The sequence below is a fragment of the Streptomyces antioxidans genome (genome assembly GCF_000968685.2).
GTDB lineage: Bacteria > Actinomycetota > Actinomycetes > Streptomycetales > Streptomycetaceae > Streptomyces > Streptomyces antioxidans.
Map to the genome: position 1 here is coordinate 56,395 of NZ_LAKD02000006.1, position 57,671 is coordinate 114,065.

At 72.6% G+C, this 57,671-nt stretch carries 43 protein-coding genes and 2 pseudogenes (2 of these 45 only partly in view); 25 read left to right on the plus strand and 20 right to left on the minus strand.

All coding sequences use genetic code 11. From position 1 onward, the window contains the following. The 3 genes from VT50_RS05200 to VT50_RS05210 all read left to right on the plus strand — a co-directional run. Positions 1-224 carry the 3' portion of an ABC transporter ATP-binding protein gene (locus tag VT50_RS05200; RefSeq protein WP_046084654.1) on the plus strand. 571 nt of this gene lie to the left of the window's left edge, so the window shows 224 of its 795 coding nt (coding positions 572-795); its start codon lies beyond the left edge, outside the window; the stop codon is at positions 222-224. 90 nt (positions 225-314) lie between these two features. Continuing rightward, positions 315-1,358 carry an ABC transporter substrate-binding protein gene (locus tag VT50_RS05205; protein WP_046084655.1) on the plus strand — a complete coding sequence of 348 codons (1,044 nt, stop codon included), beginning with the start codon at positions 315-317 and terminating at the stop codon, positions 1,356-1,358. Between the two features lie 112 nt (positions 1,359-1,470). After that, entirely contained in the window at positions 1,471-1,935 is a 465-nt protein-coding gene (locus VT50_RS05210; RefSeq protein ID WP_078840571.1) for an ATP-binding protein, read from the plus strand. A gap of 24 nt (positions 1,936-1,959) precedes the next feature. Here the strand turns inward: VT50_RS05210 and VT50_RS05215 are convergent, their stop codons facing one another. After that, positions 1,960-2,751: a TetR/AcrR family transcriptional regulator gene (locus VT50_RS05215; RefSeq protein WP_046084656.1), complete on the minus strand. Its 792-nt coding sequence runs from the start codon at positions 2,749-2,751 to the stop codon at positions 1,960-1,962. A 171-nt stretch (positions 2,752-2,922) separates the two neighbouring features. Here VT50_RS05215 and VT50_RS05220 point away from each other — a divergent pair, with 171 nt between their 5' ends. After that, positions 2,923-4,152 carry a DUF418 domain-containing protein gene (locus VT50_RS05220; protein ID WP_046084657.1) on the plus strand — a complete coding sequence of 410 codons (1,230 nt, stop codon included), beginning with the start codon at positions 2,923-2,925 and terminating at the stop codon, positions 4,150-4,152. Between the two features lie 130 nt (positions 4,153-4,282). On the opposite strand, the gene VT50_RS05225 is transcribed toward VT50_RS05220, so the two are convergent. After that, positions 4,283-4,801, minus strand: a complete 519-nt coding sequence (locus tag VT50_RS05225; RefSeq protein ID WP_046084658.1) for a lytic polysaccharide monooxygenase auxiliary activity family 9 protein — start codon at positions 4,799-4,801, stop codon at positions 4,283-4,285. 433 nt (positions 4,802-5,234) lie between these two features. Then, positions 5,235-7,994 carry an FAD/NAD(P)-binding protein gene (locus VT50_RS05230; RefSeq protein WP_046084659.1) on the minus strand — a complete coding sequence of 920 codons (2,760 nt, stop codon included), beginning with the start codon at positions 7,992-7,994 and terminating at the stop codon, positions 5,235-5,237. Positions 7,995-8,206: 212 nt separating this feature from the next. Between VT50_RS05230 and VT50_RS05235 the strand changes: the two genes are divergently transcribed. Next, on the plus strand, positions 8,207-8,671 hold the full coding sequence (locus VT50_RS05235; RefSeq protein WP_046084660.1) for an RrF2 family transcriptional regulator: 465 nt from the start codon (positions 8,207-8,209) through the stop codon (positions 8,669-8,671). Positions 8,672-8,810: 139 nt separating this feature from the next. Continuing rightward, a complete protein-coding gene (locus VT50_RS05240) occupies positions 8,811-9,467 on the plus strand; it encodes a maleylpyruvate isomerase N-terminal domain-containing protein (protein WP_046084661.1) in 657 nt (218 codons plus the stop codon). Between the two features lie 55 nt (positions 9,468-9,522). Here VT50_RS05240 and VT50_RS05245 read toward each other — a convergent pair whose 3' ends face one another. After that, positions 9,523-12,675 (minus strand): CHAT domain-containing protein, encoded by a 3,153-nt coding sequence (locus tag VT50_RS05245; protein WP_240529044.1) that lies wholly within the window; start codon positions 12,673-12,675, stop codon positions 9,523-9,525. A 52-nt stretch (positions 12,676-12,727) separates the two neighbouring features. Then, positions 12,728-13,168, minus strand: coding sequence for a PPOX class F420-dependent oxidoreductase (locus VT50_RS05250; protein WP_046084662.1), 441 nt, complete (start codon positions 13,166-13,168; stop codon positions 12,728-12,730). 120 nt (positions 13,169-13,288) lie between these two features. Between VT50_RS05250 and VT50_RS05255 the strand changes: the two genes are divergently transcribed. Together VT50_RS05255 and VT50_RS05260 are read left to right on the plus strand one after the other, a co-directional pair. After that, on the plus strand, positions 13,289-14,266 hold the full coding sequence (locus tag VT50_RS05255; protein WP_046084663.1) for an MsnO8 family LLM class oxidoreductase: 978 nt from the start codon (positions 13,289-13,291) through the stop codon (positions 14,264-14,266). 149 nt (positions 14,267-14,415) lie between these two features. Next, positions 14,416-15,939: a sulfatase family protein gene (locus VT50_RS05260; RefSeq protein ID WP_046084664.1), complete on the plus strand. Its 1,524-nt coding sequence runs from the start codon at positions 14,416-14,418 to the stop codon at positions 15,937-15,939. Positions 15,940-15,986: 47 nt separating this feature from the next. Here the strand turns inward: VT50_RS05260 and VT50_RS05265 are convergent, their stop codons facing one another. After that, positions 15,987-17,966: an aconitate hydratase gene (locus tag VT50_RS05265; RefSeq protein ID WP_046084665.1), complete on the minus strand. Its 1,980-nt coding sequence runs from the start codon at positions 17,964-17,966 to the stop codon at positions 15,987-15,989. Positions 17,967-18,395: 429 nt separating this feature from the next. Between VT50_RS05265 and VT50_RS05270 the strand changes: the two genes are divergently transcribed. Then, the gene (locus tag VT50_RS05270) at positions 18,396-19,322 is read left to right on the plus strand and encodes an alpha/beta fold hydrolase (protein WP_046084697.1); all 927 of its coding nucleotides are present in this window, start codon (positions 18,396-18,398) and stop codon (positions 19,320-19,322) included. 51 nt (positions 19,323-19,373) lie between these two features. Here the strand turns inward: VT50_RS05270 and VT50_RS05275 are convergent, their stop codons facing one another. From VT50_RS05275 to VT50_RS05295, 5 genes are all read right to left on the minus strand, one after another. Then, positions 19,374-19,979 carry a response regulator transcription factor gene (locus VT50_RS05275; RefSeq protein WP_046084666.1) on the minus strand — a complete coding sequence of 202 codons (606 nt, stop codon included), beginning with the start codon at positions 19,977-19,979 and terminating at the stop codon, positions 19,374-19,376. Continuing rightward, complete coding sequence (locus VT50_RS05280) at positions 19,976-21,208, minus strand: sensor histidine kinase (protein WP_240529046.1); 1,233 nt, start codon at positions 21,206-21,208, stop codon at positions 19,976-19,978. Before VT50_RS05280 ends, VT50_RS05275 begins: the two co-directional genes overlap by 4 nt. A 34-nt stretch (positions 21,209-21,242) precedes the next feature. Beyond that, positions 21,243-22,058: an ABC transporter permease gene (locus VT50_RS05285; RefSeq protein WP_046084668.1), complete on the minus strand. Its 816-nt coding sequence runs from the start codon at positions 22,056-22,058 to the stop codon at positions 21,243-21,245. Then, a complete protein-coding gene (locus VT50_RS05290) occupies positions 22,055-22,981 on the minus strand; it encodes an ABC transporter ATP-binding protein (protein ID WP_046084698.1) in 927 nt (308 codons plus the stop codon). Before VT50_RS05290 ends, VT50_RS05285 begins: the two co-directional genes overlap by 4 nt. Before the next feature lie 90 nt (positions 22,982-23,071). Continuing rightward, positions 23,072-24,385, minus strand: coding sequence for an aspartate aminotransferase family protein (locus tag VT50_RS05295; protein WP_046084669.1), 1,314 nt, complete (start codon positions 24,383-24,385; stop codon positions 23,072-23,074). Positions 24,386-24,483: 98 nt separating this feature from the next. Here VT50_RS05295 and VT50_RS05300 point away from each other — a divergent pair, with 98 nt between their 5' ends. After that, positions 24,484-25,425, plus strand: coding sequence for a LysR family transcriptional regulator (locus VT50_RS05300; RefSeq protein ID WP_046084670.1), 942 nt, complete (start codon positions 24,484-24,486; stop codon positions 25,423-25,425). 176 nt (positions 25,426-25,601) lie between these two features. Next, positions 25,602-26,333: a dienelactone hydrolase family protein gene (locus VT50_RS05305; RefSeq protein WP_046084671.1), complete on the plus strand. Its 732-nt coding sequence runs from the start codon at positions 25,602-25,604 to the stop codon at positions 26,331-26,333. Positions 26,334-26,404: 71 nt separating this feature from the next. Here the strand turns inward: VT50_RS05305 and VT50_RS05310 are convergent, their stop codons facing one another. Further along, positions 26,405-27,760 (minus strand): glutamine synthetase family protein, encoded by a 1,356-nt coding sequence (locus tag VT50_RS05310; protein WP_046084672.1) that lies wholly within the window; start codon positions 27,758-27,760, stop codon positions 26,405-26,407. 289 nt (positions 27,761-28,049) lie between these two features. Here VT50_RS05310 and VT50_RS05315 point away from each other — a divergent pair, with 289 nt between their 5' ends. The 8 genes and pseudogenes from VT50_RS05315 (at position 28,050) to VT50_RS05350 (ending at position 35,307) form a co-directional block, all read left to right on the plus strand. Next, positions 28,050-28,625: a MarR family winged helix-turn-helix transcriptional regulator gene (locus tag VT50_RS05315; RefSeq protein WP_046084673.1), complete on the plus strand. Its 576-nt coding sequence runs from the start codon at positions 28,050-28,052 to the stop codon at positions 28,623-28,625. Between the two features lie 146 nt (positions 28,626-28,771). Further along, entirely contained in the window at positions 28,772-30,283 is a 1,512-nt protein-coding gene (locus VT50_RS05320; protein ID WP_046084674.1) for an aldehyde dehydrogenase, read from the plus strand. Continuing rightward, positions 30,276-31,205, plus strand: a complete 930-nt coding sequence (locus VT50_RS05325; protein WP_046084675.1) for a DODA-type extradiol aromatic ring-opening family dioxygenase — start codon at positions 30,276-30,278, stop codon at positions 31,203-31,205. The genes VT50_RS05320 and VT50_RS05325 overlap by 8 nt, the downstream gene beginning before the upstream one ends. An 11-nt stretch (positions 31,206-31,216) precedes the next feature. Next, on the plus strand, positions 31,217-32,065 hold the full coding sequence (locus VT50_RS05330) for a fumarylacetoacetate hydrolase family protein (protein WP_046084676.1): 849 nt from the start codon (positions 31,217-31,219) through the stop codon (positions 32,063-32,065). Between the two features lie 50 nt (positions 32,066-32,115). Then, entirely contained in the window at positions 32,116-33,477 is a 1,362-nt protein-coding gene (locus VT50_RS05335; protein ID WP_046084677.1) for a pyridoxal phosphate-dependent decarboxylase family protein, read from the plus strand. A gap of 4 nt (positions 33,478-33,481) precedes the next feature. Continuing rightward, the gene (locus VT50_RS05340) at positions 33,482-34,288 is read left to right on the plus strand and encodes an acetoacetate decarboxylase family protein (protein ID WP_046084699.1); all 807 of its coding nucleotides are present in this window, start codon (positions 33,482-33,484) and stop codon (positions 34,286-34,288) included. A 149-nt stretch (positions 34,289-34,437) separates the two neighbouring features. Further along, positions 34,438-34,642 (plus strand): annotated as a pseudogene (locus tag VT50_RS41270) (haloacid dehalogenase); the annotation flags it as partial. A 437-nt stretch (positions 34,643-35,079) separates the two neighbouring features. Further along, on the plus strand, positions 35,080-35,307 hold the full coding sequence (locus VT50_RS05350; RefSeq protein ID WP_046084679.1) for a hypothetical protein: 228 nt from the start codon (positions 35,080-35,082) through the stop codon (positions 35,305-35,307). 121 nt (positions 35,308-35,428) lie between these two features. On the opposite strand, the gene VT50_RS05355 is transcribed toward VT50_RS05350, so the two are convergent. The 7 genes and pseudogenes from VT50_RS05355 to VT50_RS05385 form a co-directional block, all read right to left on the minus strand. Then, on the minus strand, positions 35,429-37,846 hold the full coding sequence (locus tag VT50_RS05355; RefSeq protein ID WP_046084680.1) for a glycoside hydrolase family 95 protein: 2,418 nt from the start codon (positions 37,844-37,846) through the stop codon (positions 35,429-35,431). Next, positions 37,846-38,589 (minus strand): annotated as a pseudogene (locus VT50_RS05360) (ThuA domain-containing protein); the annotation flags it as partial. The gene VT50_RS05355 and the pseudogene VT50_RS05360, both read right to left, overlap by 1 nt. A gap of 244 nt (positions 38,590-38,833) precedes the next feature. Beyond that, positions 38,834-41,065: an ROK family protein gene (locus VT50_RS40920; RefSeq protein WP_075200268.1), complete on the minus strand. Its 2,232-nt coding sequence runs from the start codon at positions 41,063-41,065 to the stop codon at positions 38,834-38,836. Further along, positions 41,062-44,193 (minus strand): alpha-mannosidase, encoded by a 3,132-nt coding sequence (locus VT50_RS05370; protein ID WP_046084681.1) that lies wholly within the window; start codon positions 44,191-44,193, stop codon positions 41,062-41,064. Before VT50_RS05370 ends, VT50_RS40920 begins: the two co-directional genes overlap by 4 nt. A 324-nt stretch (positions 44,194-44,517) precedes the next feature. Further along, entirely contained in the window at positions 44,518-46,983 is a 2,466-nt protein-coding gene (locus VT50_RS05375) for a PQQ-dependent sugar dehydrogenase (RefSeq protein WP_046084682.1), read from the minus strand. Positions 46,984-48,022: 1,039 nt separating this feature from the next. Then, positions 48,023-49,309 (minus strand): enolase C-terminal domain-like protein, encoded by a 1,287-nt coding sequence (locus VT50_RS05380; protein WP_046088698.1) that lies wholly within the window; start codon positions 49,307-49,309, stop codon positions 48,023-48,025. 146 nt (positions 49,310-49,455) lie between these two features. Next, positions 49,456-50,250, minus strand: a complete 795-nt coding sequence (locus VT50_RS05385; RefSeq protein ID WP_046088699.1) for an IclR family transcriptional regulator — start codon at positions 50,248-50,250, stop codon at positions 49,456-49,458. A 150-nt stretch (positions 50,251-50,400) separates the two neighbouring features. Here VT50_RS05385 and VT50_RS05390 point away from each other — a divergent pair, with 150 nt between their 5' ends. The 5 genes from VT50_RS05390 to VT50_RS05410 are packed head-to-tail and all read left to right on the plus strand — an operon-like array spanning position 50,401 to position 55,682. Beyond that, a complete protein-coding gene (locus tag VT50_RS05390) occupies positions 50,401-51,816 on the plus strand; it encodes an ABC transporter substrate-binding protein (RefSeq protein ID WP_158083185.1) in 1,416 nt (471 codons plus the stop codon). Next, entirely contained in the window at positions 51,813-52,796 is a 984-nt protein-coding gene (locus tag VT50_RS05395; RefSeq protein ID WP_046088701.1) for a carbohydrate ABC transporter permease, read from the plus strand. The genes VT50_RS05390 and VT50_RS05395 overlap by 4 nt, the downstream gene beginning before the upstream one ends. Further along, on the plus strand, positions 52,793-53,668 hold the full coding sequence (locus tag VT50_RS05400; RefSeq protein WP_078840881.1) for a carbohydrate ABC transporter permease: 876 nt from the start codon (positions 52,793-52,795) through the stop codon (positions 53,666-53,668). Before VT50_RS05395 ends, VT50_RS05400 begins: the two co-directional genes overlap by 4 nt. Further along, the gene (locus VT50_RS05405) at positions 53,665-54,531 is read left to right on the plus strand and encodes an NAD-dependent epimerase/dehydratase family protein (RefSeq protein ID WP_046088702.1); all 867 of its coding nucleotides are present in this window, start codon (positions 53,665-53,667) and stop codon (positions 54,529-54,531) included. Before VT50_RS05400 ends, VT50_RS05405 begins: the two co-directional genes overlap by 4 nt. A 41-nt stretch (positions 54,532-54,572) precedes the next feature. After that, on the plus strand, positions 54,573-55,682 hold the full coding sequence (locus VT50_RS05410) for a glycoside hydrolase family 99 protein (protein ID WP_046088703.1): 1,110 nt from the start codon (positions 54,573-54,575) through the stop codon (positions 55,680-55,682). Positions 55,683-55,729: 47 nt separating this feature from the next. On the opposite strand, the gene VT50_RS05415 is transcribed toward VT50_RS05410, so the two are convergent. Next, on the minus strand, positions 55,730-56,974 hold the full coding sequence (locus tag VT50_RS05415; protein WP_046088704.1) for a glycoside hydrolase family 99 protein: 1,245 nt from the start codon (positions 56,972-56,974) through the stop codon (positions 55,730-55,732). Positions 56,975-57,236: 262 nt separating this feature from the next. On the opposite strand from VT50_RS05415, the gene VT50_RS05420 reads away from it, so the two are divergent. Then, positions 57,237-57,671: the 5' portion of a putative RNA methyltransferase gene (locus VT50_RS05420; protein ID WP_046088705.1), read on the plus strand. It continues 417 nt past the right edge of the window; the window shows 435 of its 852 coding nt (coding positions 1-435); the start codon lies at positions 57,237-57,239; its stop codon lies off the right edge, out of view.

The window sequence follows — 57,671 nt, forward strand, 5'->3', positions numbered from 1 at the left end:
GGCGCGGCTGTGCGGTGCTGCTGGTCACTCATGACGTGGAGGAGGCGCTGCTGCTCGCCGACCGCGTCCTGGTGATGGACGGGGGCGTGATCGCGCACCAGGTCCGGGTGGACCGGGACCGGCCACGCGATATCGCCGATCCGCTCCTCGCCGAGCTGCGCACCGAGCTCCTGGACCGGCTGGGTGTGCGGGCGCCGGAACCGGCCGTCCACAAGGTCGCCTGAAGGCCGCCTGCCCGCTCCCCCTCCCCTGTCCCTCCCCGTACCGCTCGTACTCCCCGTACTTCCCGCACCTCCCGAACGGACCCTGCTGACATGCGACGGCGTATCGTCCCCGCCCTGTCCCTCCCCCTCGCCCTGCTGCTGTCCGCCTGCGTCAGCTCGCACACGCAGAACGGCTCCGGCTCCTCCGGCAACACCGACGGCAAGGGCGATGTGACCCTCGACGTCGGTGACCAGAAGGGCAATGACGAGGCGGTGCTGCGCGCCGCCGGGCAGCTCAAGAACCTCCCCTACAAGATCAAGTGGTCGACGTTCACCTCCGGCCCGCCGATCCTGGAGGCCGTGAGCGCCAAGGCCGTGGACATCGGTGGCGTCGGCAACACCCCGCCGGTCTTCGCCGCGGCCGCCAAGTCCCACATCAAGGTCGTGGCGGCCAAGCACGGCACGGCCGACGGCGAGGCGATCGTGGTCAAGAAGGGCTCGCCGCTGAAGAAGACCGCCGATCTCAAGGGCGAGTCGGTGGCGGTGGCGCAGGGCAGCTCGGCGCACTACCAACTGGTCGCCTCGCTCGCCAAGGCCGGGCTCTCGATCAAGGACGTCAAGGTCACCTTCCTCCAGCCCGCCGACGCACTGGCCGCCTTCTCCCGGGGCAAGGTGGCCGCCTGGGCGGTCTGGGACCCGTACACCTCCCAGGCGCTGCGCCAGTCGGACGCACGGGTCCTCACCACCGGCCAGGGGGTGGTCAACGGCCTCAACTTCCAGGTGGCCAACCCCTCCTCCCTCGGGGACAAGAAGAAGGTCAAGGTCATCAAGGACTATCTCGGGCGGCTGCGCAAGGCCCAGGACTGGGTCTACGAGCACCCCGAGGAGTGGGCCAAGGTGTGGGGCAAGGAGACCGGGCTGCCGTACCAGGTGGCGCTGGACTCGGTGAAGCGGACCAACGGAACCCGGGTGCACGTCGCCGTCGACAAGGCCGCCGTCGCCTCGGAGCAGGAGATCGCGGACACCTTCGCGAAGCTGAAGCTCACCCCGCGCCGCTTCCCGTTCGCCGACTATGTCGACACCCGTTTCAACGGCGACCTGCCGCCCTCCACCACCGCACCGCGCACCTACGGAAAGGGATCCCAGGGATCCTGAGGACGGGATCCCAGGGATCCTGAAAACGCCCCTTTTCGGGAGCGCCGCATCGGGTAAGCGCGTGGAAACCGTCAGCCGCGCGATACGTAACCGATGAAACGAGGTGAGCGTCATGCACACCGCCACGGCCCAGCGGACGGCGGCCTCGCCGTCCGCGGTGCGGGAGACCCTGGAATGCCGCCCCGAAGCTGCCGCGCGCGCACGACATCTCACCAGCACCTTTCTGGAAGCCTTGCGTCCGGCGCCCGATCAGGGCGCCGCCGACGCGGTGATGCTGGTCGTCTCGGAACTGGTCACCAATGCCGTACGGCACTCGGGCGGCCGGTTCTGCTCGCTGCGCATGTCGGCCGACTCCGAGGCCATCACCGTCGCTGTCGGCGACGCCAGCCGGGTACCGCCGAACCGGCGCACTCCGGATATCCGCGGCGAGGGCGGCGGGTTCGGCTGGCCGATGATCAGCGGCATGGCCACGGCCACGACCGTCACCGAGGAGCCGTGGGGCAAGACGGTGAGCGCGGTCATCGCCCGAAGAGGACGGGTGCCCGCGCGTACCACCGACGCCCCGGCACCGCGTTGACCCTCCCCTCGCCCCCGCGGGACGTCATGGCCCGCTAGCCGTCCCCGCCCGCGCGCGGTCGACGGCCACGGCGATCCCGTCGAGGACGCGTTCGAGGCCGAAGACGAAGTCGTGGTCGGTCGCCGGATCGTCGTACGCCCCCTCGGGCGCCGCCTCGAAGAGGCCCGAGGAGAACAACAGCGCCACCTGTGGAAAGCGGTCCGGGGTGACGAGCCGCGCCAGGGTCCTGCCGTAGGCCCGCTCGGTCTCCTCCTGGCTCAGCCCGGTTTCGCTCCTGCCCTGCGCGTGCTCCTGGGACAGCAGGGAGACATGACGGACATAGCCGCTGAGCAGGGTCAGACTGCCGACCTTCGCGGCCCAGTCCAGCTCCGTGCCGCTCAGCGCGCTCAGCCCCGCTTCCATCCAGGCGATCTCATGCGGCCCCATCGGCGGCCCCGTGACGGGGAGGCGGGGGAGCCAGGGGCGGTCGTGGTGGACCAGCCGCTGGGCGACGGTCCACTGCCGTAGCCCCTCGCGCCAGCGGTCCGGCACGGTCTCGACCCCGGGCGGCGCGCCGAGCGCCAGGTCCCGCATGAGGACGAGGAGCTCGTCCTTGGATCCCACGTGGCGGTAGAGGGACATCGGGGAGACGCCCAGCTCCTTCGCGATCTTCGGCAGCGTCGCGCCCGCCAGCCCGTCGCGGTCCGCCAGCTCCACCCCCGTACGCACCACGCGCTCGGTGTCGAGCGCGGCGGGCCGGCCGAGGCCCGAGGCCGGGACCGGGAGCCTCCACAGGCGGGCCAGCTCGGCGGGCGCCTCCTCCTGCTCGGCCGACATGGCGCTCCTCCTTCTCGTACCTCGGTTGCTCACCGGCTACATCATGGCCTACGGCTACTTAGTATCTGCCATATAGATTATGTCTTATACTAAGCCGGGTGCCGAGGGCCCACCCATGCGCCCCTCGCTCGCTGGGCCGCTGGGCCCTCACGCCAGAACGGAGAGATCCAGGTGACAGCCATCACGCAGTCCCATGCCCCGGGCCCCGCCCGGGGTCCCGTCCGCCGGACCGAACGGGCCCTGGCCCCCGATCTGGCGCGGGGCACCATGCTGCTGCTCATCGCGCTCGCGAACGCCGCGGTGTACACCTTCGGCAACCAGCCGGGCGCCGAGGCGTCGCCACACGGCTGGGAACGCCCGTTCAACCTCGCCATGTTCGTCTTCGTCCACGCCCGCGCCTATCCGATGTTCGCCGTGATGTTCGGCTACGGGCTGGTGCAGCTCACCCGCAGACAGGACGCGGAGGACTCCGGGCCCGGCGCCGCCCGCTCGGTGCTGCTGAAGCGCAACGCATGGCTCGTCGCCTTCGGCCTCGTCCATGCCGCACTGCTCAACTTCGGTGATTTCCTCGGGGCTTACGGCATCGTCGGCATCGCCTTCACCCTGCTGCTCCTGCGCCGCGGCGAACGCGTGCAGCGCGTCGTGCTGTGGCTGTGGGGCGGCACGGTGGCGTACACCGCCGTCCTCGCGGCCGTGGCCGGGTACCGCGCCACCCACGGCGGCACGGGATCCGCCGCCGTGCCGACGGACGGGGTCGATTCACTCACGGCCCCCGACTACGCCACGTCCGTGGCCGACCGGCTCGGCGAGTGGCCGCTCCACACGCTGACCGTGCTGGGGTTCTTCATAATCGTCTGGCTGGGCGCGTGGGCCGCCCGGCGCGGCATCCTGGAGGACCCGGCCCGCCACCGGCGGCTGCTGGTCCGCACCGCCGTGGCCGCCCTCGGTATCGCCTTCGCGGGCGGGGTGCCGATCGGCCTGGTCAGTGGCGGATTCATCCATGTCGACGGGGCCACCGCGGATGCGTTCCTGAGCCTGTACGAGGTGAGCGGCCAGTTCGGTGGGCCGGGGTATGTGGCGCTCTTCGGGCTCCTCGCGTTGCGCCTGTCGAAGTCCCGCTCCGCTTCGGGGCGGAAGCTTCCGGTGGCCGTGGAGGCGCTGACGGCCCTGGGCCAGCGGTCGCTGAGCGGCTATCTGCTCCAGTCCCTGGCTTGGGTGCTGCTGCTCTCCCCGTTCGCCCTCGCACTCGGAGAGCGGACCGGCAGCCCGACGCTCGCCGCGTGTCTGAGCGCCGTCCTGGTCTGGCTCGCCACGGTGGCCGGGTCCCATCTCCTGCAGCGCCGTTCGCTTCCGGGGCCCGCGGAGAAGCTGCTGCGCAGGTTGACGTACGGGCCCCGATAGGCGGGCGCCGGGCGCGGCCGTCGCGGGGACACGGGGACACGGGGACGCCGAAGGCCGGTCGCCTCAGAGGCGACCGGCCTTCGGTGTTCAACCGCCGGTGTTCACATCGCGTGCGGTCGGCTGCTCGCGGTCAGCCGCCGATGTTCACATCGATGCAGGCGTAGAAGGCGTTGGAGGTGTCCGCGATGTTCCAGACCGCCAGAACCTTCTGCTTGCCCTTGAGACCGCCGAAGTCCACCTGATGGGTGACGGTCTCGCCCGGCTGCGCCCCGCCGTCGTCGATCTCCGCGACCTTCTGGCCGCCGACGAAGTACTGCCAGGTGTTGGTCGCGTGACGCGCGGTCAGCTTCCAGGTGAAGCTGGCCTTGGACGGGATGGGGGTGACCGCCCAGCCCTTGCTGTCGTCATCCAGCTCGGCGAACCTCGAGTTGCCCGCGCTGCAGCTCGTCAGCCCCTTGGGACCTTCGACGCTCTGCGGCTCGTACTTGATGTCACCGCAGGGCACGGTCCCAGCCGCACACTGGGCCTGGCGGCTCGGCGGGGTGGAGATATAGCCATGCGCGCTGGCCTCGCTCGCGGGGAGGCTCAGAGCGATCAGGGGGGCTATCCCCGCGCCGACGACAACCGCCAACTTTCTCTTCATGTTCATGCCAACTCCTTCACGGCGAGACCCCACGCCAGACGGGAAGTCCTTGCCGAAGGTGGGGATGTGGGGGGATGTGGGGGGTGGCTGCACGGAACGTCTCATGGGCCGCAAGGGGCGGCCGTGAATCAGCACCGCACTAGGTCTAGACCATACCGCCTGTCCGTTCACGGTCAAGACATCAGACGGAAGTGGTCTGGTCCACTGTCATCTCCACGCGCGTCAGTGTCCCGGGCAGGGGGTCCGGGTCGCGGCTTTCCCCTCCCCGCCCCCTCCCGATACCAGGGGCTCCGCCCCTGGCCCCCGGGGGGGGCGGGGCAGAGCCCAACCACGGAGCGGAGTCCGCCGCGCGGCGAGAGCCCAACGCCCGGCGGGGGCCCGTCACTTGGTGGAGGCGTGCATCGGGGGCGGGACAGGCCGCCGCGGGTCCGCCGTGGGGTTAGGCCGAGAGGGCCGTCAGCCGTCGGCGGTCGTGGGGAGAGGAACGGCGGTCCAGCCGCTCCGCCAGGCGATTCCGGGCCGCCTCGCTGCGGCCCGCGGACACGAGCGCGTACAGTAGGGCCTCCTCGACTATCTCGCGCTGCGCGGCGCTGCCGCCCACGCCGGGGAGTCGCGGCAGCAGGCGCTCCAATCCGCGTGCCGCGTCCTTCCAGCGCTCCTCCAGGATGTCCTCGAACGCCGCGCACAGCGGGGCGATAACACGTCGCTGCACCTCATCGGCGCGCCGGGCGTGGGCCCCCAGTCTCCGCAGCCCCGGCAGGTCGTCCGCGGCGGTGAGGGCGATGGCGGAGTGCAGGGCGACGAACGCGGTGGCCGGACGCTCCAGGACATCCGCGGGCGCCGTGTCCAGGACGTCGCCGATCGGGAGCGGGCCCCGCCACGCGCCCGCCAGCCGGGCGCGCCACAGCAGGGAGCCGGAGTCGACCAGGGCGCGGACCCCGTACACCTTCCCCGGCGACAGCTGCTCCGCCCACCGGCGGCGCACCGCCGCCGTGTCCTCGAGGGCGAGTTCGTGCAGGGCTGCGTGCCAGGAGAAGTGGGCGCGGTGTGTTCCGCCCCGGCCCTGGTGGGCCAGCCATCGTTCCAGTCGGTCGCGGCCCGCCCGGTGGTCGCCGGACTCGTAGTGCACATGGGCGAGGGCGTGCATGGCGTGACCGGAGGCGGGTTCGGCGGCCAGGGCCCGTTCGGCCAGGGCCCCGGCCTCGTCGTAACGCCCCTGCTCCTGGCGCATGAAGGCGAGCAGGGACGTGTGGAACCAGCCCTCCCCGTGTGCCGGGGCGGTGTGCTCGACCACGCGGAGCGCGGTGGTGCCGTCGAGGTCGCGCAGACCGGAGAAGGCGATGGTGGGCACGGCGGCGGCGAGCGCCAGCGCGTCCCCCGGGTACTCCTCCAGATGGCGCAGGAGGGCGGTGTCGCCGTCCGCGGGCGGGTGCAGGACGCGGCGGGAGACGACGTCCACGAAGGAGCGTTCGTGGACGTCGGCGCGCTCGCGCACCGCGCGCCGGGCGTCGGCCAGGGCGCGGGGGACATCCACATCGGCCCCGCACTCATGGCCGATGAGCGCGAGCGTGGCGTGGCCGAGGGCGAATCCGGGGTCGAGCGCCACCGAGCGGCGGAGCGCCTGGGCGGCCCCGGTCCTGACCTTCAGCAGCCGGTCCACGCCGAGGCGGTAGGCGGTGGCGGCGGCCGCGTGGGTGCTGAGGGGGAGGCCGGAGGTGTCCACGGGCCGACGTGTCCGGCGCCGGGCGGGGCCGCCGGTGGCGGGGAGCGCGGGGGCCGTCCACGGGTCCAGGACGGCCTCGGCGATGGTGGCGGCCTGTACCCGGATCTCCGGGATGGCCGTGGTCTCCCACAACTCGCCACGGCGGGGCGCGCCCAGGGTCCACAGGGGGCGGGCGGTGGTGGCGTCCGCGCCGCGCAGCCGTCCGTGGTCGGTGGCGACCCCCATGCCGAGCGGGCCGGGCATCGCGGCGCCCCGGTCGAGCAGGCTACGCCACAGCGGGTCGGCCGTGCCGGAGAGCCGCGATCCCGGCCCCGTACAGTCCACGACCCAGCCCACGGGCAGTGTGCGGGGGCCGTCGGCGGTGGTGAGGGTGACCGTCAGGGAGCCGTCGGGCCGGGCCGAGGCGGCGGCGAGCCGCCCCTGGTGCGTCCGCATCCGCCTGGTGCGGCGCATCCGCCCGACCGCCTCCGCGGTGGCCGGGGACATGCGGTGGCGGTGGGTGTTCCACAACGAGCCGTCCCGCTCCACGAACTCGGCCCGTTCCGCGGTGGACATCGATGCCCAGATCCCGGCCGTGACCGGGCGCAGTCCGTCCACCGCGGGCCGCCAGTCGCCGTGGGTGCGCATCACCCGGCCGATGTGCCGACGCACCGCGGCCCGCAGCGCGGCCAGGGAGAGCCCGTGCAGTGGGGTCTCACACATGGCGGCGGGCAGCGGGTCCACCGCATGCGCCTGCGGCAGCCTTCCGCCACGGGACACACCGTGCACCGTGCGGCCGGGGCGGTCGAGGGTCATGGCGATGTCCACCGAGGTCAGCCCGGTGCCGACGAGGAGCACATCCTCCTTGCGCCCGTCCTGGAGGGCGGCGTCCAGGGCGCCCGGTGCCCAAGGGTCGGCGATGAAGCGGTCGTTGCCGCGCAGGTCCTCCGGGGCCCAGTCGGCGGTGGCGCGGGACGGCCCGGTGGCCAGCACCACGCGGTGCGCCTCGACGGTACGGCCGTCGGCGAGCTCCAGCCGGGCGCGGGGGTCCCCGCCGGGAAGGGTGGTCCAGTGGCAGCCGGTGGCCCGGGTGCGCAGTCGGCGGACGGCGACCACGCCCTGGGCGGCCATGATGGCCCGGCCGAGGGTGTCGGCGAGATAGGCGCCGTAGCGGTACCGCTCCGCGAAGTCGCCACTGCGCACACCCGGTTCGCCGTGGTGGCACAGCCACCGCACGAAGTGTCCGGGATCGTCGGGGTAGCAGCTCATCTTGCCCGCCGCCACATTGAGGCGGTGGCGCGGGTCGGAGGTGGAGTAGGCGATGCCGCGACCGGCCTCCGGGGCGGGGTCGATCAGCAGGAGTTCGAACGGAACACGGCGGCGCGCCGCCGTCTCGCAGAGCTGGATCGCCACCAGCGCGCCGGAGGCACCCGCCCCCACCACGGCGACGGTCCTCGTACCCGGCCCTGATGTGCTGCACGGCTCTGGCGACGCCATGTGATACCTCCTGCTTCCCCGGAACCGGCGGCGGAGCAGACCGATGCCCGCTCACGCAACCGGTACCGTAGCCATCTAAGTACACCAATTCAATGAACTTGATGAACTCATGGCCGAACAACGGCCCACCCTTGGCGCCACCAGGCGGGATGCCCGAGCCGAGGGCCCGGGGCCCGGCTCCCTGACAAGGACCCGCGTGATAACTTGCCCTGGTGCGGATCACAGCCAAGTCGGACTATGCCGTCCGGGCCATGGCCGAACTGGCGGCCGCGGAGGGCTCACCCCTGACCGCCGAGCAGGTGGCGACCCGGCAGGACATTCCCCTGCGTTTCCTCTTCGGCATCCTGCGCGAGCTGCGCCTGGCCCATCTGGTACGCAGTGTGCGGGGCCCGGAAGGCGGATATCTGCTGGCGCGTCCGGCGAAGGAGATCGCCCTCGCCGATGTGATCCGTGCCATCGACGGTCCGCTGGCCAACGTGCGGGACGTGGGCCTCAGCGGTCTGGAGTACCCGGGAGCCGCGGCGGTGCTGCCCGATGTCTGGCGCGCGGTGCGGGCGAGTCTGCGGCAGGTGCTGGAGAAGACCACCTTCGCGGATCTGGCCGCAGGGAAACTGCCCCCGCTGGTCCAGGAGCGAGCGCGGGAATACCTCGACGACGTCCGCCACTACGACATGTGAGGGCCGCGGCCGTTGGCGTCGATACCGCGCCAATCCCCCACTGGCGGGCCGAGTTGGGCGGTCGCGGACCCGGATCGAGCGTTCGCGTACGGGCAGGAAATCGGTCGCCGGACGGGCCGAGCGCTGCTAACTTGCGGTTGTGGATCTCTTCTCACACTCGTGGACGGCGCTGCGCACGGCGGTCGCCGACCTCCCGGACGAGGACTTCGCACGGCCCTCCGGCTGTGCCGGATGGCTGGTACGGGACCTGGTGTGCCACCTGGTCATCGACGCTCAGGACGTCCTGATCACCCTGGCCACCCCCACCGACGCGGAACCGACGCGCGACGCGGTGACCTACTGGGAAGTGGCCGACACGCCGCCGACCGGCGACGACCCGCTCGACGCGCTGACCGTCCGGCTGGCCGCCGCGTACGAGGACCCGTGGCTGCTGAAGTTCCACCTGGACGACGTGGGCTCGGCCGCCGGGCGCGCGGCCGGGCTCGCCAGTCCGGGCCTGCGGGTCAGCACCCGCGATGTGGTGCTCACCGCGGATGACTACCTCTCCGCGTACGTCATGGAGTGGACCCTGCACCACCTCGATCTGATCGCCCACCTCCCGGGCGTGGCGGGGCCTCCCGCCGAGAGCCTTGCCGGGGCGCGCGAGACGCTGGAGCGGATCGCCGGGGCGCCGTTCCCCGTGTCGTGGTCCGACAAGGATGCGCTGCTGGTCGGCACCGGGCGACGGGCCCCGACCGCCGAGGAGCGGGCCGACCTGGGCGACCTGGCCGCGAAGCTGCCGCTCGTCCTCGGCTAGCCCTCCCTCATCCTCGGATAGCCCTTGCTGGAGGGAGCGGGGCGCGGGGCCGGGGTCAGTGTGTGCCCCGGGCGGCCGGGTTGCCCTGGTGGGTGAAGGCGGCCCAGAAGTGGACGCGGTCGAGATCGGTGCGAGTGGCCTCGCCACGGAGTTCGCCGCGGAGGGTGGGCGGGGGCTCGCGGTGCGGGTCCAGCATCCAGAGCTGGGCGGCGCGCAGGGCGTCCACCGGGGCGTGGCCGTGGGTGGCGACGAAGTCGTGGAAGACGGCCATCATCAGGGCCGTCGGGGCGTCGTTCACGGCCCAGCGCGAGCCGATGACATCGGCCGCGCCACGGGCGACCAGGGCGGTGGACAGGGTCAGGGCCTCGTCGTGGTCGCGGGTGCTCAGATCCGTCTCGCAGGCGCTGAGCACCACCAACGGGCCCGCCCCGCCCGGCTGTTCGGTGGCGGCGCCGTCCAGGATGCGGGCCACGGTCAGGCGTCCCGCGTCCTCGGGTCCGGTGGGCGGGGCGGCGAGCCAGAGTGCCGAGCGGGTGGGGTCAGGACCGGCCAGGGCGTGGCAGCAGATGTGCAGAACGGCCACCGGTGAGCCGCCGCCGGGCAGGGCGGCGAGGACGTCCTCGGGTGTCCCCGGCGCGTCGCTGACATCGGCCGTGGGGAACTCGCCGTAGCGCAGGCCGTCCGGGTAGCAGGCCGTGTGCAGCGCCTCCGCCTCGATCTCGGCCCATACGAGGCTGAGTTCGGGGTCGGCCACCAGGATCTGCCCGGCGGTGGTCGGCAGCCGGTCCCGGGGCGCGGCCCGCAGGAACTCGGCGCCGGAGGGGGCGTAGCTGAGCACCGCCTCCTCGCAGGCGTACCGGTGCCCGCGTCCATCGGTCCCGTACGGGGTGCGGGCCGCGTGCCAGGCGACCGCGCCGAGTGGCCCGCACGGCACCAGCACGATCCTGGGCGGCCGGTGGAGCGGGCCCACGGCAGCCAGGACGGGACCCATCGCGGCGGGCCAGGCCCAGTCGCACAGCTCGCGCAACGCCGCCTCCCAGCGCCCGTCCCACTCGGTCTGACGGCCCGGGTCGGCCGTGGCGTCCGCGGCTGCCCCGGTACGCCGGGCGGTGACGTCGAGGTAGCGCTCAAGTGGCGGGCTGCCGGGGGTCAGCAGCGGCAGCTTCAGTACGGCGGGCCCCGCGCTGCCGGTGCCGGTGCCGGTGCCGGGGCGGACGATCAGGGCGAAGCCGGGCATGCCGGGGTGCTGCCCGGGGACGAGATAGACGAGCGCGTCGGCGCCGGAGGCGGTGAGACCGGCCCTCAGCGCCGACAGGTCGGGCGGGCCGAGCAGCCGCCAGGCGTCCTCGCCGCTGGCCGCGCCCAGCGCCTCGAGTGCCCTGCGCCGCAGGGTGCCCGGGACCTGCTGCCCGGTGGCCTGGATCCGCTGCTCGGTGGACGGTGCCCGCTGCCCCGTGGCCCGGTCCGGCGGCGCGGCCGTGGCGTCGGGCCGGGGCACATCCGCGGCGACCTCGGCGCGCCACTGCCGGGCCAGGTCCGGGTGTCCCCGTGCCTCGAGGAGTTCGGGAATGCCACGGGACGCGGCGGCGGCCCGCAGCACCAGGGCCCGGCCCAGTTCCAGCGCGTTCACCGCATCGGCCGGGCGGTCGCACACGGTGGTCCAGTAGGCCAGCCACAGGGCCTGTGCCGACCCGAAGCGGGCCACCGACAGGCCGTGTTCGGAGCCGAGCTGGAGCAGGACGTCGGCGGACACCCTGACCAGCGCCTCGCCCCGGGCGGCCAGGGCGGCCTCGCGGTCCGCGGCGGCGCGCGGACCGCCGCGGTCACGGCGCAGCCAGTGGGCCTCGGACAGCTGGGTGAGGGCGTCGGCGGTGTGCGGCGGGCCATGGCCCCCGACGATCAGCTCACGGACCAGGCACAGCTCGGTGATGCACCGATCGAGCAGATCCGGGTCATCGAGGTGGCGGGCCGCGTGCAGCAGGGCCCGGCCGAGCTGGTACCGCAGCTGGAGTTCCTGGCGGGGGGAGGGCTGCGGTCCCTCAACGATCCGGTGGACCTCCGCGACGGCCTCGTCGGCGGCGTCCCGGCCGGGTTCGATCATGATCAGCTGGATCAGCGCGGAGGCGCGCACGGCCGGGAAGTACGGCGCGAGCATGGGGGCGAGCCCCCGCGGGTCGGTCTCCGCCACCTCCCGCAGATACCGGGCCGCGGCGCGGAATCCGGCCGGATCCTGGGTACGGGCGGCCTGCTCCTGATGGACCTCGGCCAGGACACCGGCGAGGGCGAAGCGGTTCTCCTGGTCGGGCGGCAGGGCCGCGTACAGCCCGGTCAACTCCTCGACCAGGCGCGGCAGCACGGTGGGGTCCCCGCCGCGGCGGACCAGGGCCAGCTCGTGCTGGGCGGCGAACACCACCGAGGTCAGCGTGTTCAGGGACGGCGGTGAGCCCTCGTCCTCGTATACCGCGCGCAACTCCCTGCCCAGGGTCAGCGCGGCGTCGGCGGCCCGGAGGCTGCCCCCGAGCATCGCCACCTCATGGAGCCGCCCGGCCATGCCGGCGGCCAGGGAACGGCGGGCGGCCACGGTCCTCTCGCCGTCCCCCGACAGCGAGTCGGTGATCTCACGGAGCCGGGCGGCGCTGGTCTCCAGGTGTCCGAGATCGCCGGTCTGGGACACCCGTACGGCATCGACGAGAGTGGCCAGCCGCTTCTCCAGACCGACATACCCCGGGCGGCTGGGACGGTCGTCGGGGTCCGGCCCCGGCTCCGCCATGGCCTCGTCCAGCTCGTCGAAGTCCATCGTGCCGGGCACCAGGAGGTTGGCCCACACCAGCAGGGCGGCGTGCAGCCTGGCGATGCGGGCCCGTTCTGGCGCGCGCGCCGACAGCTCCCGCAGGGCCCGCCGGGCGATGTCCGCGCCGCGGTGGACGTCCCGGGCCAGCGCCCGGGGGTCGCCGCCGCCCGACCCGAGCCGGGTCAGCAGTGTGCGCAGCGGGGCGAGGCCCGGCCGGTCCAGGCCCAGGGCCGCCACTTCCGCGGCGGCCTCCTCGGGGGAGTTCGTGGGGTGGTCCACGGCCCGGTACAGCCACACCACGAGCCCCGTGAACCGCGGAATGTCGTCCGTGGCCCAGCACAGCACGCCCCGGACGGCGTCGGCCAGCGGGTCGCCGACACCCTCATCGCCATGGCCATGGCGTCGTTCCTCGTCCACCCCGTGCTCCTCCCCCGTGCCGGATCCCGTCCCCCGTTTGGGTACGGCGTTCTCACGCGTCCGGCAGCACCCCCGGCCGGAACTTCTCCACCCCGACCACGCGGTGGACATGGTGCGGCTCGATGTAGACCGCCACCCGCACCTCACCGGGGGCCAGCCAGGGGAACGTCTCGGTGCCCAGGTACTTCCGCGCGAGACGGTCCATCACCCGTACGGCCGGAGCGCCCTCGACGAAGCGGACGGCGCTGCCCCGGATCTCCACCCGGTGATACGGGTCCTCGGTGTCCATGCAGCACAGCGACACGCGGGGATCGCGGCGCAGGTTCTCCTCCTTGACCCGGCCCGACGAGGTGTTGATCACCACCAGGCCGTCCTCCAGGTCGGCCCACATCGGCGTCAACTGCGGCGAACCGTCCGGGTTCACCGTGGCCACCTGCCAGAACCGGGGTTCCCGAAGCCAAGTGCGGGTGATGTCGTCCAGCGTGGCGGTCATGCGGTCTCGCTCCTCCTTGGTGGGCCAAACCGTCAACGCATACCCTGACCACCGGGGTTCCGAACGCCCGGGACCGGGGAACCGCTGCCGCGCACCACCGGCACTCCGTATGCTCAGAGCATGATCGATGTGCCGCTCTCCGCGCTGGAAGTCGCCATGGTCCAAGCTGGTACGCGAGCCGTGGACACGCTGCGTGACACCACCGCCTTCGCCCAGCGTCTCGACGCCCTCGGCTACCGCCGACTCTGGTACGCAGAGCACCACCACTCCCCCGCCATCGGGGCGTTCCCACCCGTGGTGCTGACCGCCCACGCGGCCGCGTCGACCTCGGCCATCCGGCTGGGCTCCGGCGGCGTACTCGCCCCCAACCACGCCCCCATCATGCTGGCGGAGCAGTTCGGCACGCTCGCCGCGCTGCACCCCGACCGGATCGACCTGGGCATCGGCCGCGGTCCCGGCACCTTCGACGAGGCCACGGCCCGGGCGCTGCGGCGTGGCGCCGGTCCGACGACGGACGAGGAGTACGGGGGCGATGTGGCGGCGACGCTGCGGTTCCTGGTCGAGGAGGTCGCGCTCGGCACGCTCCCGGAGCCGTGGCTGCTTGCCTCCAGCGACGCCGGTGCGGCGCTCGCCGCGCGGCTCGGCCTGCCGCTGGCCTTCGCCCATCACATCCGCCCCGACAACACCCTCGCCGCGCTCGACCACTACCGTGCGCGCTTCTCCCCCTCCCCGTGGTGCGCGAGCCCCCGTGTGCTGGTGTGCGTGGAGACCGTGTGCGCCGAGTCCGAGGAGGAGGCCGGGTGGCTGGCGGGCCCGATGAACGTGGTCAAGGCCGGGCTCCTCAAGGGGCACAGTGAGGTCGCGTTCCCCTCGCCCGAGGAGGCGTCGGCGCATCCGTTCACCGAGGAGGAGCGGGCGGGGGTGGCGGCGTTCGGGGCGCACCAGGCGTACGGCACGCCGGAGACCGTGCTGCGGCGGCTGGCGGAGGTGGCGAAGACGACCGGCGCGGAGGAGCTGATGCTGGTCACACCGGTCTACGCGCTGGCCGCGCGGCTGCGCAGTTACGAACTCGTCAAACGGCACGCCGCCACGCCGTAGGCGACGACGCGACGGCGCCGATCGGACAGGCGCACGGCGGGCGCCCCGGGCCGCTCATGGCCCGGGCGCCGGTGTCTCACAAGAATCACACAAAGCGGCCTCCTACGGTTCCCGGCGACGAAGACGCACAACTCGTAGGAGGTTGCGCCATGTTCGGCAGTCGCCGTCGCCGTCCACGTGTCCTCGCCGCCCTGTGTGCGGCCCTGGCCATCGCGATGCTGGCCTCGTGCAACAGAACGGTGAACACGGCCGATGGTGCCACCTCTGACACCGGCGCCCCGCCTTCCGCCGCGAAGCCCAACATCGTGTACGTCCTCACCGACGACCTGGCGTGGAACCTCGTGAAGTACATGCCGCACGTACAGCAACTGCGGAAGAAGGGGACGACGTTCACCGACTTCTTCGCCACCGACTCGCTGTGCTGCCCGTCGCGTTCTTCCCTCCTCACCGGGCAGTACCCGCACAACACCGGGGTCTTCACCAACAACGGCGATGACGGCGGCTACGGCGCCTTCATGAAGAACCACAACGAGGAGAAGACCTTCGGGCCCGCGCTGCAGCGCGCCGGCTACCGCACCGGGTTCATGGGCAAGTACATCAACGGATACCAGCCGGGCGACAAGCACGGCACCGACAAGCCCTATGTGCCCTCCGGCTGGGACGAGTGGGACGTCGCCGGGGACGGCTACAAGGAGTACGACTACGAGCTGAACGAGAACGGCAAGGTCGTGCCCTATGGAGACGCCCCCAAGGACTATCTGACGGACGTCCTGTCGGAGAAGGCCACCTCGTTCATCGGCTCCTCGGCGGCTGCGAAGAAGCCGTTCCTGCTGGAGGTGGCCACGTTCGCGCCGCACGGCCCCTCCACACCCGCGCCGCGCGACGAGGACACCTTCCCCGGGCTCGAGGCTCCGCAGACCGATGCCTATGACAAGGCGACCCGCGACGCGCCGAAGTGGCACAACATCCTGACGCCGCTGAAGCCGAAGGAGGAGAAGCAGATCGACCGGAAGTTCGCCAAGCGGGTGCGCTCGGTCCAGGCGGTCGACGACATGATCGGTCGGCTGGGGAAGACCCTCGAGGACAAGGGCCTGGCGGACGACACCTATGTCGTGTTCGGCTCGGACAACGGCTTCCACATGGGAGAACACCGGCTCCGTCCCGGGAAGCAGACCGCCTACGACACCGACGTCAATGTGCCGCTGGTGGTCGCGGGACCCGATGTCCCGGCCGGTGAGGAGGTGTCCCAGCTCGCCGAGAACGTCGATATGAACCCGACCTTCCTGGACCTGGCGGGCGTGGATCCGCCGTCGACCGTGGACGGGCGCAGCCTCAGCGATCTGATGCACGGCCGGACGGAGAAGGAGTGGCGCGATGCCGTCCTGGTCGAACACCATCACGCGGGTTCCACGAAGGACGATCCCGACGCGGCGCCCGAGATCACCGGCAACCCGCCGACCTACGCCGCGATGCGCACCGATGACTCCCTCTACGTCGAATTCGCCGATGGGCAGCGGGAGTTCTACGCGCTGGACTCCGACCCCGAGCAGCTGACCAACCGGGCGGCGTCCCTCTCGGCCGGGCAGCGGGCCGCCCTGCACCGCACCCTCACCGCGCTCCAGCGGTGCAAGGGCGCGGAGAGCTGCCAGGACGCGTCCCGGACCGACGGCTAGCGGCGCCCGTACGCCTCAGGCGCCCGTACATCAGGCCCCCGTACGCCTCAGTGTGCGAGAGCTGGGATGACACCGCCCGCGAGCACCGCTGCCCGCTGTCGTGGCGAGAGGCGGTGGCGGACGGTGTACTCCTCGTCCCGGGTCGTGTTGTGGACGCGGAGCCTCGGTTCGCCGTCCGGGGCCAGGGCCCCGCGCAGACCGGAAAGACGCAGCCGGTCGTCGCGGCCGATGCGGTCGTAGTCCGCGGGGTCCTCGAACTCCAGCGGCAGCACACCGAAGTTGACCAGGTTCTGCCAGTGGATGCGGGCGTAGGACGTGGCGATGACGGCTCGCAGGCCGAGGTAGCGCGGGGCGATGGCGGCGTGTTCGCGGGACGAGCCCTGTCCGTAGTTCGCACCGGCCACGATGAGGTGCCCGGTGTCCTCCCGGACCGCCTCGGCGCGCCGCGGGTAGTCGGGGTCCAGCCGGGTGAGGGTGAATTCCGCCAGCTTGGGGATGTTGGAGCGGTAGGGCAGGGCGTTCGCCCCGGCCGGGGAGATCTCGTCGGTCGAGACATCGTCGCCGGCCTTGAGGAGCACCGGGCCGTGAATGCTGTCCGGCAGCGGATCCAGCTCCGGCAGCGCGGAGATATTGGGGCCGCGCACCAGCTGGACGCGTGCGGCCTCGCCTGGTGGCAGCGGTGGTTCCAGCATGGCGTCGTTGTGCGACGGCGGGTCCGGGGCGTCCGGTGCGGGAGGGGCCGCCACCGAGGTGCGCGCGGCCCAGTCGCGCGGATCGGCGATGGCACCGGTCAGCGCGGAGGCCGTGGCGGTCTCCGGTGAGCACAGCCACACCGCGTCGTCCACGGTGCCGGAGCGGCCGGGGAAGTTGCGCGGGAAGGTGCGCAGCGAATTGCTCCCCGGGGCCGGGGCCTGCCCCATGCCGATGCAGCCCAGACAGCCCGACTGGTGGATGCGGGCACCGGCGGCGATCAGGTCGAACGTGGCGCCGCGGCGCGTCAGGTCCTGGAGGATCTCGCGGGACGTCGGGTTGATGTCGAAGCTCACCCCGGCCGGGACCTGGCGCCCGGCCACCATGGCGGCCGGAACGGCGAAGTCGCGGAACCCGGGGTTGGCGGAGGAGCCGATGACGGCCTGGGTGATGGGCTCCCCGGCGGCCTCCCTGACCGGTACGACGTTTCCCGGCGAGGTGGGCCGTGCGATCAGCGGCTCCAGTGAGGACAGGTCGATCTCCTCGTCGAGGTCGTAGGACGCGTCCTCCACCGCGGTGATCTCCACGAAGTCGGCGCCGCGCCCCACCCCGTCGAGGAAGCCGCGCACCGCCCCGTCCGAGGGGAACACGGTGGTGGTGGCGCCCAGTTCCGCCCCCATGTTCGCGATGACGTGGCGGTCCATCGCGGTGAGGGAGGCCAGACCGGGGCCGTGGTACTCCAGGACGCGCTGGACTCCTCCCTGCACCCCGTGGCGGCGCAGCAGCTCCAGGATCACGTCCTTGGCACTGACCCACGGAGGGAGCTCCCCGGTGAGCCGGATGCCCCAGACCTTCGGCATGGTGAGGTGGAGCGGCCGTCCGGCCATGGCGAGCGCCACTTCCAGGCCGCCGGTGCCGATCGCCAGCATGCCCAGGGAACCGGCCGCACAGGTGTGGGAGTCCGAACCGGCCAGGGTTTTTCCCGGGGCGCCGAAGTGGTGCATATGGGTCGGGTGGGAGACGCCGTTGCCGGGCTTGGAGAACCACAGGCCGAAGCGTCGGGCGGCCGAGCGCAGGAAGAGATGGTCCTCGGCATTGCGCTCATCGGCCTGGAGGATGTTGTGGTCGACGTACTGAACGCTGGCCTCGGTACGGACCCGGTCCAGGGCCAGCGCCTCCAGCTCCTGCATCACCAGCGTGCCGGTGGCATCCTGCGTCAGCGTCTGGTCCACCCGCAGCGCGATCTCCTCCCCCGGCTCCGTCCGGCCGGACAGCAGGTGGTCGTCGATGAGCCGCTGGGTCACGGTGCCGTGCGCACGGGCACGGGGCAGATCCATGAGCCACCGCCTTCCGGGCGGAGCGTCCGGGCCCTCCGGGCGCCCCGCGTCGGGTACCCGGTCCGCGCCGTGTCATCTTCCTTCCCGTTCCTTCCTTCCCGTTCCTTCCTGCCGATTGCCGGAGATCGGCAGGGGTGGAACCGGACGTCGGCCCCTCCCGAGGGGCGCGGGGTCAGCCGACCGGATCAGCCGTCTCACCCGGTCGGACACCGCCGTGCGGCCCCGTCACTCGGGTCCGGCGAACGTTGAGGAGCCACAGCCCGCACATGAATACCTGCGGCGAATACCTGCGGCGAAGACCTCCAGGGAAGTGAGGACACCATGGCGGCGTCTCCGGCTCTCGGCTCCGGACGCGAACGGGTCCGGGCACGTGGACGGGTCCGGGCACGTGGACGGGTCCGGGCACGCGCCGCGGCGGCCGGATGCGCCCTGGCGGTGTGCGCGGCCACGGCGGCCCCTGCCGCGGCGGCGGACGACGCGCCCCGCCGCAAGCCCACCGTGGTCCTGATCCACGGCGCGTTCGCGGACGGCTCCAGCTGGAACGGTGTCATCGCACGGCTGGAGCGCCGCGGGTATCCCGTCATCGCCCCCGCCAACCCGCTGCGCGGCCTCGCCACCGACTCCGCCTACATCGCCTCCGTCCTGGACAGCGTCAAGGGCCCGATCGTGCTGGTGGGCCACTCCTACGGCGGCGCGGTCATCAGCACGGCCGCGGCGGGGAACTCCCGGGTGAAGTCGCTGGTGTACGTGTCCGCCCTGATGCCCGACAAGGGGGAGAGCGGTCAGTCGCTCGCCGCCCGGTACCCCAGCGAGCTCGCCACCGCCACCAGGGCGGTCCGCTACCGGGCCGGGGGCGGTGTGCGGGGCACGGACCTGTACCTCAAGCGGGACAAGCTGCACCGGGTCTTCGCCGCCGATCTGTCGGCCGGTACGGCGAGGCTGCTGGCGGCGACCCAACGGCCCGCCAGCACCGCCGCGTTCTCGGAGAAGGCGAAGGTGGCGGCGTGGCGGAAGATTCCGTCCTGGTTCCTCGTCGCCCGGCAGGACAAGACCATCAACCCCCGGCAGGAGCGCTTCGAGGCCAAGCGCGCCCATTCGCACACCGTCGAGATCGACTCCTCCCATGTGGCCATGATCGCCCACCCCCAGGCGGTCACCGACCTCATCGTCAAGGCCGCCACCGCGACCGGTTCGGCCCGGCCCTCCCCCGCGGCCAACCCCTCCGACTCCCGCGCCCGGCCGGAGTCCCGGCCCGCCGACACGGCCACCGCATGGGTGACCGCGGGCGCCGCGGCGCTGCTCCTCAGCGGTGGCGCCCTCCTCGTCGGCCGCCGCCGGGGCCGACGGCCGCGCTGACCGACCGCCGATGGCCATCCGGCGAGAGGACGCGAACCTGGGACGCGCCCCCTACAGCCACCCGCGCTCGCGGGCGATCCGCGCCGCCACGTGGCGGTTCTCCGCGCCGAGTTTGGCCGCGGCGGCGGACAGGTAGTTGCGCACCGTCCCGGGCGACAGCGCGGCGCGCGACGCGATCTCCGCCACCGGTGCCCCGTCCTCGGCCAGCGACAGCATTTCCGCCTCGCGGGAAGTGAGCGGCGACTCACCCGCGGCGATCGCGTCCGCCGCCAGTTCGTGGTCCACGTAGCGGCCGTCCCTGTGCACCGTGCGGATGATCTCGGCCAGTCGGCGCGCGGACACCGTCTTGGGCACGAAGCCCCGCACACCCGCGGCCAGCGCCTGTTTCAGCGCCCCGGCCGCGGCGTGGCTGGTGACGATCATCGAGGTGCACTCCGGCACCTCGTCGCGCAGCCGCGCCGCCACCGTCACCCCGTCGTATCCGGGCATCCTCAGGTCCAGGACGGCCACGTCGGGGCGGTGTGCGCGGGCCATCGCCAGCGCCTCGTCGCCCGTTCCGGCCTCCGCCACCACGGTGATGTCGTCCTCCAACGCGAGGAGGGAGGCGAGCGCGCCCCGGATGAGGTGTTCGTCGTCCGCCAGCAGAACCCTGATCATTCGGCCGCCTCCCAGGGGATCCTCGCGGTCAGTCGGAAGGTCCCGTCCGGGCGCCGTTCGGTCGACAGCGTGCCGTCCACCTCGGCCAGCCGCTCGCGCAGCCCCGGCAGACCGCTGCCGGTGCCCGGCCGGGGGTCCGGGTCCACCCCGTCGTTCTCCATCAGCAGGGCCACCGAGCCGGTGGCCACCGCGCGCACCGACACCTCGCAGCGGGACGCGCCCTGTGCGTGGCGGAGCACGTTCGTCGTGCCCTCACGGACCACCCAGCCGAGCGCCGCCTGTGTCTGTGCGGGCAGCCGCGCCGCCGGGCCGTTCTCTATCCGGCAGTCGATCCCGGCCGCCTCGAGCACGGACCGGGCCCCGGCCAGCTCGGCGTGGAGGTCGGCGGTGCGATAGCCGCGCACCACCGCGCGGATCTCCCGCTGTGACTCCTGCGCGATCCGCTGCACCTCCTCCATCTGGGCCACCGCCTCCTCCCGGCCCCGCCGCGCCAGCTGCACCGCGAGCTCGCTCTTCAGCGCCACCACCGCGAGGTTGCGGCCCAGCACATCGTGCAGATCGCGGCCGAAGCGCAGCCGCTCCTCCGCCACGGCCAGCCGGGCCTGTGTGGCCCGCGCCCTGGCCAGCTCCTCGATCAGCCGTACGCTCCACCCGGAGATCCGCATCGCCGTCGCCATGAAGGGAACCATGAGCAGGCCGGCGCCGATCACGAGGACCAGCCGCTGGCCCGACAGCCCGCTCGCCACCGCCGCGCCGATCGCCGCCACCGGCACCGCCGCGACCAGCGCCACCCCGGGGCGGCGCGGCAGCGCCAGCATCGGCGGACCGGCGTAGTACATCAGCAGCCAGACCAGATATGACACCAGGTTCCCCTGCTGGATGCGTCCGGTGGCCAGCAGTACGCAGCCCAGGGTGGCCATGGCCACGGTGAGGGCGACATACAGCGCGACCAGCGGGACCGGGCGCGGCCGCGCGCCGAGGTAGTAGAGCAGGGCGGCGCGGGAGAGCAGCCCCTGGACGGTGACGTGGGCCGCGCCCAGCGCCGCCACCAGCGCCAGCCCGAGCGGACCGGCCTCCGCCGTCGCGATCCAGAACACCCAGAGCACCGCCTCGGTGGCCGCGAGGAAGACGACGGCGGCGAGGCTGTAGCGGCGGTAGCGCTCGGGGCCGTCCGGGCCCCCGAGCCGCTCCACCCAGTCCTCCACGCTCATGGTCGCCGTCCCGCTCATGCTCCTCGTCCCATCGCCTCGGGCTCCGCCGTCCTCAGCCCCGCGGTCCCCAGCGGAACCACCGGCGCACACCGAACACTGCCAGGCCCGTCCAGGCCAGCGCGAGGAGCGCCGCCCGGAGCTGGTCCATACCGTCAAGGCCGCCGGTCCAGCCGCCCCTGAGCAGGTCCATCACCGGCGAGAACGGCAGCCAGGCGGCGATGTCGGCCATCGTGTCCGGCATCACCTCACGCGGCGCGTAGACCCCGGAGCCGCCCATGGTCAGCAGCAGGAAGGGCAGGAACGTCAGCTGTGCGCTCTCCGCGGTCCGGGTGAACGCCGCCGTGAGCGCCCCCGCCGCCACCAGCATCGCCACGCCGACGAGCAGGCCGAAGACCGCCAGGTGCGGGGCGGCCGGGGCGTCCGCGTCCAGGAACACGGTCATCCCGATCGCCAGCAGCACGGATTGCACGGTAGCCAGCAGGAACGCCGGGAGGGCGTTGCCGACCAGGATCTCCCAGTCGCGCAGCTCGCCGGTGCGCAGCCGCTTCAGCACGAGGGATTCGCGGCGCAGGACGTACACACCGACCAGGTTCGTATAGACCGAGAAGAACAGTGCCAGCGCCAGCGCGGCGGGCAGCATGACGGTGGCCATCGACAGACCGGTGCCGCCCAGGTCCATCTCCTTGACCACACCGCGCATCGCGAAGGCCATGGCGCTCGGCAGGACCACCGCGGTGACCAGGGACGCCTTGCTGCGCATCAGCAGCGTCAGCTCGGCGCGGCCGAGGGCGGTCAGGCGGTCCCTGGCGGTGACCCGGGTGGGGGTGGCCGCGGGGGTCCGTACCGTACGGGTCGCTGACGTGGTCATCGTGCCGCCTCGCTCTCCAGGCCCTTCGCGATCTCCATGAACGCCTCCTCCAGCGTCGCCGACCGGGCGTCGAACCCGTGCAGCGCCACGTCCTTGTCCCGGGCCCACAGCAGCAGCTCCGTGGCCGTGCGCTGGAGGTCGGCGGTCTCCAGCCGGACCGTACGCCCGGCGCTCTCCTGCCTGGTCACCCCCAGCGGTGCCAGCGGTGGCAGATCGCCGGGGAAGTAGTCCGGGGGCAGCTCGAACGCCATCCGCGAGGGCCGCTCGGCCACCACGTCGGCGACCCGCCCCGAGGTGGCGATCCGTCCGGCGTGCATGATCGCCAGCCGGTCGGCCAGCTGCTCCGCCTCCTCCAGGTAGTGGGTGGTGAGCAGCACGGTGGTGCCCTGGTCCTTGAGCCGCTGGATCAGCTCCCAGGTCTCGTGGCGGGACTGTGCGTCCAGGCCGGTCGTCGGCTCGTCGAGGAACAGCACCTCGGGCCGCCCCAGCAGGGCCAGGGCGAGATCGAGGCGGCGGCGCTCGCCGCCGGAGAGCTGCTTGACCCGCACCGCCCGCCGCTGGGTGAGCCGGGTCAGCTCCAGGGCCTCGGCCACCGGCCGGGACCCGCTGGTGCACCCGGCCCACATGCGGGCGGTCTCGGCGACCGTGAGCTCGGTGGGGAAGCCGCCCTCCTGGAGCATCACCCCGATACGGGGGCGTACGGCGGCGCGGTCGCGGTACGGGTCGCCGCCCAGCACCCTGACCGTCCCGGAGGTGGGCGTGGCCTGCCCCTCCAGGACCTCGAGGGTGGAGGTCTTCCCGGCCCCGTTGGTCCCCAGGAGTGCGAAGAGCTCACCACGGGCGACCGTGAGGTCGATGCCGCGCACGGCCTCGAAGCCCTTGTAGTGCCGCCGCAAGTCGGCGGCTTCGATAACGGTGTCCATGGCGTCCAGGTTTCCGGCGCGGCGGGGCCGGGAGGAGTGCGGTGTGTCATGAGTCCGCATGACGGATGTCATGCGGACTCATGACATCCGTCAGAGGCCGCGGACGGCGTCGGTGAGCGCCTGGTCGAGGATGGCGGCGCCGCGGGCGATCTCGTCGTCGCTCGCGGTCAGCGGGGGCGCGATACGGAAGGTGCCGCCCATGCCCGGCAACTGGACGATGTTCATGTGCAGCCCGAGCTCGAAGCAGCGCCGGGTGACGGCCGCGCCGAGCCGGTCGGCGCCACCGGCGCCCAGCACCTCGTCACCGACGAGCTCCATGCCCAGCAGCAGCCCGCGGCCGCGGACGTCCCCGATGACCTCGTGGCGGGTGGCGAGCTCGGCGAGCTGACCGCGCAGCGCCGTACCGAGTTCGCGCGCCCGCTTGTCGAGGTGGTCGCGGGCCAGCACGTCCAGGACGGTGTTGCCGACGGCGGCCGGCAGCGGGTCGCTGACATGGGTGGTGAAGAACAGGAACCCCCGGTCGTACGCCCGCTGCTCGATCTCCGGGCTGGTCAGCACGGCGGCCAGCGGCAGCCCCGCGCCGAGCGTCTTGGACAGCGTGAGGATGTCCGGGACCACGCCCTCGTGCTCGAAGGCGTACCAGTCGCCGGTGCGGCACAGCCCGGTCTGCGCCTCGTCGAGGATCAGCAGCATGTCCCGCTCCCGGCACTTCTGGGCCAGCGCGGCGAGATAACCCGGCGGGAGTTCGATGACGCCGCCGGAGCTGAGGACCGGCTCGACCAGGCAGGCGGCGAGGCTGCCGACGGACTGGGCGTCGATGAGGTCGAAGCCCAGGTCGAGCTGGCGGCGCCAGTCGAGCACGCCCTCGGCGTCCACGATGTCGGGGTGGAAGCGGTCCGGGACCGGCAGTGCGAAGTTGCCCGGCGCGGCGGGTCCGTAGCCCTTGCGCCCGGCGCTGTAGGTGGCGTTCGCTGCGGCCTGGGTCATGCCGTGCCAGGACCGGGCGAACGAGACGATCTCATGGCGGCCGGTGACGAGCTTCGCCATCCGCACCGCAGCCTCGTTCGCCTCCGCCCCGGTGGTCAGGAGCAGCGCCTTCTCGAGGGGGTCGGGCAGGGATTCGGCGAGCCGCCGGGTCAGGTCGATGACCGGGCGGCTGAGCATGCCGCTGTGCAGATGGTCGAGGTGGGCGACCTGCTCGCGCACGGTGGCGACGATCTCCGGATGGGAGTGGCCGAGGATCGCACTCATCTGGCCGGAGGTGAAGTCGAGCAGTTCGCGGCCGCCCTCGGTGAACACCGAGGTGCCCGCGGCACGGGCGATGACCTCGGGGGTGAACGCGGCTCGGCCGGAATAGCGGATGAGGTGGCGCTCCACGGCGCCACCGGCTGTCTCGGGATCCATACGGACGACGGTAGGGATGCGTCGCTGCGTGTGTCCATCGCACGGATCTGACCGTTCTGTTCGGTAGAACCGCACAGCGGAACCGTAGAATCGGGGCCATGCTCAACTCGGGCCGGCTGCGGCTGCTCAGCCTGCTGGAAACCCTGGGCACCGTGCGCGCGGTGGCCGAGACGCTGCACCTGAGCGCGTCGACGGTGTCCCAGCAGCTGGCGGTCCTGGAGACGGAGACCCGCTGCCGGCTGATCGAGCGCACCGGGCGGAGGGTGCGGCTGACCCCGGCCGGACTGCTGCTGGCCCGCCGGGGCCGGGAGATCCTGGACCAGATGGCGGAGGCGGAGGCCGAGCTGCACGCCCTGAACGACGAGCCCATCGGTACCGTACGGCTCGGGGCGTTCCAGAGCGCGATCTACACCTTCGCGGTTCCGGCGGCGGCCCGCCTGGCCACCACCCATCCGCGACTGCACCTCGAGCTGATCGAGCTGGAGCCGCACGAGGGCGGCCCGGCCCTCCGCTCGGGCGAGGCGGACGTCATCGTCACCACCACCGACTACGTCGGCCTCTCCTGGGGCGCGGACCTCGAGATCATCCCGCTGGGGACCGACCCGATCGTGCTGGTGCTGCCGCGCGACCACCCGCTCACCAGCCGTACGACGGTGAACCTCGCGGCGTGCGCGGAGGAGACCTGGGCGTGTGACCGGCCGCGGTCGTACATGGCGGAGCTGACCGTGCGGCTGTGCCGGGAGTCGGGGTTCGAACCCCGGGTGGCCTGCCGGTTCAGCAACTATCTGATGCTGCTGCGGCATGTTGAGTCGGGCCGGTCGATCACCCTGCTGCCCGCCCTCGCCATCACCCCGGAGCACGCCGTCGCCACCCGCGAGCTCAGCACACCGGTGCACCGCAACATCACCATCGCGGTGCGGCGCGGCACGACGCAGCGCGCGGCGGTGAACGCGGTCGTGGCGGCCCTGCGCGACCACCCCGAGATCCCGGCCCTGTCCGCCCCGAACCAGCGGAGCCAGCACCCCGCCCGGGACCGTTGACCACGGTCCCGAGTAGGGCCCGGGGGACAACTCGGCTTCGTGGTACGTTCGGTGCCGCCGTGCGCTGCCGCGAACCGAGGAGGTGAGACCGATCAACACTGTGACCGGTCGGGCCTCCTTCTCCCGCATGGCCTAGGGAGTGCCCGCGGAAGGCATCCCGAAAGGCTTGCGACGCAATGCGCTTCACCTCTGAAACGTCAACCGACGGTGTCCGCGAACAGCTCTTCACCCTCGGTGAGATTCCCGGTGTGCTCTGGACGCCGGAGGGCGCCACCGGCGCCCGTCCCCTGATCGTGCTGGGACACGGCGGCGGTCAGCACAAGAAGGCCCCGGACATCCTGGCCCGTGCCCACCGCTCCGTGACCGAGTGCGGTTTCGCGGCGGTGGCGGTCGATGTGCCCGGACACGGCGACCGGCCACCGCACGAGGAGTACAACCGGATCGCCACCGAGAACCAGGCTCGTGTGGCGGCCGGGGCGGAACTGGCGCCGCTCATCGCCGGGTTCCAGGCGCTCGTGGCCCGCCAGACCGTTCCGGAATGGCGGGCGGTCCTGGACGCGGTGCGGCAGCTCGCGCACGTCGGCGCCGGTCCGGTGGGCTACTGGGGGATCTCGCTGGGCTGTGGGCTCGGCGTTCCGTTCGTCGCCGCAGAACCCCGGGTCCGCGCCGCGGTGCTGGGTCTGGGCGGGGCCCTCGCCGCCGCCGAGGCCGCCGCGCGGATCACCGTCCCGGTGGAGTTCCTGGTGCAGTGGGACGATGAGCGGGTGCCGCGTGAGCAGGGCCTGGCGCTGTTCGACGCCTTGGCCTCGGCCGAGAAGACACTGCACGCCAATCCCGGAGCACACGGGGAGCTCCCGGCCTTCGAGCTGGAGGGCGCGCTGAGGTTCTTCGCCCGCCACCTCGCCTGAGACCTCCGGCGCTTCGCCTGAGACCTCCGGCACCTCGTCTGAGACCACCGGCACCTCGGGGAGGACCGGCCTCAGATAAGCCGGGCGTACTCGCGGAACTCCCAGTCGGTGACGTACCGCTGGAACCTGGCCAGTTCGTCCCGCTTGAAGGTGAGGAAGGCGTCGACGAAGGGCTTGCCGAGCGCGTCGATGAGCTGGTCGTCGCCTTCCAGGGCGCCGAGGGCGCGGCCGAGGTCGGTCGGCAGCGGGGTGGCGGCGCCCCTGTCATGGCCTTCGCCGGTCATCGGCGGCGGGGGCTCCTCGGCGGCGGCGATGCCCAGCTGGACCGCGGCGAGCAGACCGGCGATGGCGAGATAGGGGTTGGCGGTGGCGTCGCCGAGCCGCACCTCCAGGCGGGCGGCGGCGCCGCGCTCGGGCGGGACGCGCACCAGCGCGTTGCGGTTGTCCAGGCCCCAGTTGACCAGCCAGGGGGCCGTGGTGTCCGGGCCGAAGCGCTTGTACGAGTTGACGGTGGGGTTGAGCAGCGCGGAGAGCGCCGGGGCGTGGGCGAGCACTCCCGCCAGGGCGTGGCGCGCCGGGGCGGACAGCCCGTAGGGCTCCCGGGGCGCGTCGAAGACGTTACGGCCGTCCGCGTCCACGAGGGACAGGTGGACGTGGAAGCCCGAGCCGCCCCCGTCGTTGAGGGGCTTGGCCATGAACGTGGCCAACCTGCCCTCCGCACGGGCGAGTTCCCTGACCGCGGCCTTGAAGCGAAAGGCCCGGTCCGCGGCGTCCAGCGCCTCGGAGTGGCTGAGGTTGAGCTCGAACTGGCCGCTGTCGTACTCCCGGTTGCCGCCGCTGACGTCGAGCCCGAGCGCGTGCAACGCCCGGAGGGTGCGCAGAAGGTGCCGGTCCGGGTCGCCCGTGCGGCCGGTCGTGTAGACGTGGCCGGGGGCGGGGGCGTAGCGCCGCCAGCCGACGGGTGCGTCCGGGTCCGGGTCGAGCAGGACGTATTCCAGCTCCGGGCCCACGACCGCGGTCAGGTCCTCGTCCAGCAGCCGGCCGATGACCTGGCGCAGCAGGTCCCGTGGCGATTCGGGCACGGGCAGCCCGGTGGCCGGGTCCCTGACGTCGCCGATGCACCAGGCCACGCCCGGCTCCCACGGCAGGGCGGCGAGCGTGGTCAGATCGGGGCGGACGAGGACGTCCGGCATACCGGCTTCGAGTCCGCCGGGGATGTACGAGTGATCGCCCAGCGCCGCGGTGTGGTACACGGCCCGGCTGAAGGCGAGCCCGTGGCCGACCGCGTGGGGCAGCTGGCGCAGCAGGATGTCCCGGCCGCGGTCGGCGCCCATCAGGTCGGGATAGGTGACCCGTACGACGTCGATGCCCTCGGCCGCGAGCGCCTCGGCCCTGAGGTGGACCCGGTCGGCTGGCTCGGCGCTCAATGGTCGCTCCCTGGAAGCGGGCCGGACGGTGTGCTCCGCTCCGACCCCGTGCCCTGTCGCGGCACCCCGCCGGGGTGTCGGATTATTTGATGCCAAATGAGAGGGCCACAGGATATGAGTCGTCCGAGCCGTTCACAAGGCTTGTCCGCGGCGATGCGGCCCCGGCCACGGCCGCCGCCCCGACCCGGGCGCGGCCATCGCCCGGCACCCCCGGCGCTCGGGGCTACATTTGAGCGCGAACGAATCACCCCCGGCGGCCCAGGCCGCCCGAAGCCGAGGAGGAGCCACCGTGCCCGGGCGCCGCCGATCCATCGCCGAGACCGAACAGGCCGTCCAGGAACGGCTCGGCGGCTTCGAGTTGCAGCGGGAACAGATGGCCGCCGTCGCCAATATCCACCGCGCCGCCGCGGCCGTCCGCCAGCACCTGGAGAACTCCGCGCTGCGCCCGCACGATCTGACCTGGACCGGCTTCGTGGTGCTGTGGGTGCTGTGGATCTGGGGCGAGGCCGAGACCTGGTCGGTCGCGGAAGAGGCGGGCATCTCCAAGGGGACGCTGACCGGGATCGCGCGCACCCTCGAGGCGCGCCAGCTGGTGGCCCGCGCGCCCCACCCGGAGGACGGGCGGCGCGTACTGCTCTCGCTCACCCCCGAGGGCGAAGAGCTGATGGAGCGCCTCTTCCCCGCGTTCAACGCCGAAGAGGCGTTCGTCGCCACACCGCTGAGCGCCGAGGAGTGCCTACGGCTGGCCAACGGGCTCCGCGCCATCGTGGCGCAGCTGGAGGAGCACGGCGAGGAACGCCGACGGCAGCTGCTCGACGGAACGGACCTCGCCCCGCGGCGTTCCGGCCGCCGCTCCCGCCGGTGACCCCCGCCCCGGACACTTCCCCACAACACCCCCAGGCCACCTCCCCGGAGCACCCCGGGACCCAGCCGCCGAGGCGACCTTGACCCAGTCCCGTGGCACCCTTAGCTTGTTTGGGGTCAAACGAAGAGGCGGAGGAGACCCGGAACATGCCCCAACGGCCGGACACAGCTGTGAGCGAGGCGCGGATCGCCGGTGTCACCGTCGACACCCGGCACTGGATCGGCGGCCGGCGCGTGGCGTCCGCCGACACCTTCCCCGACCTCTCGCCGATCGACGGCGGCACCCTCGCCCGGATCGCCCGCGGCGGCCCCGATGAGGCCGGGGCCGCCGTGGCCGCCGCCAAGGCCGCCTTCCCCGGCTGGGCCGCCACTCCCCCGGCCGAGCGCGCCCGCGTCCTCCACGCCATCGCCGACGGCGTCGAGGAGCGCCTTGAGGAGCTGGCGATCGTGGAGACCACCGACAACGGCGCGCTGCTGCGCTCGCACCGCCGGGGTGTCATACCGCGCGCCGCCCGCAACTTCCGCTTCTTCGCGGACTGGCTGCTGTCCCTGGGCCACGAGGACTTCACGACCCACACAGACGGCCACACCAACCCCGGCCACACCAATCACATCAGCTGGGACCCGGCCGGACCCTGTGTGCTGATCACGCCGTGGAACGCGCCGCTGATGCTCGCCACCTGGAAGGTCGCCCCGGCCCTGGCCGCCGGGAACTCGGTGGTGCTCAAGCCCGCGGAGTGGTCCCCGCTGACCGCCTCGCTGCTCGCGGACATCGCCGCCGGGGCGGGGCTGCCGCCGGGTGTCCTCAATGTGGTCCAGGGCCACGGCTCCGAGATCGGCGACGGTCTCACCTCCCACCCGGACGTCCGTCGGATCAGTTTCACCGGCTCGGTGCCGACCGCCCGGCGCATCGCCGCCTCCGCCGCGCGGAACCTGACCCCGCTGAGCCTCGAACTCGGCGGCAAATCCCCGCTGTTGGTCTTCGCGGACGCGGATCTGGAGCTGGCCGCCGAGCTGGCCGTGGAGCAGTTCGACAACGCCGGGCAGGTGTGTCTGGCCGCCACCCGCCTCCTCGTCGAGGAGTCCGTCGCGGAGGAGTTCACCGACCGCTTCGTCGGGAAGGCCGCCCGGCTGACGCAGGGCGATCCGCGCGAGGAGGCCACCGACATCGGGCCCACCATCCACCCCCGCCAGATCGAGCGGGTGGACGGTTTCGTACGGCGGGCGATCGCGGCCGGTGCCCGCGTGGTACTCGGCGGCGGCTCCCACACCCGGCGCGGCGGTCTGTACTACCGGCCCACCCTCCTCACCGATGTCGCCCGGGACTCGGAGATCGTGCAGGAGGAGGTCTTCGGCCCGGTGCTGACCCTGCAGACCTTCGCGGACGAGGCGGAGGCGGTCCACCTCGCCAACGACACCCGCTACGGGCTGGCCGCCACCGTGGCCACCGGCGACCACCGGCGCGCCGAACGCGTCACCGCCCGGCTGGTGGCGGGCACGGTCTGGGTCAACTGCTTCTTCGTACGGGATCTGCGGGCGCCGTTCGGCGGCTCCCGGCTCTCCGGGGTCGGCCGCGAGGGCGGCACCTGGAGCTTTGACTTCTACTGCGATCTGAAGAACCGCGTGACCGCCGGAGAGGGATTCAGCGACCATGGGTGAGATCGTCGGGGCGGGTCTGCTCGCCCATGTGCCCACCATCGTGCTCCCCGCAGAGACCCGGCGCGAGCTCAACGAGGGCAAGGAGATCACCCTGGTCACCGGCCTCCGGCAGCTCCGCGACGACGTCTTCGGGCGCGATGGCTACGACACCGTCGTCATCCTGGACTCCCACTGGGCCACCACCGTCGAGTTCGTGGTCACGGCCCACGCGCGGCGCGCGGGGCTGTTCACCTCCGACGAGCTGCCGCGGGGCATGTGCCGGATGCCGTACGACTTCCCCGGCGACCCCGAACTCGCCCGTGCCGTCGCCCGGTTCGCCGAGCCACACGGCACCTTCGTCACCCCGATCGACGACCCCTTCCTGCCGATCCACTACGCCACCGTCAACCTCTGGAAATTCCTGGGCGAGGGGCTGCCGGACAAGCGGTGGATGACGATCGGGGTCTGCCAGACCGGCGACATGGAGGACCACTTCCGGCTGGGCCGTGCGCTCGCCGACGGCATCGCCGCGACGCCCGGCCGCCGTGTGCTCCTGGTCGCCTCAGGCGCCCTCTCGCACACCTTCTGGCCGCTGCGCGAGATCCGGGACCACGAGGCCAGCGACCCGCGCCATGTCTTCACCCCGCAGGCGAGGGCGGCCGACGAGGAGCGCGTCCGCTGGCTCAAGGAGGGCCGCCACGACAAGGTCATCGACACCATGGACGCGTTCTGGCAGCACCAGCCCGAGGCGAGGTTCTTCCACTATCTGATGATGGCCGGTGCCCTCGGCGAGCGGGCGTGCGTGGCCCCGGCCCGCCAGTACGGCGCGTACGAGAACGCCATCGGCACCGGCCAGGCCCACCTCTGGTTCGACCGCCCGGCCGACGGCTGGACCGGCGCCGGCCCGGCCACGCCCACCACCACCCCGACCAGCCCCGTCTGAGGAGAGCCGACATGCCCGAGTACCGCCGCATCCTCCTCGACGGCGCCGTGGTGGAGACCGTCCGCGAGGGGGACGAACTCCTCGCCGGCGACGGCCGCCGCGTCCCGGTCCGCCAGGCACACCACCTGCCTCCCGCGGTCCCCTCCAAGGTGATCGCCGTCCACCTCAACCACCGCAGCCGGGTCGCCGAGTTCCAGGCCCGGCTCCCCGCCGCCCCCACCTACTTCCACAAGCCCACCTCGGCCCTCAACTCCCACCGGGGCGCCGTCGTCCGCCCCGAGGGCTGCAAGTGGCTCAACTACGAGGGCGAGGTGGCCATCGTCATCGGGAGGACGGCGCGGAACATCGCACCCCACCGGGCGGCGGACCACATCGCCGGTTACACGGTCGCCAACGACTACGGGCTGCATGACTTCCGGGACACCGACGCCGGTTCGATGCTCCGCGTGAAGGGGTCCGACACCCTGTGCCCGCTGGGGCCGGGGCTGGTCACCGACTGGGACTTCCACGGCAAATACCTGCGCACCTATGTCAACGGCCGCCTGGTGCAGGACGGGTCCACCGACGAGATGGCGTGGGACATGCACTATCTCGTCGCCGACATCGCCCGCACCATCACCCTCCACCCCGGTGATGTGCTGCTCTCCGGGACCCCCGCCAACTCCCGCCCCGTACAGCCCGGCGATGTCGTGGAGGTGGAGGTGGAGGGCCTGGGGCGGCTCACCAATCACATCGTCACCGGACCGGCCCCGGTCCGCGGCGACGTCGGAGCGCAGCCCACCGAGTCGGAGGAAGTCCTGTCCACCGCCCTCGGCGGGGACTGGGAGTTCCGCGGCATCCGGCCGCCGAAGCGGCCCTGACCACACCGGCGACGCCGAACCGAAGCCCGTCCGACCAAGGAGTGGACCACATGGATCTCAATGCCTGGCTCGCCACGGCCGTGGCGTCCAACGCCGACTGGGCGAAGGGCTTCGGCCCCTACCGGCCCCATCCTGCGCTGGCGGTCGACGACACCCGGTTCGCCACCGCGTTCGAGGCCTTCACCGAGCGGCTGAAGGACAACTACCCCTTCTTCCACCCCCGTTACGCGGGCCAGATGCTCAAGCCACCACATCCGGCGGCGGTCGTGGGCTACCTCACGGCGATGCTGGTCAACCCCAACAACCACGCTCTGGACGGTGGTCCCGCCACCGCCGAGATGGAGCGGGAGGCCGTCCAGCAGCTCGCCACGATGTTCGGCTACGACACCCACCTCGGCCATCTGACCACCAGCGGCACCATCGCCAACCTCGAGGCGCTCTTCGTGGCGCGCGAACTGCACCCCGGCCAGGGCGTCGCCTACAGCACCGAGGCCCACTACACCCACGGCCGGATGTGCGGTGTCCTGGGGGTGGAGGGCCATCCGGTCCCGGTGGACGACCTCGGCCGGATCGATCTCGACGCGCTGGAGCGGGTCCTGCGGACCGGCCGCGTCGGCACCGTCGTGCTCACCGCGGGCACCACCGGGCTCGGCGCCGTCGAGCCGGTCCACGAGGCGCTGGCGCTGCGCGAGCGCTACGGCGTCCGCGTCCACGTGGACGCCGCCTACGGCGGCTTCTTCACCCTGCTGGCCGGGGCGCCGGGCCCGGAGGGGCTGCCCGAGGAGCCGTGGCGGGCCATCGCCGAGGCGGATTCCATCGTCGTGGACCCGCACAAGCACGGCCTCCAGCCGTACGGCTGCGGCGCCGTGCTGTTCCGCGATCCCTCGGTGGGCCGGTTCTATCTGCATGACTCGCCGTACACCTACTTCACCTCCGGGGAGCTGCACCTCGGCGAGATCAGCCTGGAGTGTTCCCGCGCGGGCGCGGCGGCCGCCGCCCTGTGGCTCACGTTCCAGCTGATACCGCCCACCCGGGAGGGGCTGGGGCAGTCGCTCGCCGCGGGCCGGCGGGCGGCGCTGCGCTGGGCCGAACTGATCGAGGGCTCCGCCCGGCTGGAGCTGTACCAGGCCCCGGAGCTGGACATCGTCAGCTACTTCCCGGTGACCGAGGCCGCCACGCTGTCGCAGATCGACGCGGCAAGCAATCGCGTCCTCCAAGAGGGGATGGCGGACGGCGACCCCGTCTTCGTGAGCACGCTCCGGGTCGGCGCCGATCGTCTGACGGCCCTCCATCCGAAGCTCGTCCGGGACGCCGACGGGGCCCGCGTCCTGCGGAGCGTGCTGATGAAGCCGGAGTCCGAGGACTATGTCGACCAGCTCCATGAGCGGCTGGAACGGCTCGCGGGTGCGTGACGGCATGACCGGCCTGCGAGGTTACTTCCCGCCCAGGACCGCCACCGGCGCCGCGTCCCTCATCCCCTCCCCGCCGTGGCACTACTCCGGCGATCTGCTCACCGTCGAGTACCGCACCGACCCCGCACGGGTGCGGGAACTCCTGCCGGAGCCGCTGGAACCGGCCGCGGAGGATCCGGGGGCGGTCGCGCTGATCTGGGCCGACTGGCAGTCCTGCGCGGCCGGTGGCCGGGAGCTGCTGGATCCGGTGCTCTCCCAGTACAAGGAGGCCTTCGCGGTCGTCCGCTGCGCCTACCGGGGCCGGACGTACTCCCGCTGTGTCTACATCTGGGTCGACAAGGACTTCGCGATCGCCCGCGGCCTCCAGCAGGGCTATCCGAAGAAGTTCGGCTCCATCCACCAGACCCGCCCCCACCCGTACGGGCCCGCCCCGCGCATCGGGCCGGGGGCCCGGTTCGGCGCGACCCTCGCCGCCGCCGACCGGCGCCTCGCCCAGGCCGTGGTGACCCTGCGCGAACCCTCCGGGACCGGAGGCTTCGTCAACGGCCACCCGATGGCCCACCACCGTCGGCTGCCGTCGATCGAGAACGGCAAGGGCCCCGCCCTCGACGAGCTGATCGAGTCCGGCGCCGCCTCCTTCGAGGGCGGTCAGCCGTGGGTGGGCGACGCCGAGCTCGAGCTGTTCGACGCGCCCACCGAGGAGCTGGCCCGGCTGGAGGTCCGCGAGCCGATCGCCGCGTACTACCGCCAGGTCGGCGTGGTCTGGGACGGCGGCAGGCTGCTGGAGTCCGGCACCTCGGGGGGACAGTAGCCGCACCCGGATGTCCGTCACCCGTGGGGGAACCGCCCGGGCCCGCGCCCCCGTCTGCGACGATCTCCGCGTGGACTACCCGAACGACCAGGCCCCCGGCGCCCCCGTCCGCTCCGGTATTCCGGAGCACGGCCGGGTGCCCAACCGACATGACCACCACGACCGACACGACCGGCGCCAACGGCGCCTCCGGCGGCAACGGCGCCATCCGCCTGGTGGCCCTCGACATGGCCGGTACCACCGTCGCCGACGGCGGCCTGGTCGAGCGCGCCTTCGACGCCGCCGCCGGTGAGCTGGGCGTCGAGCCCGGCAACCCCCGACCACGCCGAGAAGCTGGCCCATGTGCGCACCACGGGCCGGGGCGGGTCTGGTCGCCGGGGCGCGCACCGGGGCCCACGGTGACGAGGCGTTCCGCGCGGCCGGGGCCACCCACGTACTGGACTCGGCGGCCGGCCTTCCCGCACTGCTGCGGGGTCGGGCTGATGGGCATCCGCTTCGACACGGTCACCGTGGCCTGCGACGGTGACCGCTCGCCATCCGCCCGGACGTGCTCCTCCCCGATGAGTCGCTGTCCGCGCTCGACGACCAGCTGCGCTCCGGGACCTGTACGTCACCCATGACGTCGGGCTCCCATTCAGCGTGACCATGCCCCGGCCGACTCGCCCCGGTGCGGGGTCTCCGCGTAGCGGACAGTCTTCCCCGGATGTGAAGTCGCTCCTGGTGACTGGGCGGTGACCAGGTGGTGACTGGGTAACGGCTGGGGCCAGGCCCGCCGACTGCTGGACGAGGCCGTGGGGCTGTCCGACGCCGCCCAGGACCAGCCTCCCGGCACCGCGTACCGGCTCACCCCCAACTTGCAGCGGCTGAACTTAGGCCTGGCACACCTGGGCCTGAAGGAGTTCGACCTGGCAGCCGACCACATCACCGCCGGACTCAAGGGCCTCCCCGCCGACCAGCAAGGGGCGGAGTGGACGAAGGAGCATCGGGGCGCGCTGGCCCAGGCGGAGGCCAACCGCTAGCGCACAAAGGGCTCACTTCGCGGAGGAACCAGGGGCCGGTCGTCCTACATCGACGCCTGGAAGTCCGCGACGGACAGCCGAGTCCGTGGTCAGGCGGGGGCGGACCGGCTGCGGTCCGTGGTCAGGCGGGGCGGACCAGATACGTGGCGCCCGCGTTCGCGGTGAAGGCCGTGACCCCCGGCTCCGGGCGGGTCGTGGGTACGGCCGCGCCCCCGGAGGTCACCCGTACGTCCGTCGCCGTGCGCAGCCGCGTCGGGCCTCCCGCCCCGGCGCTCAGCCCGGCCTCGCCCAGCGCCCCGCCCCGCCAGCTGATGTCCACCTCGAAACCGCCCCGCGCCAGCAGGCCCCGCACGCTGCCGTCCGGCAGGTTCGGGGGGAGGGCGGGCAGCAGGTGGAGCTCGTCGTGCTGGCTCTGCAGCAGCCATTCGGTCACTCCGGCGCAGGCGCCGAAGTTGCCGTCGATCTGGAACGGCGGGTGCAGATCGAAGAGGTTGGGGGCGGTGCGCTCGGGGGTGAGCAGATCGGTGAGCAGCTGGTAGGAGCGGTCCCCCTCCTGGAGCCGCGCCCAGAAGTTGATCTTCCAGGCGAGCGACCAGCCGGTCCCCGCGTCACCGCGCTGTACGAGGGTGGTGCGCGCCGCGGCGAACAGGTCCGGGGTCTGTGTCCGGCCGATCTGGTTGCTGGGATGCAGCCCGTACAGATGGGAGACATGCCGGTGCTGTTGCTCGGGGGCGTCCGCGTCCCAGTCCTGCTGCCACTCCTGGAGCTGGCCCCGCGCACCGACCTTCATGGGGGCGAGCCGTCCGCGCGCGGCGAGCGCCTGGTCCCGGAAGGCGGCGTCGGTGCCGAGGACGTCGGCGGCCGAGGCCACCGCGCCGAACAGGTCGCGCAGCAGCTGCATGTCCATCGTGGGCCCGGCGCACAGCGAGCCACCGTCCCCGCCGTGGTGGGCGTTCTCCGGGGAGATGGACGGGCAGGTGACCAGTGCGCCCGTGGCCGGGTCGGTCACCAGCGCGTCGAGGAAGAACTGGGCGGCGCCCTTGAGCACGGGGTAGCGCGCCCGCAGTTTCGCGGTGTCGCGGGTGTACCGGTAGTGCTCCCAGATGGCCATGGCCAGCCAGGCGCCGCCCATCGGCCACATCCCCCAGAAGGCGCCGTCCACGGGCGCGGTGCCGCGCCAGGCGTCGGTGTTGTGGTGGGTGACCCAGCCGTTCGCGCCGTACTGGGTGCGCGCCGTCGACTGCCCGGCCACGGCCAGCTCGTCGAGCAGGGCGAAGACCGGCTCCCAGCACTCCAGGAGGTTGGCGGGGGCGGCCGGCCAGTAGTTCATCTCGGTATTGATGTTGATGGTGTACTTCGATCCCCAGGGCGGGCCCGTCAGGTCGTTCCAGATGCCCTGCAGATTGGCGGGCTGGGTGCCGGGGCGGGACGCGGCGATGAGCAGATAGCGGCCGTACTGGAAGTGCAGCTCGATCAGTTGCGGATCGCCGCCGGAGGCGAAGCGGGCGACGCGCTCATCGGTGGGCAGGGCCGCCGCGTCGCTGGTGCCCACGTCCAGCGCGGTACGGCGGAACAGCGCGCGGTGGTCCTCGACATGGCGATCGCGCAGCTGTCCGTACGGGCGGTTCGCCGCCGGGTTGAGGTCCCCCGCCGCCTGGCCCGCCGCGTCGCCACGGGCGTTCTCCCAGTTCACATAGGTGGTGCCGATGGCCACCAGGACGGTGGCGGCGTTGGCTCCGCGGACGGTGACGGTCCCGCCCGCGCTGGTGGTGGCGCCGCCGTCGGCGAGCACCCGCACCAGCGCGCGGAACCCCACCGCGCCGTCCACCCCGCCGGTGGCGTCCCCGGTCCCGTCGAGTGCCGCGGTGAGCGGATCGGGCGAGGACAGCGAGGTGTGCAGCGGGCTGTCGAAGGTGGCGGCGAAGGACAGGGCGCCCGGCTTGGAGGCGGACAGCCGGACGGCGATCACGCGGTCGGGGGCGCTGGCGAACGCCTCGCGGGTGTAGGTCACACCGTCGCGGGTGTACGTGGTGGTGGCGATCGCCGAGTCCAGGTCCAGCTCCCGCCGGTAGCCGGACACCGTGCCGCCGGTCGGCAGCGTCAGGAGCAGGTTGCCGACGGTCTGGTACTGGGCCTGGCCACCGGGCACACCCAGGAAGTCGGAGTTGATCAGCGTCTCGGCCTCGGGCCACTTGCCGTCGAAGACGAGCTGCCGGATCCGGGGCAGGGCCGCGAGCCCCTTGTGGTTGTCGTATTCGTGTGGCCCGCCCGCCCAGAGGGTGTCCGCGTTGAGCTGCAGCCGCTCGGTCTCGGTCCCCCCGAACACCATCGCGCCGAGCCGCCCGTTGCCCAGGGGCAGGGCGCTCAGCCAGTCGGCGGCTGGCGCGCGGTACCACAGCGCCAGCGGCCGGTCCGCCGCCCGGTGGCCGCCGTGGTGCGCGGCGTGGGCGGACCCGGCGGACAGGCCGGTGGCCGCGAGGCCCGTGGTGGTCGTGGCGGCGAGGGCCACGAACGCTCGGCGCGGGACGTCAGGGGTCACTTGGCCCCGCCCGTGGCGTAGGTGATGCCGCCGAGGAGGTGCTGGCGGAAGGCGGGCTCGGCGTAGGACTCCTTGGTGTGGCCGAGTCCGGTGTAGAAGGCCCGGCCGCCCTTGTACTGCTGGTACCAGCTGATGGGGTGGTCGCCGTTCATGGTGCCGCCGCTGTACGAGGACTCGTCCAGCGCGGCGAGCACGTGCACCGTGGCCGTACCGCGCGGATTGGTGCGGTAGTTGTACCACTCGTCGGTGCGCACCCAGGTGTCGCCGAGGTGGGCCGTCGCCGGGTGGGCGTGGTCCTCGACCTTCACGGTGGCCTGCTGGATCGCCGGGTGGGACTGGAACCACGCACCGCACAGACCGCCGTAGAACGGCCAGTCGTACTCGGTGTCGGCGGCGGCGTGCACGCCCGCGTAGCCGCCACCCGCCGCGATATAACCCTCGAAGGCGGTCTGCTGCCCCGGGTCGAGGACGTCGCCGGTCGTGGACAGGAAGGCCACGGCGGCGTAGCGGGCGAGGTTGCCGGGGGTGAAGGCGGTGGCGTCCTCGGTGGCGTCGACGGCGAACCCGGCCTGGGCGCCCAGTTCCCGGATGGCGGCGATGCCGTCGGGGATGGAGTCGTGGCGGAAGCCCGCCGTCTTGGAGAACACCAGCACCCGGCCCGCCCTCGGCCGCCTGCGGACGGGCGCGGCCCACGCGGGTGCGTTCGCCGCGGTGATCAGGACGGCGCCGGCCGCGGCCTTCATCACGGCGCGGCGCCCGGTGGGGGTGGGGACGGGCAGGTCGGGACGTTTCCTGTGCACGGGGAACCTCCGGGGAGAAGTGTGATTCTCAAAGGGGGTTGGGCACAGCGCGCGCCGTCGCGCCTGGGGCGCCGTACGGACACCGGCTCCGAGGGGATGGACCGCGTCCGTTGAGCGTAAGGGGACCGTACCGAGTCGGCCCCACTTTGCAAAGCCCGTTGACAAAATCCTGTGCCCGGTCATCCGTTCACCGCCCGGTGGGCGCGGGACGGCCCGCGAGCCGCGGGGTGAACGTGGCGTGGAAGATGGTCGACGCGGCGCCGACGGCGGCGGCCTCACGGCTGAGCACGGACCGCTCGACATCGACGCGGCGCAGTCGTCTGGCGGTCGGGAAGTCATTGACGATGCGGGAGATCTCATCCGTGTAGAGGTCGGCGACGCCGTCGGTGAAGAACGGCCCGCCGAGCACGATCAGATCGATGTCCAGCAGGTCCACCAGGGACAGCGCTCCCCTGCCGATGGCCCCGGCCACATGGCGCACGGCCTTCTCGGCCACCGGGTCACCGGCCCCGGCCGCCGCGCTCACCACCCGGTGGGCCTCGCGCGGATCGTGTGCGGCGCGCGGGCCGAGGGCCATGCCGAGCCGGGTGGCCGTACCGGGGATGGACACCGGCGGATTGCACTCCGGCAGGATCTCCGGTCTGCCGTCCGCGTCCACCCGCTCCAGGGCGACGGCGCACAGCTGGCCGAACTCCCCCGCGTTGGCGCTGACTCCACGGTGGATGTCGCCGTTGAGGAACAGCCCGGCGCCCACCCCGGTGCCCAGGTACAGATACACGAAGTCGCGGGCGCGCCGGTTGCGCCCGATCCACCGCTCTCCCACGGCCGCGGCCGACGAGTCCTTCTCCATGACGATGGGGCAGCGGAAGCGGTCCTTGAGCATGTACAGCAGCGGCACATCACGCCACACCGACAGCAGCGGCGGATCGAGGACGGTGCCGGAGGCCACGTCCACCGGGCCGGGGGTGGCCACGCCGATGCCGAGGAACCCTCCGGGCCGCACGGCCCCGCCCGCGGCGTCCAGCACCCCGCGGCCCAACCGGGCGACGTGGTCCACGAGTTGATCCGGGCTCGCGGTCTGCCGGACGGGTTCGGTACGGCTGCGCACGATGGCGCCGTCGAGGTCCACCACGACCGCCGTCAGCACCTCGGGGTCCACATGGATGCCCAGCGCGTGCCCGGCGTCGCCGCGCAGCCGCACCGGGGTGCGCGGCTTGCCGGAGGTGGCCTGCCGCCGGTCGTCCTCCACCAGGATGCCGCGGCGCAGCAGCGAGCGGCAGATCCGGGAAACCGACTGCTGGGTGAGGCCGGTGCGGTGGGAGATCTCACCGCGGGTGATGGTCCCGGCCAGCCGTACCGCCTCGATGACCACGCACTCGTTGAAGGAGCCGAGGTCGATCTGGTTGGCGCCGCCCCAGGTCTCCCGGCGCTGGTCGTCACCGGCCCGGGGGCCACCGGCGAAGTGGGTGGCGATGGGCTCCCGGAGCCAGCGCACGGGTGGCCGCTCGCGGTCGGCGCCTGGCCGGGTCGCGTACGCCCTGAGGGCGGCGGCCAGATCGAGGTAGACGCGGTGGGAGGACTCCGGGTGGCGGGTGCAGTCCAGGCCGACCATGGCGCGCAGGAAGGTGCGCCAGGTGGTGCGCGCCGGAAGGGCGTGGTGCACCACTCCGGGGTGCCGCTCGGGTGGCGGCCCGCACGTGCCGGTGTCCCACAGGGTGATGGCGTGCAGGGAGGCGCCCGGGTGGCGGCGCCGGGCCTCGCCCAGGTATCCGGCCAGCCGGTCCCGGCCGCGCGGGGACCCCGGCGCCGGGGCTGGCGGGACCTTCAGCGCGGCCTCGACCGCCGCGTCCACCGCGGCGATGACATCGGCGCCGGACGGGCCGCCGCGGCGCCGCTCGTGGGCGGCCGGGCGGGTGCCCACCAGCAGCAGCGCCCGGTGGGTGTCCAGGTACAGGCCGAGCACCCACACCTCGGCCTCCGGGAGCGGGGGGCGGGTGGGCACCACGGGCACGGTGGCGTTGCCGGGCGTCACCCGCCAGCGCTGGCGGATCGCGGCCACCGCCGCGTGGCTGTAGCCGAGTTCGCGGGCGACCGCGCGGGAGGCGCCGCCACCGTCGGGCGCCAGTACCGTACGGGTGATGACCTCGGCCTCGTCGATGATGGCGGGCCGCCCGGGGCGGGGGCGCTCCCGCAGGCCCGCCATGCCGGAGGTGTCGAAGCGCTGCCGCCAGTGGCCCACGGTCTGCCGGGAGACCTCGAGCCGCCGGGCGATCTCGGCGTTGCGCAGCCCCTGGGCGGCGAGGAGGACGACGGCGGCGCGGACGGCGCGCGGCCCGCCCTCCGCCACCCAGCGCTTCAGCAGCCCGCGGTCCTCCTCGGGCAGGCCCGTGGCCTCCGCCTCCTGGTAGGGCGGGTTCACGACGCCCCGCGCGCCAGCCGGAGGGTCAGGATCTGGAACGGGCGCAGCTCGAGGTCCACCACGCCCGCGCGGTGCGCCAGTTCGCCGGTGGGGTCCTCCAGGAGGTCGGTCACCTGGACCCGCTCGACCGGGAACCCGGCGGCGAGGGTGGTCCGGGTGCGGCCCCCTCGCGACTCGTAGAGCCGGACCACGACATCGCCGGAGCGGTCGTCGGCGAGCTTGACCGCCTCCACCACGACGCCCGGATCGCCCACCGCGACCAGCGGCGGTCCGGCCAGCCGGGGGGCGGCCGGGCGGAGCGGGAGGCTGAAGGCGTAGCCCCCGGCCACCGCGTCGCCGATGTCCGCGCCGGGGCACAGCGCGTAGCGGAAGCGGTGGCGGCCCCGGTCGGCGTGGGGGTCGGGGCTGTGGGGTCCGCGCAGCAGGGTGAGCCGGACGGTGGTGGTGGTTCCGCCGTCCTCGCGGGTGCGGCGGCCGGCGTCGTATCCGTAGCTGGAGTCGGTGAGCAGGGCCGCGCCCCAGCCGTGTTCACCGACGTGGATCCAGCGGTGCGCCCACGCCTCGAAGCGGGCGGCGTCCCAGCTGGTGTTCTCGTGGGTGGGCCGCTCGACATGGCCGAACTGGATCTCGGCCGCGGTGCGTTCGGCGTGGACGTCCAGGGGCCAGACGGCCTTGAGTACGGTGTCCTCCTCCCGCCAGTCGATGTCCGTGTCCACCTCCAGGATCCGGCCGCCCGCGGCCAGGGCGAGGTGCTGCGTGACCACGGACCGGCCGGTGGTGCGCTCCACGCGGACCCGCGCCAGCAGCGGGCCCTCGTCGTCGAGGTGGACGGCGGTGGCGGTGTCCAGATCGCGGTGGACGTCGCGGTACTGGGCGTCCAGGTTCCAGGCGCTCCAGCGCACCGGATCGTCGGGGTGCAGCCGCAGCAGGTTCCCTGCGGCACCGGGCGCGATGGCCTCCCGGCGGGAGGCGTGGTCGTACGCGGAGCGGACCAGCCCCTCGGCGTCGATACGGACCGTCAGCGCGCCGTTGTCCAGCACGTATCCACCACCGTCCGCGGGCCGGGCGGTGACCCGTGGCGCATCGTCGGTGCCGGTGCCGGTGCCGGGAACATCGGCGCCGAGGACGGCGGCGCCGAGCGCCGGGGCCTGGGCGAGCACCGCGTACCGGCCGTCGGACAGCTTCTGCACCCGGCCGCCGGTGGTGGGCGGGGTGTCGAGGAGTACCACCTCGCGCCGCGCGTGCGGGGCGGCGTTGAGGACGGCGAGGGGTCCCGCGGGGTCCGGGGGCCCGGCGGCGCGGGCCACGATCCGCTCCAGGCCTCGGTGGACGGCGCGGTAGGTCTGCTCGGCCTGCTGGTGGACCCAGGAGATGGAGGTGCCGGGGAGGATGTCGTGGAACTGGTGCAGCAGTACCTGCTTCCACAGCCCGTCAAGCGCCTCGTACGGATACGGCTCGCCGGTGCGGACGGCGGCGGTCGCCGCCCACAGCTCGGCCTCGCGCAACAGCGCCTCGCTGCGCCGGTTGCCGCGCTTGGTGCGGGCCTGGCTGGTGTAGGTGCCGCGATGGGTCTCCAGATACAGCTCACCGCGCCACACCGGCGGGTCGGGGTACTCCTCGCGGGCCTCGCGGAAGAACTCCGACGGGTTCTGGACCCTGACCCGCGGGGAGCCCTCCAGGTCGGCCAGGCGCCTGGCCTTCTCCAGCATCTCGCGGGTGGGCCCGCCCCCGCCGTCGCCGAAGCCGAACGGGGCCAGGGAGCGGGTGCCCGCGCCCTTGTCGGCGTATTCGGCCACGGCGTGGGCCAGTTCGGCGCCGGACAGGGTGGCGTTGTAGGTGTCCACGGGCGGGAAGTGGGTGAAGATCCGCGTGCCGTCGATCCCCTCCCACCAGAAGGTGTGGTGGGGCAGCCTGTTGGTCTCGTTCCACGACAGCTTCTGGGTGAGGAACCAGCGGGCCCCCGCGAGCGCGGCCAGCTGCGGATACGCGGCCGTGTAGCCGAAGGAGTCCGGCAGCCAGACCCCGTCGGTCTCCACGCCGAGCTCCTGGGAGAAGAAGCGGCGGCCGTGGACCAGCTGGCGGGCCAGGGCCTCACCGCCGGGCAGATTGCCGTCCGCCTCGACCCACATGCCGCCCACCGGCGCCCAATTGCCCTCGGCCACAGCCTTCTTGATCCGCTCGAAGACATACGGCTGGTGGTCGCGCATCCAGGCGTAACTCTGTGCGGAGGAGCAGGCGAAGACCAGCTCGGGGTACTCCTCGGCCAGCGCGGCCACGCTGGAGAAGGTCCGGGCGCACTTGCGCACGGTCTCGCGCAGCGGCCACAGCCACGCGGAGTCGATATGGGCGTGGCCCACGGCGGCGATGGTGTGCGCGGAGTCATGGGCGCGCCGGTCGAGGACCGGGCGCAGGATCTCGCGGGCCGCCGCGGCGCCCGCGGCGACACGGCGCGGGGGCACGCTGTCCACGGCCCGCTGGAGGGCGCGCAGGATCTCGTGGCGGCGCGGCAGCCCGAGGGGCAGTTCGCGCATCAGCTCGTCCAGCACCTCCATGTCGTGCAGGAGCTGCCAGACGTCCTCCTCGCGCACCACGAGGTCGGCGCGGCGCAGCCGGTACAGCTCCTCCTCGCCCGCGGTGAGCCGGTGGCCGTAGTGGGTGCCGGTGCCCGCGCTGCCGACGATGGGTGGATTGGCGGCGGCCTCGACCAGCAGGGACACCCGCTCGCCACCGGTGGCGCGGGTGGTCAGCGGCACCGAGCGGTGGTGGGGGTGCAGGCCCTCCAGCGGGGTGCCGTCCGCGGTGTGGACCAGGCCCTCGGCCTGGCCGCCGGGGCCACGGGAGAGGTCGAAGCCGAGGTCGAACAGGGCCTCCACGCGGCGGCCCGCCCAGCGCTCGGGGACCGTCGCGGTGGTACGGAACCAGGTGGTCGACCACGGGCCGCCCCAGCTGTCACCGGTGACGAACGGCCGGTACTCGGCGCGCAGCGCGTCGGCCACCGGCACCGGCTCCCCCGGGAGGTGCCAGGCGGCGACCTCCAGCGGGACGCGATCGCCGTACAGCGCCGGGCGCAGGCGCTCGGCGATGAATTTCGCGATGCGCTCTTCCACGGCGCGGCGGTCGTCGTGCATGGTCGGCCGTTCCTCCTGACTGCCTCAGGGAAAGTGCGCGTGACGTTTATGTAAAACCATGCGTGTTATCACGTCAACGCTTCTGCTCAAATACCGGAGCACGGCTCGGAACTGCCCCCGTGAGCTGCCGTTTTACTCGGTAAAAGAAGCGGTTCGACGCCTTGTCAGGAGGAAATTAAGCGGCCTTCCATCGACTGTGTCAATAAAGCGAATTGACATCTGGCACAGAAATGCGGCGGGGAGGAGTCGGCGTTCTCCTCCCCGCCGCGCGGGCCGTCCGGCGGTTCCCCTCGGGACCTTCGGCGCGGCCCTGCTCGTCCCGGCTCAGCCGGTGGTGAAGGTGAAGTCGTCCAGGTCGAAGAGGTTGCCCTGGCCCGTGACGCCCTTGAAGACGAAGGTGAGCGTGGTCGTCCCCGAGGGGGCGCCACTGAGCGTGGCGCTCACGTCCTGGAAGTTCTCCCAGCCGCCGGTGGTGGGCACGGTCGCGGTGCCCAGCAGGGTCCCGGTGGGGCTGCCCGCGCGGACCTCGATGGTGCCGCCGGGGCCGCCGGAGGAGACGCGGGCGGTGAGCTTGGTGGCGTTGTTGAGGATGTACGGCTTGAAGGCGATCCAGTCGCCGTTGTCGGTGAAGCCGACCGTCTTGCCGCCGTGTGCCGTGGAGTGGCTCGCCTGCTCGATGCCCTGGAACGCGGTGTAGTGCTCGCCCTGCCGGTGCTTGGGCTGGGTGACGTTCTGGTCGTGGGTGGTCAGCGGGGGCTGGCCGCTGGCTCCCTTGTCGGTGTACTCGGCGTCGAAGACCCCGAAGATATTGGCGTTCTCGTCGTGTTCCCCGTCCGCCAGCGTCTGCAGGGTGCCCTCACAGCCGGTGCCGGAGGTGATGGGATGGGCGTGGCTGTCGTGCCCGAGAAGATGGGTGATCTTCACCTTGGAGCAGTCGATGGCGCCGTCCTCCGGGTCGCTGACCTTGATCCGGAAGGGCACCTTGTCGCCGAAGGTGAACAGCTGGCCGTCGCCGGGGAGTTCCAGGGTGACCGTCGGCGCGGTGTTGCCCACGGTGATGTGCACGCTCGCGGTGCCGGTCAGGCCGCCGGGGTCCTTGGCGGTCAGAGTGGCGGTGTAGGTGCCGTTGGCGGTGTACGTGTGTGTCGGGTTGGCCTCGGTGGACTTCCCGCCGTCGCCGAAGTCCCAGCTGTAGCCGATGGTGTCACCGTCGGGGTCACTGCTGCCGGACGAGGAGAACGCCACCCGGAGCGGGGCCTTGCCCGAGGTCTTGTCGCTCGACGCCTGGGCGACCGGCGCCCGCCCGCCGACGACGTTCTCGATGCGGTACAGCGCCGAGTTCGCGTCGCCCGCGCCCCATCCGGTGCCGTAGTCCAGGACGTACAGCGCGCCGTCCGGGCCGAAGGCCATGTCCATCACCTGGGTGCCGGTCCAGGGAAAGGCGTTGATCGAGCTGACCGTGCCGTCCGCGGTCTGCTCGATCCGCTTGATCCACTTGCGGCCGAACTCCCCCGCGAAGAAGTCGCCGTCGTAACTCTGCGGGAACTTCACCGGTGAGTTGAGGCCGGCGTCGTAGCGGTAGACCGGTCCGCCCATCGGGGATTCCGAGCCGGAGCCGAACTCGGGCACGGACCCGCCGTCGTAGGGGATCCAGGCGGGCTGGGCCGGGGGCAGATCGGTGAGGCCGGTGTTGTTCGGCGAGGTGTTCTTCGGGGCGGCGCAGTTGAAGGCGGAGCCGGAGGCGCCGGTGGCGAAGTCGAAGTCGATGTACGGCTGGTTCTTGCCGACGCAGTAGGGCCAGCCGAAGTTGCCCGCCTTGGTGACCCGGGCGAACTCCACCATGCCCTGCGGACCGCGGGTGGAGCTGGCGTTGCCCGCGTCGGGACCGTAGTCGCCGACGTACACCACACCGGTGGCCCTGTCGACGCTCATCCGGAACGGGTTGCGGAAGCCCATCGCGTAGATCTCGGGACGGGTCTTCGCCGTGCCGGGGGCGAAGAGGTTGCCCGCCGGGATGTCGTACGAGCCGTCCGCCTTGACCTTGATGCGCAGGATCTTGCCGCGCAGATCGTTGGTGTTGCCCGCGCTGCGCTGGGCGTCGAAGGCCGGATTGCGGCTCGCCCGCTCGTCGATCGGGGTGTAGCCGTCGGAGGCGAAGGGGTTGGAGTCATCGCCGGTCGACAGATACAGATTGCCCTGGGCGTCGAAGTCGATGTCGCCGCCGACGTGGCAGCACATGCCGCGCGAGGTCTTGACCTCCAGCACGGTCTTCTCGCTGGCCCGGTCCAGGGTGCCGTCGGTCTTGAGCACGAAGCGGGAGAGCCGGTTGACGCCGTCGAACTTCGTGAAGTCCGCGGCCGTGCCGTTCTCCGGGGCGTCACCGGCCGGGGTGTTCAGCGGCGGCGCGTAGTAGAGGTAGATGAAGCGGTTGCCACTGAACCCCGGGTCGACCCCGACGCCCTGCAACCCCTCCTCGTCATGGCTGTACACCGGCAGCGTGCCAGCCACCTTGGTGGTGCCCGCGGCGTCGGTCAGCCGCAGGGTGCCATCGCGCGAGGTGTGCAGCACCGAGCGGTCGGGCAATACGGCGAGCGACATCGGCTCGCCCGTCTCGGCCACGCCCTTGGCGAGGGTCACCTGTTGGAACACGGGCGCGGCGGCCCCGGCGGCCCGGCCGGGGTCGGGCACCGCGTCCGCGGCCGGTGTGGTGAACGTCAGGGTGGCACCGGTGAGCAGTGCTCCGGCGAACAGCGCGAGGGATCTGCGCAGTCTCAGGCGTTTCCTGTGCACGGAAGTCCTCCGTATCCGGTGAGGTTAACGAACGTGCCAAGCACAAACGCGCGCCGCCGCGCCAAGCCATACCAATCCAGGGGCTCCGCCCCTGGCCCCCGGGCATCTGGGGCGCCGCCCCGGGTCCAGCCAGGGTCTGGGGCACAGCCCGAGTCTGAGGCTGCGGCCGAGCCCCGAGTCGGAGATCTGGGCGCCGCCCCGGGGCGGGGGCTGGGGCCGAGCCCCCGCTCCGGGGCCTGGGCGAAGCCCCGGGTCCAAGGTCTGGGCGCCACGCGCCGATTGAGGTCTGGGGGCCGGCCCCGAGCCCCGGAACCAGGGCACAACCCCCAATCTCGCGGCCCCCACAGGGTCTGGGCTGCCGCCCCGCTCCCGGGCCCGGGGCAAAGCCCCGAGTCCAAGGTCTGGGCGCCACACGCCGATTGAGGTCCGGAGCAGAACCCCGAACCCCGGAACCAGGGCGGAGGCCCGATTTGGGTCTGGGGCGAAGCCCCGAGCCCCGGGACTGGGGCACAACCCCGAGTCTGGGGCTGGGCTCCCACTCCGGGGTCTGGGGCAGAGGCCCAGGTCCGGGGTCCAGGGGCCCACCCAGGCCCGGCGTCCGGAGACGCCACCCCAGGCCGGAGGTCCAGGGAGCGCAGCCCCGGATCCGAGGTCCGGAGCACAACCCCAGATACGAGATCCAGAGGTACAGCCCCAGATCCGGCGTCCGGGAGCGCCGCCCAAGGCCCGAGACCCAGGGGCACAGCCCCAAGTCCGGCGTCCGGGAGCGCCGCCCCAGATACGAGGTCCAGGGAGACAGGCCCAGGCCCGACGTCCGGGGGCGCAGCCCCGGATCCGGCGTCGGGGCGCCAGCCACGGGGCCGGGGTCCAGGGGCGCAGGCCCGGTTTTGGCGGCTGGGGCGCCAGGCCCGGAGTTGGGGGCTGGGGCGCCAGGCCCGGGTCCGGGGTCCAGGGGCGGAGCCCCGGGTTGGGGGCTGGGGCGGGGCCCCGGTTTTGGGGAGGGGCGGGGTGGGGGACAGCGCGGCGCGTCCCGTGCGCGTCACGGCCTCTGCACGCTCCCGTCCGTGTTCCGCAGCAGGGCCCAGCGGTCGTGGGCCAGGGGCTCGGGTGCCGGATGCCTGCGCGCGGCGCGCTCGTCGAAGTCGACGCCCAGGCCCGGGGTTTCGCGGGGCTCCAGCGCCCCCAGCCGTGGCACGACCGTGCCGGGGAAGACCTCAAGAACCGGCTCGCGGAAGGTGGCCGCCTCCTGGACACCGAAGGCGGGGCTGGAGATGTCGAGGGCGATGGTGGCCGCCTGGGCGAGCGGGCTGACGTCGCCGGGACCGTGCGGGGCGAGCCGGACGCCGTGCAGTTCACAGGCGGCGGCGAGCTTACGGGCCGGGGTGAGGCCGCCGAGCGTGGGGACCCGGATCCGCGCGAAGTCGATCACCGGCCCGGCCAGCAGCGGCAGGAACTGGGTGAGATCGCTGAACAGCTCCCCCATCGCGAGCGGGACCGGGGACGCCGCACGCAGCCGCGCGAAGTGCGCGGCGTCCTCCGGGGCGAGCACGTCCTCCACGAAGTAGAGCCCGGCGTCCGCCACCCGGCGCAGGAATTCCCCGGCCTGGCGCGGGTCAAGGCGCTCATGCGCGTCATGCAGCAACTCGACCCCGTCACCGACCAGTTCGCGGGTGCGCCGCAGCACCGGCGGCACCGCGCGCAGATACCCGGCGCTGTCCCAGCGGCCGGAGCGGTCGTGGCGGGCCCGCGCCTCACCGGCGCCGGACGGCGCGGCGCCATAGGTGTCGGAGCCGGGCACGGCGCACTGGACGCGCACGTGTCCGAAGCCCCGCTCGCGCGCGGCGGCCACCTTGTCGGCGAGCTCTTCGGCGTCCCGGCCGTCCACATGGGTGTAGGCGGCGGCGCGGTGCCGGAAGCGGCCCCCGAGGAGTGCGTAGAGCGGGGCGCCGAGCCGCTTGGCCTTCAGGTCCCACAGCGCGACGTCGATGCCGCCGAGGGCGTTGCCGGTGATCGAACCGCCGCGCCAGTACGCGCTGTTGAGGGCCAGCCGGTACAGGTCCTCGACGTCGCCGGGGTCGCGCCCGCGCAACAGCGGGGCGAGGTAGTCGTCGATCACGCTGCGGACGGCCAGCGTGCGCTGCGGGTCGCTGGCGCAGCCGAGGCCGTACAGCCCGGGGTCGTTGGTCTCGACCCGCACGATGAGGTACGGGCAGCCCTGAGGCGCCGTCAGAAAGGTGCGTACGGCGGTGATGCGGAGCTTGTCGCCGCGCTCCTCCACCCAGGGGGCCTGGGCCAGCGGGAGGTGCGGCTCGCGAGGTGCGGACATACGCTCCCATTCCCATAGCCGAATGGCGATCGTCCATTCGAACGTAAAGAGGGTTCAGGAGCGGTGTCAATGGGCGTACCGGGATACGGTCCGACGCAGCCGCCCGGCGGGACGCCCCGCGACCCGGCCGGGCGGGGCCCGGAGGCTCAGTGCTCCCCGAGCCGCTTCAACAGCGTTCGCAGCGAGTGGGCCGCCTCGGTGACATGGGCGGCGATCTCGCCCAGCCGGTCGTCGTCCATCCGGCTGCGCGGCGCCGAGCAGCTGATCGCGTCGCCGCCGCCGTGCCCGGTGCCGAGCGGGACCGCCACACAGCGGATGTCCACCGAACTCTCGCCCTCGTCCACCGCCCAGCCCCGCTTGCGGGCGTCGGCGAGCTGGGCGAGCAGTTCGTCCGGGTCGGTGACGGTGCTCGGAGTGAGCGCCGGGAGCGGCCAGTTGAGGCGGCGCTGGACCTCCGCCGCGTCGTACTGGGACAGGATCGCCTTGCCCAGCGCGGTGGCGTGTGCGGGCAGCCGGCGGCCGACCGCCGAGTACATCCGCAGGGCGTGCCGGGATTCGCGCTTGGCCAGGTAGACGACGTCCGTGTGGTCCAGCCGCCCGAGGTGGACGGCCTCGCCCGTCTCCTCGGCCAGCAGGTCGAGCACGGGCCCCGCGATCCCGGCGAGGTCGTCGCTCTCCAGATACGCGGTGCCGGTCAGCAGCGCCTTGAGGCCGAGGCTGTACAGCGTTCCCGACGGGTCGGTCTCCACCCAGCGGCGGGACTCCATGGTGCGCAGCACCGCGTGCAGGCTGCTCTTGGGCACGGACAGGGTGCTCGCCATGTCGGCGAGCGAGAGCCGGGCGCCCTCGGCGCCCAGGAGTTCGAGCACTTCCAGGACGCGCGCCGCGGACTTGACGTCCTCGTGACGCCGGACCCGCGCTGCTCCCGACACCGATTCCACGCCAGCCTCCGCTCCCCGGCCCGGCGCCCCGCAGGCCCCGGTCCCCGACAACTTCCGTAGCTCGTCTTGACGCTATATCACGGCAAGCCTATGTTCCGTTACTCCAACGCTATTCGGTCTTCTGAACGCTCGCATCAGGCGGGGGCCCGTATGCCGACCAGTCGTCCTCTTTCTCCTTCCCCGGGGCGTTCCTCCCCGCCACCGCGGCGCGCCCGGCTCGCGGCGCTCGGCCTCGCCGCCGCGCTGTCGGCCTCGGTGCTGAGCGGCTGTGGCGGCGCGTCGGGGGCGGGCCCGGCGGCCGTGACGATGTGGACGTTCAAGCAGTCCCATGTCGCCGGATTGCGCGCCGCCGCCGCGGAGTTCGGGCGGCGGACCGGCATCGAGGTCCGGATCCAGGCGTACACCCCCGACGACGCGTACACCATCAAGGTCCAGAGCTCGGCCATAACGGGCGATCTGCCGGACGTCTTCGAAGTCCACTCCGACGGCGAGGACTTCGTCTACGGAGCCGCGGGCATCGTGCAGGACCTGCGCGGGCGGATCCCGGCGAGCTGGAACGACCGCTTCAACCCGGCCGTGCGCCGGTCCGGCACGGTCACCCAGGACAAGTACGAGCAGTCGCTGCCACCGACCTCCACCAGCCACGGGGTGCCGAAGGGCGCGCGCTACAGCCTGCCGTTCACCATCGGCACCTTCGGGATCGTCTACGCCAACAAGGCCAAGCTCGCCGCAGCCGGGATCACCCGTCCCCCCGCCACCTGGGAGGAGTTCATCGCCGACCTGAGGAAGACCACGGCGAAGGAACCGCGGACCGGCGGGCTGAGCCTGGGCCTGAAGGTGCCGTCGACCGGTCTGAACTGGATCGGCCAGCCGCTGGCCTTCGCCCAGCTCGGCAGAGGTGGCTACGAGGCGCTGTACGGGCGCGAGAAGTCCGCCGACTGGGGCTCGCCGAAGGGCACCGAAGTCCTCGAGGCGTACGACCGGCTGACGCCGTACTGGATGCCCGGCACCCAGTCCCTCACCATCGACGACGCCGACCAGGCGTTCGCCCAGGGCAAGTCGGCCTTCGACATCGGCGGCACCTTCACCCTGGCCTTTCTCCAGGAGGCGGGGATGAAGGCCGATGACATCCTCGCCTTCGGCCTCCCCGCGCCCCGGAAGGGCGCCGTCAAGGACCTCGCGCTCGGCCCGATCGCGCTGACCGGCCTCGCCCTGAGCGGGGCCAGCCCCCGCGAGGACGAGGCCAGGAGGTGGATGCGGTACCTCTCGGAACCGGACGTGGCCGCGCGATTCTCCAAGGCCGCCTCCGATCTGTCCGCGACCGAACTGGGCGCGGAGTCCGCCGATGTCCTCGGCCCGAACCTGGCCAGGCTGATGGAGACGTTCCGGGGCACCCCGGAGAACACCTACAACCCGTACGACACCAGCTTCCGGCCGCCGACCCTTGACATGGACGAGGCGGGCGCGCCCCTCATCGACATGTCACCACTGCGCCAGACCGGCCCCGCGAAGACCGGGCTACGGCTGCGCAAACTCATCGACTCCTACTGGCAGGAGGCGCGGTGACGGCCCTCGGCACACCTTCCGCCGCCGCACCCGGGACCGTCGGCGCGGCGGCACGGCCCTCCCGCCGGAGGGCGGCGCCCGGCGGCCGGGGGCGCGAGGCCGTCACCGGCTGTCTCTTCGTCGCCCCGGCGCTACTCCTCTTCGCCGTGATGGGCCTGTACACCGTGGGCTACGGCTTCCTGCTCGGCTTCGCCCGCTGGAACGGCTTCGCCCCGCACTGGGACTGGGTGGGCCTGGACAACTACGCCGATCTGCTGTGGCGTGATCCGGTCTACGCGCCACGGGTGCGCGAGGCCGCCGTCAACACCCTGTCCGTGATGGTCGCCGTGCCCGTGCTCACGGTCGCCGTGTCCTTTCCGCTGGCCGTCGCCCTGAGCAGGGTCAGGCGGGCGCAGGCGGTGCTGCGTTCGGTCTACTTCCTGCCGTACGTCACCTCGGGCATCGCCGTGTTCTACGCCTGGCAGTACATCCTGCAGCCGGACGGCGCCGTCAACTATCTGCTGGGCGTCCTCGGACTCGGCTCGCTGCAGGAGCCGCAGGGCTTCCTCGGCGACCCCGCCACCGCCCTGCCCACCATGATCGTGGTGACCGTGTGGACCGAGGTCCCGGTGGCGATGCTGCTGTATCTGACCGGGCTGCAGACCATCGACCGCGGTCTGACCGAGGCCGCCGCGCTGGACGGCGCGGGCTGGTGGCGCATCCAGGCCTCGGTGGTCTGGCCGCTGCTGCGGCCCATCACCGCGATCGTCGTACTGCTCACCCTCAGATCGGCGCTGCACGGTTTCCAGACCTTCCTGATCATGACGAACGGCGGGCCCGGCACCCACACCAATGTGCTCGGCCTGGAGGCGTACCGGCTGGCCTTCCTCGCCAAGTTCGCCCCCACCCTCGGCCTCGCCAGCGCCCTGGGCTGGATGCTGTTCGCCGTCGCCATCGTGCTGGCCCTGATCAACCTGCGAGCGCTGCGGAGCCGCGTATGACGACATCTCCCGCCCCCTCGGCCGCGCCGGGCACCCGGTCCGCCGCGGCCACCCGCCGGACCGGCGCACGCGTGCTGATCGGTGTGCTGCTGGCCGGGTACGCGCTGGTGAGTCTGTATCCGTTCCTGTGGATGGTGTCGGGCGCCTTCAAGGACCAGTTCGAGGTGGTGCGCGGGGGCCACCTCATCCCCGAACACCCCACCTGGCACACCCTCGCCGACACCTGGAACCGGCTCCACTTCTTCGACTACTTCCTCAACAGCCTCAAGGTCACCGCCCTGACCGTGGCGCTCACGCTGCTGGTCTACGCCGCCGCCGGATACGCCTTCGCGGTGCTGCGCTTCCCGGGCCGCGCCTGGCTGTACCGGCTCTTCGTGGCGCTGCTGTTCGTCCCCGGTGTGACGGTGCTCCTGCCGATCATCCTGCTGGAGCACAACCTCGGCGTCCTGGGCACCCACTTCGGACTCGTCCTGCCGTTCGTCAACGGCACCGCGCCCCTGTCGGTGATGCTGCTGACCGGCGCGTTCACGGCCGTACCAGATGAGCTGCGCGACGCCGCCCGGGTCGACGGGGCCGGGGAGATCCACATCTTCACCCGTGTCCATCTGCCGCTCGCCCGGCCCGCGCTGATCACCGTGGCGCTGCTGACGGCGATCCCGACCTGGAACGAGTATCTGCTCACCAAGGTCTCGCTCAACGACGAGTCCGCGTACACGCTCTCCCTCGGACTGCAGCAGCTCTCCGCACAGAACGTGCCGCACTACAACAATCTGATGGCCGGTGCGCTGATCGTGGTGATCCCCGTGATCCTGCTCTTCCTCGCACTCCAGCGGTACTTCGTGAACGGACTCGTCGGGGCGGTGAAGGGATGACCCACGTCCTGGTGACCGGCGCCGCGGGCCATATCGGCCGCCAGGTGGTGGACGATCTGCTGCGCCACGGGTACCGCGTGACCGCGACCGACCGGAAACCCCTCCACGACCCGCGTCTGGCGCGGAGCCTGGCCGGGGACCTGCGCGACCGCGAGCTGGTGCGGGAGGCGCTGCGCGGGGTGGCGGCGCTCGTCCACCTCGCGGCGATCCCGCATCCCGACACCCGCGATCCGGCGGGCCAGTTCACCGCCAACTGCCACACCGCGTATCTGGCGCTGGACGAGGCCGGGCGCGCCGGGGTGGGCCGTGTGGTGGCGGCCTCCAGCATCGGGGCGCTGGGGCTCGCGTGGTCGACCCATCCGCGCTCACCCCGCTACGTACCGGTCGACGCGTCACACCCCACGCTCGCCGAGGACCCGTACGGGCTCTCCAAGCTGGTCCTCGAGCAGGTGGCCGAGGGCACCCGCCGGCGCTGGGGCACCGACACCGTCTGTCTGCGCTTCCCCTTCACCGGCACCGGCCCCCGGCTGACCCGCCAACTGGCCGCCGTACGCGCCGATCCCGGCGACCACGCGAGCGATCTGTGGGGGTGGCTGGACACCCGCGACGCCGCCGCGGCGATACGGGCCGCGCTCGCCGACGGGACCCACGGCAGCCATGTGCTGTACGTGGCGGCGCCGGACACCTCCTCGGACCTGCCCACGGCCGAACTGCTCGCCCGCTACCACCCCACCGCCGAGATCACGGCGCCGCTGTCCCGCTTCGCGGGGCTGTACGACACCTCGCCCTGCGCCCGGCTGCTGGGCTTCTCGCCCGCCCACCGCTGGCGCACCGCGGACGCCGTCACCGAGGACCCCCACTGACGGGGGTTCCCAGTGCTCCTCCCCCACGGAAGGAACGTGAGATGGCACAGAGCCCCGGCACCACGCGCCGGACCTTTCTGACCCGAACGGCCGCGGGCGCCCTGGGCGCCGGGGCCCTCACCGCGGCGGGCGGCCGGGCGGTGGCCGCCGCTCCCCCCTCGTCCGCCACCGCCCGGCTGGCCCCCTCGCCGGACGTGCACATCTTCTACTACCCCTGGTACGGCAGCCCCGCGGTCAGCGGCTCCTGGCGCCACTGGCCGCAGGGCGGCCAGACCCCGCCCGACCGGATCGGCTCCGACTTCTACCCGGTGGCCGGTGCGTACGACTCCGGCGACCGCGCCGTGGTCGACCGCCACATGGGGTGGCTGGCCCAGGCCCGCACCGGTGTGCTCGTCACCAGTTGGTGGGGGCGGGACGGCTACGAGGACCAGCGGGTGCCGCTGCTGCTGGACGCGGCGGCCGCGCACGGGCTGAAGGTGGCCTGGCACATCGAGCCGTACGCCGGCCGCACCGCGCGGTCCGTCGTGGAGGACATCGGCTATCTCATCCAGCGGTACGGCGGCCACCCGGCCTTCTACCGGGACGCGGCACACGGCGACCGCGGCGCGTACTACGTCTTCGAGTCGCTGCGGATCGTCGACTGGACCCCGCTTGACGAGGTGGCCGACCGGGCGATCGTGCTGGCCCAGACCACGGATGTGTCGAAGGTGGCCCACTTCGGCGGCATGTACACCTACGACGCCATCGCCGCGGGCAACGATCCGCAGTGGGGCGGCCCGGCCGCGTACTGCCGCGACCACGGCATGGTGTGGGCGCCGTCCATCGGCCCCGGTTACCTCGACGACCGCGCCGTGCCCGGCAACACCACGCCCACCCTGGAGCGCGCCGACGGCGCCACCTACGACCTGGAGTGGAACAACGCCCTCTCCCCGGCCAACGGGGGCCCGCCCACCTGGGTCTCGATCACCTCGTTCAACGAGTGGCACGAGGGCAGCCAGATCGAGCCCGCCACCGCCACCCCGCCTGCGGCGCTGAGCTACCGGACCTACAGCGGGGCGTACGGGCGGACCGGCGGCGCGGCCGAGACGGCGTATCTCGACCGCACCGCGTACTGGGTGGGCCGGTTCGAGGCCGCCGCCCGCCGCCGCTAAGGGTGTGGTAGTCCCGGGCGGACCGGCCGTCCGCCCGGCACACCGCGCTAGACCACCGGTTTCGTGGGCCGGTCGGGGGTCAGCGCGATCTCCTTCTTGAGCATCCGGCCGCCGTCTCCGGTGAGCCGGAGGTAGTAGTCGGAGGAGCAGACGGTGCCGTCCTCGTCGAGCGCCCAGATTCCCGAACCGGACGGCACCATCGACGCGTTCTCCGCCGTCTTGGCGATCTGGTTGCCCTCGTTGTACTCGTCGAACATGGAGATGTAGATGCCCTGCGCGCCCACCCGCACCATGTTGTAGAACTGCCGCCACATGAAGTCGCCGTGGGCGCGCTGCCGCGACTGGGTGTCCCCGGGGAGCACACACGGCTGGTAGTCGATCCCGTTGGCGTCGCAGTCGGCCTGGTCCGGGCCGTTGACATTGGTGAAGAAACGATCGGTGTCGGCGATGGTGCCGATGCGCCCCACCATCCACGGCGAGAGCATGTCGAAGGCGTGGTAGACGCCCATATAGCCGGGACGCGAGTCCTCGTTGCCGGACCGCCAGTGGGTGGGCACCCCGCCCATCACATAACAGCCTTGCGAGGTGAACCAGTTGACGACGTCCAGGCAGTCCGCGGCCGACCAGGGCTTGTTGGACTCGTTGAAGCCGAAGCCCCAGATGCCCACCACCGGCTTGCCGTTCTGCCGGGCGTAGGCGGAGGAGGCGGTGTGGGCCTTCATCTTGTCGGTCCAGTCCTGCTTCATCTGGCCCTTCATGTCGAGCCAGCCGGTGGCGTCGTACATGATGTAGAACTTCCGGCCGTACCTCTCCGCCGCCGAGCGGACCTTGGTGGCCATGGCGTCGCGCGTCGGCCCCTCGGGGCTGAACGGGTTGAACCGCTGGAGCGCGGCGGTGTCGATGCCGTACTGCTGCATCCAGCGGAAGTGGGTGTCCACGGTCTGCTGGTCGTAGGACGAGAACAGGGTGGCGGGCTGGCCGTTGTTGAGGTTGTTGTACGCGGTCTGGTAGCCCTTGGCGTAGTCCCGCATATCCGGCCAGCTGTGAATGCCGGTATTGCCCGTCGACGGCGGCCGGGACATATCGGCGGCCCAATGCCACCAGCCGTTGATCGGGGCACCGTCACCCGCGCAGGCGAACCAGCCCTGATAGCCGACGGTGATCTTGCCGACGACATCACCGGGCGGACTGGCCGCGGTGGCGGTGCCCGTCGTCAGCTTGGCGGCGCCTAACGCGCCGAGCGCGGTGGCGCCGAGTGCGGAACCGATGAGATGGCGGCGTGACATACCCATGGGGGCCTGCCTTTCCGGCAGTGAGCGGCTTGTGTGGGGTGCTCGCTGCGGCGGAGCGTAATAACGCATTAACGGTTCCGCAATTTAATTGACGATACGTCGAATTCGGGCGGCCACCGCCACCGCCGTCCCGGCCTCTCGCGCTATTCCGCGCGGCGGGCCCGCCCGCCGACCGGGGCAGGGGGGCGGGGTGTGCGGGGCCTCCGAGTCCTCCGCATAGGCTGGGGGTCCTGTCAGGACAACGGCGGTAACAGGGGACACCATGCGGAAAGAGGCGGTTCGGTACCTTCGCTGTCCCCACTGCTCCGACGCCATGACGATGACCGACGGCGCGCTGCGGTGCTCGCGGGGGCACAGCTTCGACGTGGCGAAGCAGGGGTATGTCAATCTGCTGCGTGGCGCCGCCAAGTTCAGCGCGGACACCGCCGCCATGGTGGCGGCCCGCGCGGACTTCCTGGCCGCCGGTCACTACGCGCCGATCGCCGGGGCGCTGGTCGCGCTGGCGCGCGGGACGGCGCCGGAGGCCACGGGCGGGGACCCCGGTTGTGTCGTGGACATCGGTGGCGGCACGGGCTACCACCTGGCCCGGGTGATGCCGGAGTTCCCGGACTCCGAGGGGATCCTGCTCGACATCTCCAAGTTCGCCGCCCGCCGGGCCACCCGGGCGCATCCCCGGATCAGCGCGGTGGTGGCCGAC

Bases quoted from the DNA above. Each gene is read 5' to 3' on its own strand.
- VT50_RS05325 (WP_046084675.1), top strand. From the start codon at position 30,276: ATGGGTGAGATCGTCGGGGCGGGTCTGCTCGCCCATGTGCCCACCATC.
- VT50_RS05300 (WP_046084670.1), top strand. From the start codon at position 24,484: ATGCTCAACTCGGGCCGGCTGCGGCTGCTCAGCCTGCTGGAAACCCTG.
- VT50_RS05370 (WP_046084681.1), bottom strand. From the start codon at position 44,193: ATGCACGACGACCGCCGCGCCGTGGAAGAGCGCATCGCGAAATTCATC.
- VT50_RS05225 (WP_046084658.1), bottom strand. From the start codon at position 4,801: ATGAACATGAAGAGAAAGTTGGCGGTTGTCGTCGGCGCGGGGATAGCC.
- VT50_RS05405 (WP_046088702.1), top strand. From the start codon at position 53,665: ATGACCCACGTCCTGGTGACCGGCGCCGCGGGCCATATCGGCCGCCAG.
- VT50_RS05400 (WP_078840881.1), top strand. From the start codon at position 52,793: ATGACGACATCTCCCGCCCCCTCGGCCGCGCCGGGCACCCGGTCCGCC.
- VT50_RS05390 (WP_158083185.1), top strand. From the start codon at position 50,401: ATGCCGACCAGTCGTCCTCTTTCTCCTTCCCCGGGGCGTTCCTCCCCG.
- VT50_RS05335 (WP_046084677.1), top strand. From the start codon at position 32,116: ATGGATCTCAATGCCTGGCTCGCCACGGCCGTGGCGTCCAACGCCGAC.
- VT50_RS05210 (WP_078840571.1), top strand. From the start codon at position 1,471: ATGCACACCGCCACGGCCCAGCGGACGGCGGCCTCGCCGTCCGCGGTG.
- VT50_RS05215 (WP_046084656.1), bottom strand. From the start codon at position 2,751: ATGTCGGCCGAGCAGGAGGAGGCGCCCGCCGAGCTGGCCCGCCTGTGG.
- VT50_RS05230 (WP_046084659.1), bottom strand. From the start codon at position 7,994: ATGGCGTCGCCAGAGCCGTGCAGCACATCAGGGCCGGGTACGAGGACC.
- VT50_RS05415 (WP_046088704.1), bottom strand. From the start codon at position 56,974: ATGGGTATGTCACGCCGCCATCTCATCGGTTCCGCACTCGGCGCCACC.
- VT50_RS05205 (WP_046084655.1), top strand. From the start codon at position 315: ATGCGACGGCGTATCGTCCCCGCCCTGTCCCTCCCCCTCGCCCTGCTG.
- VT50_RS05265 (WP_046084665.1), bottom strand. From the start codon at position 17,966: ATGGATCTGCCCCGTGCCCGTGCGCACGGCACCGTGACCCAGCGGCTC.
- VT50_RS05280 (WP_240529046.1), bottom strand. From the start codon at position 21,208: ATGAGCGGGACGGCGACCATGAGCGTGGAGGACTGGGTGGAGCGGCTC.
- VT50_RS05250 (WP_046084662.1), bottom strand. From the start codon at position 13,168: ATGACCGCCACGCTGGACGACATCACCCGCACTTGGCTTCGGGAACCC.
- VT50_RS05275 (WP_046084666.1), bottom strand. From the start codon at position 19,979: ATGATCAGGGTTCTGCTGGCGGACGACGAACACCTCATCCGGGGCGCG.
- VT50_RS05290 (WP_046084698.1), bottom strand. From the start codon at position 22,981: ATGGACACCGTTATCGAAGCCGCCGACTTGCGGCGGCACTACAAGGGC.
- VT50_RS05295 (WP_046084669.1), bottom strand. From the start codon at position 24,385: ATGGATCCCGAGACAGCCGGTGGCGCCGTGGAGCGCCACCTCATCCGC.
- VT50_RS05340 (WP_046084699.1), top strand. From the start codon at position 33,482: ATGACCGGCCTGCGAGGTTACTTCCCGCCCAGGACCGCCACCGGCGCC.
- VT50_RS05380 (WP_046088698.1), bottom strand. From the start codon at position 49,309: ATGTCCGCACCTCGCGAGCCGCACCTCCCGCTGGCCCAGGCCCCCTGG.
- VT50_RS05285 (WP_046084668.1), bottom strand. From the start codon at position 22,058: ATGACCACGTCAGCGACCCGTACGGTACGGACCCCCGCGGCCACCCCC.
- VT50_RS05260 (WP_046084664.1), top strand. From the start codon at position 14,416: ATGTTCGGCAGTCGCCGTCGCCGTCCACGTGTCCTCGCCGCCCTGTGT.
- VT50_RS05305 (WP_046084671.1), top strand. From the start codon at position 25,602: ATGCGCTTCACCTCTGAAACGTCAACCGACGGTGTCCGCGAACAGCTC.
- VT50_RS05255 (WP_046084663.1), top strand. From the start codon at position 13,289: ATGATCGATGTGCCGCTCTCCGCGCTGGAAGTCGCCATGGTCCAAGCT.
- VT50_RS05320 (WP_046084674.1), top strand. From the start codon at position 28,772: ATGCCCCAACGGCCGGACACAGCTGTGAGCGAGGCGCGGATCGCCGGT.
- VT50_RS05330 (WP_046084676.1), top strand. From the start codon at position 31,217: ATGCCCGAGTACCGCCGCATCCTCCTCGACGGCGCCGTGGTGGAGACC.
- VT50_RS05410 (WP_046088703.1), top strand. From the start codon at position 54,573: ATGGCACAGAGCCCCGGCACCACGCGCCGGACCTTTCTGACCCGAACG.